56 protein-coding genes and 1 tRNA gene (2 of these 57 only partly in view) are annotated in these 57,671 nt (G+C 45.5%); 30 read left to right on the top strand and 27 right to left on the bottom strand.

Translation table 11 applies throughout. The features are described from left to right. The 15 genes from tssM to GO003_RS19095 all read left to right on the top strand — a co-directional run. Positions 1-755: the 3' end of a type VI secretion system membrane subunit TssM gene (gene tssM / locus GO003_RS19165; RefSeq protein ID WP_159653905.1), read on the top strand. Its footprint begins 2,812 nt before the window's first position; 755 of the gene's 3,567 nt are visible here — the last part of the coding sequence; its start codon lies beyond the left edge, outside the window; its stop codon occupies positions 753-755. A gap of 8 nt (positions 756-763) precedes the next feature. Continuing rightward, on the top strand, positions 764-2,341 hold the full coding sequence (tagF, locus tag GO003_RS19160; protein ID WP_159653903.1) for a type VI secretion system-associated protein TagF: 1,578 nt from the start codon (positions 764-766) through the stop codon (positions 2,339-2,341). Positions 2,342-2,407: 66 nt separating this feature from the next. Next, on the top strand, positions 2,408-3,463 hold the full coding sequence (gene tssA, locus GO003_RS19155) for a type VI secretion system protein TssA (RefSeq protein ID WP_159653901.1): 1,056 nt from the start codon (positions 2,408-2,410) through the stop codon (positions 3,461-3,463). Positions 3,464-3,864: 401 nt separating this feature from the next. Then, on the top strand, positions 3,865-4,383 hold the full coding sequence (gene tssB, locus GO003_RS19150) for a type VI secretion system contractile sheath small subunit (protein WP_159653899.1): 519 nt from the start codon (positions 3,865-3,867) through the stop codon (positions 4,381-4,383). 3 nt (positions 4,384-4,386) lie between these two features. Beyond that, on the top strand, positions 4,387-5,883 hold the full coding sequence (gene tssC / locus GO003_RS19145) for a type VI secretion system contractile sheath large subunit (protein WP_159653897.1): 1,497 nt from the start codon (positions 4,387-4,389) through the stop codon (positions 5,881-5,883). A gap of 99 nt (positions 5,884-5,982) precedes the next feature. Next, the gene (locus GO003_RS19140; protein WP_231089089.1) at positions 5,983-6,546 is read left to right on the top strand and encodes an Hcp family type VI secretion system effector; all 564 of its coding nucleotides are present in this window, start codon (positions 5,983-5,985) and stop codon (positions 6,544-6,546) included. Positions 6,547-6,664: 118 nt separating this feature from the next. After that, positions 6,665-7,465, top strand: a complete 801-nt coding sequence (locus GO003_RS19135) for a type VI secretion system accessory protein TagJ (protein WP_159653895.1) — start codon at positions 6,665-6,667, stop codon at positions 7,463-7,465. Between the two features lie 3 nt (positions 7,466-7,468). Further along, complete coding sequence (tssE, locus tag GO003_RS19130) at positions 7,469-7,969, top strand: type VI secretion system baseplate subunit TssE (protein ID WP_159653893.1); 501 nt, start codon at positions 7,469-7,471, stop codon at positions 7,967-7,969. Between the two features lie 3 nt (positions 7,970-7,972). Continuing rightward, on the top strand, positions 7,973-9,853 hold the full coding sequence (gene tssF / locus GO003_RS19125) for a type VI secretion system baseplate subunit TssF (RefSeq protein WP_159653891.1): 1,881 nt from the start codon (positions 7,973-7,975) through the stop codon (positions 9,851-9,853). Beyond that, complete coding sequence (gene tssG / locus GO003_RS19120; RefSeq protein ID WP_159653889.1) at positions 9,817-10,836, top strand: type VI secretion system baseplate subunit TssG; 1,020 nt, start codon at positions 9,817-9,819, stop codon at positions 10,834-10,836. The genes tssF and tssG overlap by 37 nt, the downstream gene beginning before the upstream one ends. Positions 10,837-10,864: 28 nt before the next feature. After that, positions 10,865-13,582, top strand: a complete 2,718-nt coding sequence (gene tssH / locus GO003_RS19115) for a type VI secretion system ATPase TssH (protein ID WP_159653887.1) — start codon at positions 10,865-10,867, stop codon at positions 13,580-13,582. Between the two features lie 116 nt (positions 13,583-13,698). After that, positions 13,699-14,226, top strand: a complete 528-nt coding sequence (locus GO003_RS19110; protein WP_159653885.1) for a hypothetical protein — start codon at positions 13,699-13,701, stop codon at positions 14,224-14,226. A gap of 107 nt (positions 14,227-14,333) precedes the next feature. Then, on the top strand, positions 14,334-14,885 hold the full coding sequence (locus GO003_RS19105) for a putative adhesin (RefSeq protein WP_159653883.1): 552 nt from the start codon (positions 14,334-14,336) through the stop codon (positions 14,883-14,885). A gap of 291 nt (positions 14,886-15,176) precedes the next feature. Then, the gene (locus GO003_RS19100; protein WP_159653881.1) at positions 15,177-15,806 is read left to right on the top strand and encodes a Uma2 family endonuclease; all 630 of its coding nucleotides are present in this window, start codon (positions 15,177-15,179) and stop codon (positions 15,804-15,806) included. A 274-nt stretch (positions 15,807-16,080) separates the two neighbouring features. Continuing rightward, on the top strand, positions 16,081-18,021 hold the full coding sequence (locus tag GO003_RS19095; RefSeq protein WP_159653879.1) for a type VI secretion system Vgr family protein: 1,941 nt from the start codon (positions 16,081-16,083) through the stop codon (positions 18,019-18,021). Here GO003_RS19095 and GO003_RS19090 read toward each other — a convergent pair. Both GO003_RS19090 and GO003_RS19085 read right to left on the bottom strand, forming a co-directional pair. After that, positions 18,014-18,163, bottom strand: a complete 150-nt coding sequence (locus GO003_RS19090; protein ID WP_159653877.1) for a hypothetical protein — start codon at positions 18,161-18,163, stop codon at positions 18,014-18,016. The two genes, GO003_RS19095 and GO003_RS19090, sit on opposite strands and share 8 nt — an antisense overlap. 48 nt (positions 18,164-18,211) lie before the next feature. Further along, on the bottom strand, positions 18,212-20,104 hold the full coding sequence (locus tag GO003_RS19085; RefSeq protein ID WP_159653875.1) for a serine/threonine protein kinase: 1,893 nt from the start codon (positions 20,102-20,104) through the stop codon (positions 18,212-18,214). 432 nt (positions 20,105-20,536) lie between these two features. Between GO003_RS19085 and GO003_RS19080 the strand changes: the two genes are divergently transcribed. From GO003_RS19080 to GO003_RS19060, 5 genes are all read left to right on the top strand, one after another. Then, a complete protein-coding gene (locus GO003_RS19080) occupies positions 20,537-21,868 on the top strand; it encodes an autotransporter outer membrane beta-barrel domain-containing protein (protein ID WP_159653873.1) in 1,332 nt (443 codons plus the stop codon). A 257-nt stretch (positions 21,869-22,125) separates the two neighbouring features. Continuing rightward, positions 22,126-22,710: a DUF6931 family protein gene (locus tag GO003_RS19075; protein ID WP_159653871.1), complete on the top strand. Its 585-nt coding sequence runs from the start codon at positions 22,126-22,128 to the stop codon at positions 22,708-22,710. 180 nt (positions 22,711-22,890) lie between these two features. Next, positions 22,891-23,187, top strand: a complete 297-nt coding sequence (locus GO003_RS19070) for a PAAR domain-containing protein (RefSeq protein ID WP_407942105.1) — start codon at positions 22,891-22,893, stop codon at positions 23,185-23,187. Between the two features lie 295 nt (positions 23,188-23,482). After that, positions 23,483-26,053: a chemotaxis protein CheB gene (locus GO003_RS26435; RefSeq protein WP_231089088.1), complete on the top strand. Its 2,571-nt coding sequence runs from the start codon at positions 23,483-23,485 to the stop codon at positions 26,051-26,053. Then, positions 26,050-27,330 carry a two-component system sensor histidine kinase NtrB gene (locus tag GO003_RS19060; protein ID WP_159653869.1) on the top strand — a complete coding sequence of 427 codons (1,281 nt, stop codon included), beginning with the start codon at positions 26,050-26,052 and terminating at the stop codon, positions 27,328-27,330. The genes GO003_RS26435 and GO003_RS19060 overlap by 4 nt, the downstream gene beginning before the upstream one ends. 224 nt (positions 27,331-27,554) lie before the next feature. Here the strand turns inward: GO003_RS19060 and GO003_RS19055 are convergent, their stop codons facing one another. Both GO003_RS19055 and GO003_RS19050 read right to left on the bottom strand, forming a co-directional pair. After that, positions 27,555-28,151: a response regulator transcription factor gene (locus tag GO003_RS19055; protein WP_231089087.1), complete on the bottom strand. Its 597-nt coding sequence runs from the start codon at positions 28,149-28,151 to the stop codon at positions 27,555-27,557. 11 nt (positions 28,152-28,162) lie between these two features. Beyond that, positions 28,163-30,001, bottom strand: a complete 1,839-nt coding sequence (locus tag GO003_RS19050) for a PAS domain S-box protein (protein ID WP_231089086.1) — start codon at positions 29,999-30,001, stop codon at positions 28,163-28,165. A 957-nt stretch (positions 30,002-30,958) separates the two neighbouring features. On the opposite strand from GO003_RS19050, the gene GO003_RS19045 reads away from it, so the two are divergent. From GO003_RS19045 to GO003_RS19030, 4 genes are all read left to right on the top strand, one after another. Further along, positions 30,959-31,558: a PAS domain-containing protein gene (locus tag GO003_RS19045; protein ID WP_159653863.1), complete on the top strand. Its 600-nt coding sequence runs from the start codon at positions 30,959-30,961 to the stop codon at positions 31,556-31,558. A 121-nt stretch (positions 31,559-31,679) separates the two neighbouring features. Further along, positions 31,680-32,516: a helix-turn-helix domain-containing protein gene (locus tag GO003_RS19040; protein ID WP_159653861.1), complete on the top strand. Its 837-nt coding sequence runs from the start codon at positions 31,680-31,682 to the stop codon at positions 32,514-32,516. Between the two features lie 214 nt (positions 32,517-32,730). Beyond that, the gene (locus GO003_RS19035; protein WP_159653966.1) at positions 32,731-34,002 is read left to right on the top strand and encodes an IS4 family transposase; all 1,272 of its coding nucleotides are present in this window, start codon (positions 32,731-32,733) and stop codon (positions 34,000-34,002) included. A 1,216-nt stretch (positions 34,003-35,218) separates the two neighbouring features. Next, on the top strand, positions 35,219-36,058 hold the full coding sequence (locus tag GO003_RS19030) for a winged helix-turn-helix domain-containing protein (protein ID WP_231089085.1): 840 nt from the start codon (positions 35,219-35,221) through the stop codon (positions 36,056-36,058). A 693-nt stretch (positions 36,059-36,751) separates the two neighbouring features. On the opposite strand, the gene GO003_RS19025 is transcribed toward GO003_RS19030, so the two are convergent. The 8 genes from GO003_RS19025 to GO003_RS18990 form a co-directional block, all read right to left on the bottom strand. Beyond that, a complete protein-coding gene (locus tag GO003_RS19025) occupies positions 36,752-37,045 on the bottom strand; it encodes a hypothetical protein (RefSeq protein WP_159658597.1) in 294 nt (97 codons plus the stop codon). Then, positions 37,038-37,328: a hypothetical protein gene (locus tag GO003_RS19020; RefSeq protein ID WP_159658598.1), complete on the bottom strand. Its 291-nt coding sequence runs from the start codon at positions 37,326-37,328 to the stop codon at positions 37,038-37,040. Before GO003_RS19020 ends, GO003_RS19025 begins: the two co-directional genes overlap by 8 nt. A gap of 94 nt (positions 37,329-37,422) precedes the next feature. Beyond that, positions 37,423-37,734, bottom strand: a complete 312-nt coding sequence (locus GO003_RS19015; protein WP_159658599.1) for a hypothetical protein — start codon at positions 37,732-37,734, stop codon at positions 37,423-37,425. Between the two features lie 8 nt (positions 37,735-37,742). Beyond that, positions 37,743-38,141 carry a hypothetical protein gene (locus GO003_RS19010; protein ID WP_206444770.1) on the bottom strand — a complete coding sequence of 133 codons (399 nt, stop codon included), beginning with the start codon at positions 38,139-38,141 and terminating at the stop codon, positions 37,743-37,745. A gap of 2 nt (positions 38,142-38,143) precedes the next feature. Then, positions 38,144-38,302, bottom strand: a complete 159-nt coding sequence (locus tag GO003_RS19005) for a hypothetical protein (protein WP_159658601.1) — start codon at positions 38,300-38,302, stop codon at positions 38,144-38,146. Between the two features lie 219 nt (positions 38,303-38,521). Further along, positions 38,522-39,022 carry a helix-turn-helix domain-containing protein gene (locus GO003_RS19000; protein ID WP_159658602.1) on the bottom strand — a complete coding sequence of 167 codons (501 nt, stop codon included), beginning with the start codon at positions 39,020-39,022 and terminating at the stop codon, positions 38,522-38,524. Then, the gene (locus GO003_RS18995; protein ID WP_206444771.1) at positions 39,019-39,426 is read right to left on the bottom strand and encodes a DUF7673 family protein; all 408 of its coding nucleotides are present in this window, start codon (positions 39,424-39,426) and stop codon (positions 39,019-39,021) included. Before GO003_RS18995 ends, GO003_RS19000 begins: the two co-directional genes overlap by 4 nt. 11 nt (positions 39,427-39,437) lie before the next feature. Further along, positions 39,438-40,583 (bottom strand): hypothetical protein, encoded by a 1,146-nt coding sequence (locus GO003_RS18990; protein ID WP_231089084.1) that lies wholly within the window; start codon positions 40,581-40,583, stop codon positions 39,438-39,440. A gap of 371 nt (positions 40,584-40,954) precedes the next feature. Between GO003_RS18990 and GO003_RS18985 the strand changes: the two genes are divergently transcribed. Then, complete coding sequence (locus GO003_RS18985; protein ID WP_159659275.1) at positions 40,955-41,098, top strand: hypothetical protein; 144 nt, start codon at positions 40,955-40,957, stop codon at positions 41,096-41,098. 362 nt (positions 41,099-41,460) lie between these two features. Here GO003_RS18985 and GO003_RS18980 read toward each other — a convergent pair whose 3' ends face one another. From GO003_RS18980 to GO003_RS18910, 15 genes are all read right to left on the bottom strand, one after another. Next, positions 41,461-41,931 carry a hypothetical protein gene (locus GO003_RS18980; protein WP_159659276.1) on the bottom strand — a complete coding sequence of 157 codons (471 nt, stop codon included), beginning with the start codon at positions 41,929-41,931 and terminating at the stop codon, positions 41,461-41,463. A gap of 10 nt (positions 41,932-41,941) precedes the next feature. Beyond that, on the bottom strand, positions 41,942-42,193 hold the full coding sequence (locus tag GO003_RS18975) for a hypothetical protein (protein ID WP_159659277.1): 252 nt from the start codon (positions 42,191-42,193) through the stop codon (positions 41,942-41,944). Between the two features lie 25 nt (positions 42,194-42,218). After that, the gene (locus GO003_RS18970; RefSeq protein WP_159659278.1) at positions 42,219-42,407 is read right to left on the bottom strand and encodes a hypothetical protein; all 189 of its coding nucleotides are present in this window, start codon (positions 42,405-42,407) and stop codon (positions 42,219-42,221) included. Next, positions 42,400-42,723 (bottom strand): hypothetical protein, encoded by a 324-nt coding sequence (locus GO003_RS18965; RefSeq protein ID WP_159659279.1) that lies wholly within the window; start codon positions 42,721-42,723, stop codon positions 42,400-42,402. Before GO003_RS18965 ends, GO003_RS18970 begins: the two co-directional genes overlap by 8 nt. Positions 42,724-42,748: 25 nt before the next feature. Then, on the bottom strand, positions 42,749-43,486 hold the full coding sequence (locus GO003_RS18960; protein WP_159659280.1) for a hypothetical protein: 738 nt from the start codon (positions 43,484-43,486) through the stop codon (positions 42,749-42,751). Next, positions 43,483-43,656: a hypothetical protein gene (locus GO003_RS18955; protein WP_159659281.1), complete on the bottom strand. Its 174-nt coding sequence runs from the start codon at positions 43,654-43,656 to the stop codon at positions 43,483-43,485. Before GO003_RS18955 ends, GO003_RS18960 begins: the two co-directional genes overlap by 4 nt. 8 nt (positions 43,657-43,664) lie before the next feature. Next, positions 43,665-44,006 carry a hypothetical protein gene (locus GO003_RS18950; protein WP_159659282.1) on the bottom strand — a complete coding sequence of 114 codons (342 nt, stop codon included), beginning with the start codon at positions 44,004-44,006 and terminating at the stop codon, positions 43,665-43,667. After that, positions 43,997-44,287 carry a hypothetical protein gene (locus GO003_RS18945; RefSeq protein WP_159659283.1) on the bottom strand — a complete coding sequence of 97 codons (291 nt, stop codon included), beginning with the start codon at positions 44,285-44,287 and terminating at the stop codon, positions 43,997-43,999. Before GO003_RS18945 ends, GO003_RS18950 begins: the two co-directional genes overlap by 10 nt. A gap of 126 nt (positions 44,288-44,413) precedes the next feature. Beyond that, positions 44,414-44,926, bottom strand: a complete 513-nt coding sequence (locus GO003_RS18940; protein ID WP_159659284.1) for a hypothetical protein — start codon at positions 44,924-44,926, stop codon at positions 44,414-44,416. Next, positions 44,914-45,159 (bottom strand): hypothetical protein, encoded by a 246-nt coding sequence (locus tag GO003_RS18935; protein ID WP_159659285.1) that lies wholly within the window; start codon positions 45,157-45,159, stop codon positions 44,914-44,916. Before GO003_RS18935 ends, GO003_RS18940 begins: the two co-directional genes overlap by 13 nt. Before the next feature lie 383 nt (positions 45,160-45,542). Next, entirely contained in the window at positions 45,543-47,546 is a 2,004-nt protein-coding gene (locus tag GO003_RS18930) for a hypothetical protein (protein ID WP_159659286.1), read from the bottom strand. Next, a complete protein-coding gene (locus tag GO003_RS18925; RefSeq protein ID WP_231089218.1) occupies positions 47,536-48,483 on the bottom strand; it encodes a toprim domain-containing protein in 948 nt (315 codons plus the stop codon). Before GO003_RS18925 ends, GO003_RS18930 begins: the two co-directional genes overlap by 11 nt. A 411-nt stretch (positions 48,484-48,894) precedes the next feature. Continuing rightward, positions 48,895-49,428, bottom strand: coding sequence for a hypothetical protein (locus GO003_RS18920; RefSeq protein WP_159659288.1), 534 nt, complete (start codon positions 49,426-49,428; stop codon positions 48,895-48,897). Positions 49,429-49,639: 211 nt separating this feature from the next. Continuing rightward, the gene (locus GO003_RS18915) at positions 49,640-50,611 is read right to left on the bottom strand and encodes a tyrosine-type recombinase/integrase (RefSeq protein WP_206444815.1); all 972 of its coding nucleotides are present in this window, start codon (positions 50,609-50,611) and stop codon (positions 49,640-49,642) included. Positions 50,612-50,790: 179 nt separating this feature from the next. Beyond that, a tRNA-Leu gene (locus GO003_RS18910) sits at positions 50,791-50,877 on the bottom strand. Positions 50,878-51,198: 321 nt separating this feature from the next. On the opposite strand from GO003_RS18910, the gene rnr reads away from it, so the two are divergent. The 5 genes from rnr to GO003_RS18885 all read left to right on the top strand — a co-directional run. After that, positions 51,199-53,442 carry a ribonuclease R gene (gene rnr / locus GO003_RS18905; RefSeq protein WP_159659289.1) on the top strand — a complete coding sequence of 748 codons (2,244 nt, stop codon included), beginning with the start codon at positions 51,199-51,201 and terminating at the stop codon, positions 53,440-53,442. Continuing rightward, positions 53,439-54,179 (top strand): 23S rRNA (guanosine(2251)-2'-O)-methyltransferase RlmB, encoded by a 741-nt coding sequence (rlmB, locus tag GO003_RS18900; RefSeq protein ID WP_159659290.1) that lies wholly within the window; start codon positions 53,439-53,441, stop codon positions 54,177-54,179. The genes rnr and rlmB overlap by 4 nt, the downstream gene beginning before the upstream one ends. Before the next feature lie 642 nt (positions 54,180-54,821). After that, the gene (can, locus tag GO003_RS18895) at positions 54,822-55,466 is read left to right on the top strand and encodes a carbonate dehydratase (protein WP_159659291.1); all 645 of its coding nucleotides are present in this window, start codon (positions 54,822-54,824) and stop codon (positions 55,464-55,466) included. 160 nt (positions 55,467-55,626) lie between these two features. Next, positions 55,627-56,523, top strand: coding sequence for a universal stress protein (locus tag GO003_RS18890; RefSeq protein WP_159659292.1), 897 nt, complete (start codon positions 55,627-55,629; stop codon positions 56,521-56,523). 220 nt (positions 56,524-56,743) lie between these two features. Further along, positions 56,744-57,671: the 5' portion of a SulP family inorganic anion transporter gene (locus GO003_RS18885; protein ID WP_159659293.1), read on the top strand. The gene runs 647 nt beyond the window's last position; 928 of the gene's 1,575 nt are visible here — the first part of the coding sequence; it begins with the start codon at positions 56,744-56,746; its stop codon lies beyond the right edge, outside the window.

The following is a 57,671-nucleotide window of genomic DNA, read 5'->3' as shown; positions in this document are numbered from 1 at the left end:
GCATGACTCAAACCTTATCCAGCGGCAATCTGAACATTATCATGGGTTCCAGTAAGGCTCAGCTCAATAAGCTTTGGCAGAGCGAAGTGTTGCCGCTTTATAAATCGGGATTGGAAGGTCGTTATCCCTTCTCCAAACGCAGCAGCCGGGATACTGCATTGCAAGACTTTAGCCGTTTTTTTGCACCGAATGGGATTTTGGACCAGTTTTTCAATACTCATCTCAAGGCTTTTGTTGACACTAGTGGCAGAACCTGGAAGTTGATTGCTCAAAATAATCAATCTATCGGTATAGCGCCCGGTGTCCTGATTCAGTTTCAATATGCCAATAAGATTCGCGAGGTTTTCTTTCAAGGCGGAAGCCAGATGCCTTTGGTCAAGTTTAATCTGAAACCGGTTTCGTTAGATGCCAACGCATCCAGATTCTGGTTGAACCTGGAAGGTCAGCAATCGGAATACCGGCATGGGCCTACCCGAAGCACTCAGTTACAGTGGCCCGGAACCGACGGAAGCGGGTCCGTGCGATTCGGTTTCGATACCTTGGACGGCAAACAAGTCAGCCGGGCAGAGGAGGGGCCTTGGGCCTGGTTTAGAGTGCTCGATAAAGCCGGAATACAAATTACCGCCCAGGATAAATTTTTACTGACATTTGATATCGATGGACTGCAAGCCGGTTATGAATTAAGCGCAACCAGTGTCGATAATCCTTTTGCACTGAGAGAATTGCAAAACTTTCAATTTCCGTTAAGTCTGTGACGGCCTTTATGCATTCGGAACCCGGGTTTTACGGAAAATTACCCATGTTGGGTGATTTTATTTCGCGCCGTTTACCGCGTGATTTTTTGAACCCTTGGGACAATTGGCTACAAAGCTCAATTTCTGCCAGCCGGGAAGAGTTGGGTAATAACTGGTTAAACAACTATATCAGCTCCCCCATTTGGCGATTCGTATTAAGCCCGGGTGTTTGCGGTCAATCTGCCTGGGCCGGAATTTTGATGCCCAGCGTCGATAAAGTCGGACGTTATTTTCCGCTCACGGTCGCAGCCCGGATAGTGAAGGAGGGTTATCTGCCTAACTTGTTCTGTTCATCATCCAATTGGTTTGAACATCTGGAAGCTGCAGCACTTAGCGGTCTGGAGGACAGCCTGGATACAGAGGAGTTCGATCGTCTGGTTCAAAACCTTCCTACCGTTCCGGAATTCAAAGCCATTCAAGCTGGCGCAACTCAAGAGACTCAGGATCATTCCGGAAAAAATGCGTTTTATGTGACGCTGGACCGCCCTGACCAGATGCCTGAAGCCTTTGCCGGTCTGAGTGAAGTGCTATTGGATCAGTCCATGCGGGGCTTTAGTTTATGGAGTACTTCAGGTTCTGACGAGCAGCCTGCTGCCTTACTGGTTTGCGAGGGTATGCCTCCTCTTTCTGCGTTTTCAGGTTTGTTGACCGGGGACGTTGGGGAACGCGGATGGAATATCCAAAAAATGCGTGTGCATTCGAATCAGGATCAATGCCTGCAATTGCCAGGCAATGAACGTTTACAAACGGGGTCATCCCTCAACGTCTCCGAATCAGAACAGGATACGGTGCCGGGGTTTATCCACAACAACGAGTCGCCGGTCATCCTCTGTTCGGGCTGGGCGTCCTGGTCGATAACCGATATCGGTAAGCGTCGAAAGTTTAATGAAGATGCCATTCTTGACCGGCCGGACGCACGATTATGGGTGGTTGCTGACGGTATGGGCGGTCATACAGCTGGCGATGTGGCCAGTCAAATGATCGTAGATACGTTACAAAAAATCCCACCCGAAGCCTCTTTGGACGCTTATGTTGAAAGTGTTCGCAGCAGCCTGTTAAATGTAAATGTCGCGTTACGAGACTATGCGGTTAGTCATTATAAAGATCGGATTGTCGGCAGTACCGTTCTGGTTTTAATTGGCGATCTAAATCGCTGTGCCTTTTTATGGGCGGGTGATAGCCGACTGTACCGGTTAAGAAATAACAAACTGGTGCAACTGACACGAGATCATTGTTACAACGACGATAACTTATCGCCGGGTTCGGTTTCATTATCAGGATGGGGCGTCAAACAGTCTAATGTTATTACTCGAGCCGTAGGTGCAGACGATGAGTTGGATCTTGACTGTGAAACAACGGATGTCTTTCCCGGCGATACGTTTTTATTAAGCAGTGACGGATTGGATAAAGAACTTAGCAGGGAAGAGATTGAGTCTATACTCGTCACTTACAGCAGAAAGGACAGTGTGAAAGCATTAATGGACCTTACCTTGGAACGGGGTGCACGCGATAACGTCAGCTTGATTTTAGTTAATTTTAATCACTGAATCTTGAAATAACAGGCAGCCGTAGTTTTTTACATTACAGCAATAATTTTAAAAGGAGTCACTTCATTGAGTATCGATATTGAAAAATATTTGCAGGATGTGGATCCGGATGATGTTTGTGGTGACGATCTTGAATATGATCCGGACTTTATAGCGCTGGAAAAGGATATTAAAGGTAAACCCGAACAGCAAATCGGCGATACCTTGGTAGAAGCTGAGCCACCTAATTGGCGAGAGATTAAAAAAAGTTCAGAAGCCTTGCTTGAGCGTACAAGAGATTTGCGGGTTCTGATTTACTATCTTCGTTCGCTGATCGCTGTCGAGGGTGTTTCGGGATTTCATGCCGGACTTAAGCTGATCGAAGCCTTAGTCCAGCAGCGATGGGATAGTCTCTATCCGCGACTGGATCCCGACGATGACAACGATCCGACCGAGCGCGTCAATATCCTGATGTCATTATGCGATCAGGAAACTATTTTGAGGCCATTACAGAGTGTGCCTTTAGTTGAGTCCAAAGCCATTGGGCGGTTCACACTTAGAGATGTACTGATTGCAACTGAAAAACTGACTGTTTCAAAAATTGAAAACGCCGTTAGTTTGTCAACCATTGAGGCGGCTGTTCAAGACGCCGATAGCGAAGTGCTTCAACAAAAAAAAGCTTCGATTACACAGAGTCTTGACAGCCTGAACAGCCTGGAAAAATTTGTCACTCAATCAGTGGGGATCAGTAATGCTCCAAATTTTGACGAGTTGAGACATCTGTTAAAAGATATCAACGGTGTTATGTCAAATTGGCTGGACACACTGGGTGTTAATGATTCGGTTGATTCTGATACTCCGGAAGAAAGTGAGAGTGATTCCGGCGATAAACCGAAACAACAGGCCGCGCAAAAATCCATTTCAGGCGCCATCAATAATAATCAGGATGTCATCAACACCCTCAAATTGATTTGCGACTATTACAAAAAAAACGAACCGTCCAGTCCGGTGCCGATCTTTTTGGAACGAGCGTTGCGGCTGGTGGGGAAAAGTTTTATGGATGCGCTCAAGGATATTGCGCCTGACGGGATGAGTCAGGCTAATTTAATCAGAGGCGTAAGCGACGAAGAAGAGGATGAATAAAAGATTTGAGGTGAGAGCCAGCCCGCTTTGAGTTGAGGGCGTAGGTGCTTGATTTCAAAGGACGCGTGAATACGACCCTGTAACTCTCTGCAACATCCCTGTTGCAGAAGCCTTTTCAATCAAGCACCTAATTCTACTTTGTCAGATTAGAAGAAAGACCGTCATACCCGCTGGGAAGCGGGTATCCAGTGCCATGTATGGCGAGCTTCGAACCATCCATGGAGCCTGGATTCGCTGCGCGGTCTGACGGCTCCGGCAATCCATGCCGGAATGACGACCTTCGGTCATGTGAAACCTGAAATCTTACAAAGTAGAACTAAACCCAACATAATTGGAGGGGTGAGCAGAGATGATTTGAGTTAGCAACCACTGTGTATATTTTTTAATTGGGGAGATAGTCAATGGCTGAAAGTAGTCAAAAATTTATTGCACGTAACCGTGCGCCCAGAGTTCAGATTGAATACGATGTTGAACTTTATGGTGCAGAGAAAAAAGTTCAGTTGCCTTTTGTGATGGGAGTTCTGGCTGATCTTTCCGGAAAACCGGCTGATCCGCTGGCTCCGGTCGCAGATCGAAAAATGCTTGAAATCGACGTCGACAACTTTGATGACAGACTGAAAGCAATGAAACCAAGAGTGGCTTTTACTGTGCCGAATACCTTGACCGGGGAAGGCAATCTGAATGTAGATATTACATTCGACAGCATGGACGATTTTTCACCTGCAGCCGTTGCAAGAAAAGTGGATGGGCTCAACAAATTGCTGGAAGCGAGAACACAACTGGCGAATCTGGTGACTTACATGGACGGAAAGGGTGGGGCAGAAGAATTAATTGCCAAAGTCATTAACGATCCGGCACTTTTGCAATCGCTCACCGCAGCACCCAAACCGACTGATAAAACTGTCGAAGGGGGAGAATAAGCCATGGCAGAAACAGAAAAAGTTACAGAAGCGCAGGTCACTGAACAAGTCGGCGAAGTCAGCGATTTTTCATCGTTATTGAATAAGGAATTTAAACCCAAGTCGGACAGAGCCAAGCAAGAAGTTGAAAATGCGGTTCAAACGCTGGCTGAATTCGTTTTAAAAGATACGTCGCTGGTGTCGGATGATGCCATTCAATCGATCCAATCCATTATTGCTCAAATTGACAAGAAGCTCACCGATCAAGTCAATTTGATACTTCATCACGCCGATTATCAGAAGTTGGAAGGCACTTGGCGTGGGCTTCATTACATGGTGAACAACACCGAAACGGATGAAATGCTAAAAATCCGGGTTATGAATATTTCCAAGAATGAGTTGGGCAAGACGCTTAAAAAATTCAAGGGAACGTCTTGGGATCAAAGTCCTTTGTTTAAAAAGCTTTATGAAGAGGAGTTTGGTCAATTTGGCGGCGAACCGTTCGGTTGTTTGATGGGCGATTATTATTTTGACCATTCGCCGCAAGACGTGGACATGTTAGGGCAAATCGCGCAAATCTCGGCGGCATCCCATGCACCTTTCATAACCGGCGTGGCACCTTCAACGTTACAAATGGATTCTTGGGGCGAGCTTGCCAATCCAAGGGATTTAACCAAAATCTTTTCTACTCCGGATTATGCCGCCTGGCGTTCATTGCGTGACTCTGATGATTCGAAATATCTGGGTTTGGCAATGCCGCGTTTTCTGTCCCGTTTACCCTATGGCGCCAAAACCGATCCTGTTGAAGACTTTGATTTCGAAGAAGATACCGAAGCTGCCAACAGCAATAACTACACCTGGTCAAATGCCGCTTATGCCATGGCGACCAACATCAATCGCTCATTTAAACTCTACGGCTGGTGTTCAAGAATTCGCGGTATAGAATCCGGCGGTGCTGTAGAAGGGTTACCCGTGCATACGTTTCCGACGGATGACGGTGGCGTCGATATGAAGTGCCCAACCGAAATTGCAATCAGTGACCGCCGCGAAGCCGAGTTGGCTAAATCCGGATTTATGCCGTTGATACACAAAAAGAATTCCGATTTTGCCGCCTTTATCGGGGCGCAATCGCTGCATAAACCGGCTGAATACGATGATCCCGATGCAACGGCCAATGCCAACCTGGCGGCGAGACTGCCTTATTTGTTCGCCACATGCCGTTTTGCTCATTACCTTAAATGTATCGTGCGAGACAAAATCGGTTCATTCAAAGAACGTGACGATATGGAAAGATGGCTGAATAGCTGGATCAGTAACTATGTGTTAACAAATCCAGGATTAGCGACGGAAGAAGATAAAGCCGTTCGTCCTCTGTCCGCCGCCGAAGTAGTGGTTGAAGAAGTTGAGGGTAATCCCGGCTACTATGCTTCAAAGTTTTATTTAAGGCCGCATTATCAGCTGGAAGGCTTAACCGTTTCTTTGCGATTAACCTCCAAACTACCTTCACAAAAAGGAGGCTAAATTTTTGATTAACTGTTTTTTTATAAAAGGCATAATCAGGGAATGTCTTTTGGTTAGGGCAGCCTGAATGTAAAAGGATAAAGACAACATTTAGGTGAAATGGGTAAATACCTACCAGGGTTTATCCGAAACAATGATTTTCAGACGTATTATTTTGAGGAGATAAAAAAGATGATTCTATTAAAATTTGAACCGGAACTAAAAGGTGATTCAAAAACGGCCAAGCATGAAGGCTGGATAACCCTGGATTCATTACAATGGGGCGTAGGGAGGGCAATTAGTACTAGCGGCGCCGGTATTGATAGAGATACCAGCAATCCTTCTTTTTCTGAGATTACTGTCACCAAAAGCATGGACATAGCTTCCGCCCAATTAATGCAGGAAGCGGCATGCGGTAAATCGCTCACCAAAGCGACGTTTCATTTTATTCAGACGGGTGGCAAAGATGCTGAAGGCCAGGAGTACCTCGAAATTATTCTGGAAAATCCCATCATAAGCAGCTACAGCTTGAGCAGTGGAGGCGACAGACCGAGTGAATCGTTCAGCATTAACTATATTGGTATAACAATGCAGTATAACCAATTCGAAAAAGGCGGTACCCCTAAAAAAGGTGAAGCAAAAGGTTGGGATTTAAGTGTTAACAAGGTAAAAAATAAAATCTGATGGTGTCCGGTTTTTCCTGAGTTAGCAGGTTAAAGGATACTTTAATTCTTATTAATGGGCGGTTTAGGCCGCCCACTTTTTATAGTGATATGGATTTAAACAAGCCGGGGATAGCGTCATGTTGAACAGTGAACAAGCCTTAAAAGACGGCAATCTTGACCAAGCGTTGGCTGATATTCAACAATCTGTGAGAAAAGATCCAGCTAACGTCAAGTATAGAATTTACCTCTTTCAGCTTTTGTCGATTCTGGGTCAATGGGAACGTGCCTTAACCCAGCTCAATGTGCTGGCTGACATGGATGCGGCAACGTTGGCGATGGTGCAAACGTATCGTGAAGCATTACGGTGCGAAGTGTTGCGTAAAGACGTTTTCGCAGGCTTGAAAACGCCACTGATTTTTGGTGAACCTCAACAGTGGATGGCCCTGTTACTTCAAGCACTAAAATTGACGGCACAACAAAAATTCCAGGAAGCAAAAAATTTGCGCGAGCACGCTTTTGACAGTGCGCCTGCAACAGCCGGTTCTATTAACGGCGAAAGCTTTGACTGGTTGGCCGATGCCGATGTTCGTATAGGTCCCATGCTGGAAACCATTATTAATGGACAGTATTATTGGGTGCCTTTTCAGCATATCAAAGCCCTTCAAATAGAAGCACCCGAAGATCTGCGAGACCTGGTCTGGTCGCCCGTACAACTAATTTGGCAAAATGGTGGTGAAACGGTTGGATTAATACCGACACGTTATGTCAATTCAGAAATGCACCCGGACGCCGCTATAAAACTGGCCAGAAAGACTGAATGGCAAGAGCCTGATGAAGGTTTTTTTACCGGACAGGGACAGCGGTTACTGAGCACCAACAACAACGACTATGCCTTGATGGATGTCCGTGAAATCAGCTTTTCCGACACTGATAATTGAGTCATGGCCGAGTTAACCCAAAAAGAACGTCTGCAACCGTCGTTACTTGACAGGTTGACTGATGATGAGCCGAATTCTCAGGTTGAATCCAGAGATAAGCGGGTTTTGTCGATGAATAAATTGAGACAGTCGGTACTGAGGGACGTTTCCTGGTTATTAAATGCGGATTCATTCGAGTCGGTTACTGATTTAACCGATTATCCCGAAGTGGCTCAGTCGGTTATCAATTTCGGCATAAAACATTTGGCCGGCACTTCCGTGGTAGGCGCCAATCTGTCTGATATAGAAAGAAAACTCAAACAAGCGATCACCGTCTTTGAGCCGCGTATTTTGCCTCATAGTTTAACGGTCAGGGTTTTCGCGTCGGACATGATGAATCAGCAAGCCATCAGTTTTGATATTGAGGCCAATTTATGGGCGCAACCACTGCCGATTCATCTTTATTTACGGACAGAAATTAATATGCTGACCGGTGATGTGAATTTACGCGATATGGGTAGCTGAGCCATGGACCCAAGATTGTTGAAATATTACAACACAGAATTACACCATTTACGTGAAATGGGCGGGGAGTTTGCAACTGAATTTCCCAAAATTGCAGCACGATTAGGCATGGACAGCTTTGAATGTGCAGATCCTTATGTTGAAAGATTACTGGAAGGTTTTGCATTTTTGGCCGCCCGGGTTCAACTGAAGCTTGACGCCGAGTTTCCCCGATTTACCCAGCATTTGCTGGAAATGATTTACCCCAATTATCTTGAACCTACGCCATCAATGACCGTCGTTCAATTCCAGCCGGATTTGGCGGAAGGCTCATTGAATGAAGGTTTCACTATTGAAAGAGGCACCGCTTTACGCAGTCAGACGGGAAAAGGAGAACAGACCCCTTGTGAATACCGGACCGCGCATGAAGTCAGACTATGGCCCTTGCAAATTACGCAGGCTGAATATTTACCTAATCTTGGCGCCGTTTCAAATCTGGGTGTTCCAAGCTTAAAAGGCGTTAAAGCTGCGATTCGGATTCGTCTGAAAACGTCGGCAGGCTTAAAGTTCAATGAGCTTGCCTTAGATTCCCTGCCGGTTTTTTTAAGAGGTCATGGTGAGTTGCCCATGCAACTGTATGAGCAATTAATCGGCGACTCATTAGCCGTTTGCATGCAATCGACTGAAAAACCTTATACATGGCAGCATCTGGTAAAGGAAAATGCCATCAGCAGGCTTGGATTTTCCGATGATGAGGCCTTACTAAACTATTCTCCCCGATCTTTTCAGGGGTACCGTTTACTACAGGAATACTTTGCCTTTCCGGAACGGTTTATGTTTACCGGGTTTAACGGATTAGCTGAAGCCGTAAAACAATGTGATGCTCAGGAAATGGACTTGATTGTCCTGCTTAAACGCAGTCATGCAAAACTGATCAGTGCCGTTGATAGTTCGCAATTTGCCTTGTTTTGCACCCCCGCAATTAACTTGTTTCCCAAACACGCCGACCCTATCCATATCGATCAGAAGTTATCCGAGTTTCATGTCATTCCTGATCGATCCAGACCTATGGATTTTGAGGTGTGCCAGATTAAGGAAGTTATCGGAACCGGGGAGGGTGATGCTACAGAAAAACTGGAATTTCAGCCTTTTTATCAATACAGCGATGAGCGTAATCATGACAGCATGCCTGCCTATTATTCTTTGTATCGCCAGCAACGTGTGGCTTCGTCAAAACAAAAACGCCAGGGCCCGAGATCCAGCTATATAGGCAATGAAATTTTTATTGCTTTGGTCGATGGGCAAGCGACACCTTACAGTAAAGACCTGAAGCAATTATCGATAAAGACCCTGTGTAGCAACCGTGATTTGCCCTTGCAAATGCCTTTGGGTGGTGGAAAAACAGATTTCACCATGCAAAAAGGTGCGCCGGTAAACAGTATCCGTTGCCTTTCAGGACCCACTAAACCTCGGGCATCCAATGCTTATAGCAATGCCAACTGGAGTTTGATCAATCATTTGTCATTGAATTATTTAAGCCTGATCGATAGGAACGCCAAAGAAGGCGCGACCGCATTGAGGAGTTTATTAAGGCTATACAGTGAATATAACGTTGCGGCCATTACCAATCAGATTGAGGGATTGTCATCGATTCAGGCGACTACCATCGTTAGGCGTATTAACACAGCCGGGCCCATTGTTTTTGGCCGTGGTCTGGAAATAACCCTTAATTTTGATGAATCTGCTTTTGAAGGCAGTGGCGTATTCTTGATGGGGGCTGTGCTGGAAAACTTTCTGGCACGGTATGTTTCCATCAACTCTTTTACTGAAACCGTGGTTCAAACTGCGGATCGTGGAGAAATAATCAGATGGCCGGCGAGAATGGGTCGAAGAAAAATGATTTAGCAGAAGGTTTGCTCAAGGAGCCCTACAAGTATGGTTTTTTTCATGCTCTTCGGCTGATTGAATGTAGTCATGACGATAAGCCTTTAATTGGACAAGCCAATCGGCCGATAGACGAAGCTGTAAGATTAGGTCAAGAAGTATCCATGGCATTTGAGTCGTCGACACTGAGTCAATTTATTCCGGCGCACGATGGCAAACCGGCCCGATTGAGCCAGCGTTTTTTGGGTTTGTTTGGTCCCAATGGGGCCATGCCTTTGCACCTGACTGAATACGTACGAAGCAGGGAGCATAACTTTCACGATCATACGCTGGCCCGGTTTTCTGACATTTTTCATCACCGGATGATCAGTTTGTTTTATCGGGCAAAAGCCAATACCGAACCGGCTTTCAGTTTCGATCGGCCAAAACAGGATCGCTTTGCCGGCTATTTGGGGGCATTATCCGGTATCGGTGATGAGGCCCTTCAAAACCGCGACGCCATGCCGGATTTGGCCAAGTTTCATTACATTGGCTTGTTATCCAACCAGGCTAAAAATGCGGATGGGCTCATATCCATCCTGGCCGATTATTTTAAACTGCCGGTAAAACTGGATGAGTTTATCGGCGAATGGTTGACGATTGAAGAAGAAGATTTAACACGACTGGGGGAGTCACCCAAAACCGGTAGTTTGGGGCTGTCGGTGGTGCTGGGTTCACTCGTCTGGAGTTGTCAGCATAAATTCAGGATCTTATTCGGACCCTTGATGCTGAATGAATACCTCAGTTTGTTGCCTGCAGGTAAACGGCTGGAAATTTTGATTGCGATTGTCCGCAATTACACCGGTTTTGACTTTAATTGGGATGTCAATCTGATATTAAGAAAAGATCAAGTACCTATGACGCGTCTTGATGGAAATTCGAGCCTCGGCTGGACAAGCTGGTTGGGACCGCGTCAATCTGAAGCCGATGCAGATGATTTGCGGTTGAACCCGTTGCAAATTTAAGCAAATTATAATGAAGCTGGAGTGAATTATGAGTGAAATAAGCCGTGTCGCATTATTCGGTAAACTGAACGCCGTGTGTTACAAATCCATAGAAGGAGCGACCGTATTCTGTAAAATGCGCGGCAATCCCTATGTCGAACTCGCTCACTGGTTACACCAGATACTCCAGTTGCAAGACTCGGACCTTCATAAAATCATTCGTCAATTTAATATTGACCCATCAAAACTTGCCAGAGACTTTACCGAGTCGCTGGACCGGCTCCCAAGAGGGGCGACGTCTATTTCCGATTTGTCGACGCATGTTGAAGAGGCCGTGGAACGGGGATGGGTCTATGGCACTTTGATGTTCGGCGAATCGCAGGTCCGTTCCGGTCATCTGATCGTCGGAATTCTGAAAACCAAAGGTTTGACGCATGCCCTGCAAGCTATTTCCAAAGAGTTCGATAAAATTAAGCCCGATCTTTTAACCGAGCGATTTGCCGAAATCGTCAGCGGTTCACCGGAAGAAGGTTTACGCAGCAGTGACGGTTTTCAGGTTGGCGGCGGCGCGGTTCCCGGAGAAGCCAGCGGTGCGATGTCGCCTGCTCAAATGGGGAAACAGGAAGCGCTTAAACAATTCACCGTCGATTTAACGGAACAGGCGCGACAGGGCAAAATGGACCCTATCGTGGGTCGAGATGAAGAAATAAGGCAGGTGATCGATATTTTAATGCGCCGCCGTCAAAACAATCCCATTCTGACCGGTGAGGCCGGTGTAGGTAAAACGGCCGTTGTCGAAGGTTTTGCACAGAAAATTGTTGCAGGAGATGTTCCGCCCTCTTTGCAGGACGTCACCCTGCGGACGCTGGATGTCGGATTGCTGCAGGCCGGAGCCAGTATGAAAGGTGAGTTTGAAAACCGCCTGCGTCAGGTGATTGAAGAAGTTCAATCGTCCGAAAAGCCCATCATTTTGTTTATTGATGAGGCCCATACGCTGGTCGGAGCGGGCGGTGCGGCCGGAACCGGCGATGCAGCCAATCTGTTGAAACCGGCTTTAGCCCGCGGTACGCTGAGAACGGTTGCGGCAACAACGTGGGCCGAATACAAAAAACACATCGAAAAAGACCCGGCCTTGACCCGGCGTTTCCAGGTTGTGCAAGTGCATGAGCCCAGCGAGGAAAAAGCCATTCTGATGATGCGCGGAGTTGCTTCGGTAATGGAAAAACACCATAAAGTGCAAGTGTTGGATGAAGCTTTGGAAGCCTCGGTCAGATTATCGCATCGGTATATTCCTGCCCGGCAATTGCCTGATAAATCCGTCAGTTTGCTCGATACGGCTTCCGCTCGAGTCGCTATCAGTCAACATGCCGTTCCTGCAGAAGTGGATGACTGCCGCAAACGAATCAATGCACTGAATACCGAGCTGGAAATTATTGCTCGTGAAAAAGCCGTAGGCATTGATATTAAAGACCGTGAAACCTTGGCCTCAGAACACCTGGCTAGCGAAACTGAGCGATTGACGGTTTTGGAGCAACGCTGGAGCACCGAGCGTGATTTAGTCAAAAATATTCTTGATATCCGCTCACAACTGCGGGCATTAACAGGCAAAGTAGAAGGCACAGAAAGCGAACTAGAAAAAGCCGCCGATGACGCAGCAGGTACAACCGCCGACCCTGTTTCCCGTGAACAATTGCTGGCAGAACTCAAAGCCTTGCAAGCCAAATTACACGAGCTTCAAGGTGAATCGCCGCTTATTTTGCCCAGTGTCGATGCGCAGGCTGTGGCTTCTGTCGTCGGCGATTGGACGGGCATACCCGTTGGGCGTATGGTCAAGAATGAAATTGAAACCATCATTCATTTAGCCGACAACATCGAGCAACGCATTATCGGCCAACGTCACGCGCTGGAGATGATCGCCAAACGGATACAAACCTCACGTGCCGGTTTGGATAATCCGAATAAACCGATCGGTGTTTTCATGTTGGCTGGCACATCGGGCGTAGGTAAAACCGAAACGGCCCTGGCTCTTGCGGAAACGCTGTACGGCGGCGAGCAAAATGTCATCACCATCAATATGAGCGAATACCAGGAAGCGCATACCGTATCCACCTTAAAAGGCGCGCCTCCCGGATACGTAGGTTACGGCGAAGGCGGGGTCCTCACCGAAGCGGTCAGACGCAGACCCTATTCCGTAGTATTATTGGACGAAGTTGAAAAAGCGCACCCTGATGTGCATGAAATCTTCTTCCAGGTTTTTGATAAAGGCTGGATGGAAGACGGAGAAGGGCGGGTCATTGATTTCAAGAACACGCTGATTCTGTTGACCACCAATGCAGGCACCGAATTGATCAGTAATCTTTGCAAAGACCCTGATTTAATGCCCGAACCCGAAGGCATTGCTAAAGCTTTGCGCGAACCCTTGTTAAAAGTATTCCCGCCCGCTTTGTTAGGCCGATTAGTGGTTATTCCTTATTATCCGCTCAGCGACGAAATGATTGCCGCCATAACCCGTTTGCAATTGGCTCGCATCAAAAAACGTATTGCAGAAAGTCATAAAGTTCCGTTTACCTATGAAGAAGAAGTTATCAAGCTAATTGCCAGTCGCTGCACGGAACTGGAAAGCGGTGGACGGATGATTGACTCTATTTTAACCAATACCCTGTTACCCAGCATCAGCGCCGAGTTTTTAACCCGGATGATGGAAGGTAAGTCGATTGACCGGGTACATGTCGGAGTGGCGGATGGCGAGTTTGTCTATGAGTTTTGAATGAGCACAATAATTTGAATTTATACAGGTAGTCCATAAGGCACCCGTTAAGAAATTAAAATAACCAGATTTCGTTGATTTTCAAATCGTACAAAAACAGAAAAGGGGCATTAAAAATGCTAGAAGTGAAATTTTATCCAGGCGAAGGGCTAGAAGTGAACGACTTATTTCAAGCCTACATGACAGCAAAGAAATATATTTATCAGTCACCTCGTGGCAAAGAGATTTTTGACGCATTAGAAGACAATTTGAATCAAAAAACGGTATTACATGTAGATCCAACCACGGATTCCACTTTCCAGCATCAGGTTGCCTCAATCAAATTTGATGCTTATTGGAATCCAATCAAACTTTTCAAACTAAAGCCAAAGGGGATTCAGTCTCCCGCTCTAGGTTTGATTCATGAACTTGGCCATGCTTTGCAATGCCAAACAAAGTTAGCTTGGTATGAGGAGCGATCCACGGGTGAACGTTATCTCGAAATTGAAGAGGACAATGTCGCTACCAATGAAACCCCTATAGCAATTCATAAAAATGAACCAGTGCGCATCCAGTATAGGGACTTTATTGGCGCAAACTGGTTTACCGGAAGAGCCTTTACAGGTATGTCGTTACAGCAGAAGGTAATTTATTCTCAGAAATAAACTAATAGTGCCAGGAGTTTTTAGTTTGCAGACGGGCAGTTGTGTAACCCTCTTTTTGTTGCCAAACATAAATGGCTAATTAGGATTGTTTTTATAGGATTAAGAATATGAAAAATATTTTCGTTGTAGGTCATGGCTTCATATGGGAACCAGAACAAAACTTTATGGTATTCCCTAAGTGTGCCGTCACTTTTTATTGTAAAGATGAAAAAATGTTTGATTCACAATGGGAAGATGTTGTCATAGATAAAGTTAAAAAAGGAGAAATACTAAGCTCTAGTGATATCTCTCGTGCTAAGGATGATTGGGAAGTATCGACATTTACTTCATCAGATATTTGCAAAAATTATATGCTTACCCGTCCAGGATCCATTGCGTTGACTGTCCCCTTTAAAGATACAAAAGCAATAGTAACGGATTTATCCGGCAAAGTTACTAGTATCGCGGCTGTCGAGAATGGAGATACCTTGTGTATTAAAAATGGGGGTGGTAATGATACATCGAGTCTTCCCTATACCAGCTTACTTTCCTTAATGCACCGTATCTCTCGCGATAATCTTGATATACATATACATTGGCTTGCCTGTCGATCACCTATGAGTGAATTGGGTGCAGTAATTAGTCAAGCAAAAAGTTATCCAGCTCTGCGTAAAAGATAGTATTTTCCGAATTAAATGAAATTGAATCTGGCGTATCAATAATTTTCAGTTTTCTATTTTTCTCATGCAGGCTAATTGTTCTGTTGATAGCTTATTAAGATACCTTTCTGCCAAGAGGCAAACTAGGCTAGGCAGGCTAGGAACTTGTCCGAGAATGGAAAGCCTGAAAAATCTGGCACAATATGCAGTATATTTTCTCAATTATGGGAACTATAAATTGTGTTAGAAACTTTGAAATTCGTATTCTCGGATACTCAATCTATGCGATTCTTTGAATAAAGAGGTAATTTTATGGTTGCCAATTTAAATAATGCAATCAACCAAAATTCATACATAAGACCTGTGGTTCTGCACTGGCCGCCTTCGATGCGCTTGGTTAATGATCAGTTTTTTGAATTTTGTCAGGCAAACAAAGAATTACGTATAGAACGCAATGCTCACGGAGATTGTGAAATTATGGCTCCGACAGGCGGTGTAACGGGTTGGCGAAATTCCGGGTTGACTGCTCAACTCTATAATTGGGCAGAATCAGAGGGCAGCGGCGTTGTGTTTGACTCATCCTGTGGGTTTGTTTTGCCTAATGGAGCGATTCGCTCGCCCGATGTGTCTTGGGTTAAAAAGTCACGCCTGGCAACTTTAACGCCCGAGCAAAAACAAGGTTTTTTGCCGCTGTGTCCCGATTTTGTGATTGAGTTGCGCTCACCTAGCGATAACTTAAAAACCTTGCAGGATAAAATGCAGGAATTTATGGAAAACGGTGCAAGTTTGGGCTGGTTAATCGACACGGAAGCAAGACAGGTTTTAGTTTTTAAGCCTCAAAAAAGAATATTCAGGTTGGAAAAGCCGGAGTTTCTGTCTGCGGATGAAGTGTTGAAGGGTTTAGAGCTGGCTATGAAAAAAATATGGGATTTTGAGTTTTAGGAACGACTTCTTGATGGCTGACAATGAGAGAATCGTATTGAAGAGATTGATCTTGAAAAAGTTTTGGAGAAATTGAAGGTATATGGCTGTTAGAAAAACGGGTGTTTTACTTCTGGTAGGAAGAGTTATTGATGCACCTGTTTAAACTTTCGTTTATGTTTATAAAGTTGAAAGTAATCTCATGTCCATTCCTAAACTTGGTTAAGTCGAAGAAAAAAAGTCCATTTGTGCCTAGTCACTATTAGACGTTATTTTATCTGGAATTATTTCAATTATGAGCCAAAACAACCGAACCGTTACCGCAACCACTCCGTTGGGAAAAGACCAGCTCATCTTTTATGGAATGACCGGTACTGAAAAAATAGGACGGATATTTGAGTTTGAAGTTGACTTGATTCGCGAGATAAAACTGGGCAGTGTCAAAGCTGATCAGCTGCTCGGTAAGGGGTTGACCGTTAAACTTGAGCTGAAAAATGGTGATCGTTATTTTAACGGCGAGATCGTCCAGTTCAAACACACCGGTTTTCGCGGTGACTATATCTGCTACCGCGCAACTTTAAAGCCGTGGTTATGGTATCTGAGCTTAAATGCCAACAGCCGTATTTTTCAGGATAAATCCGTAGTTGATGTTATCAAGGCTGTTTTGGCTGAATATTCCTTTGCCGATGTTGAATATAAAATTGAAGGCTCTTACGAACCTTTGGATTATTGTGTGCAGTACCGCGAAAGTGATTTTGATTTTATCAGCCGCCTGATGGAGCATGACGGGATTTTTTATTATTTCAAACATCAAAATAACAAGCATACATTGGTCATTACCGACTCAAACAGTGACTGGCAATCGATTTCAGGCTATCAGACTATTCCTTTTTTTCCGCCCGGCAACATCGGCAACAGAGAGCAGGATCATATCCATGAATGGCTCAGTGAAAGTCAGGTGACTGCCGGTAAATATGAGCTCAATGATTTTGACTTCGAGACGCCCAGCACGGATTTAACCAGTAAAAAACATAATCTCAAGGGTTTTTCCAATAACAGTCAGGAAGTCTATGACTTTCCAGGTAAATACACCAAGGCATCCGTGGGTACCAAGCTTACGGAAAAGCGTCTGGAAGAAACGCAAATGGCTTATTCGTTAAAACAAGGCCAGGGGAATGCGGCAGGTGTGATACCCGGAATGAAATTTAAGCTGACCGATTATTACTTTGCTGAAGAAAATAAAGAACATGTCATTGCTTCGGCGTCCTATACCATCATGGGTGATGCTTTGGCTTCCGGTATGGGTGGAGGCGGCGAAATATTTCAGTGTCAATTCACCGCAATAGATGCAAGTCAGGTCTATCGGTCTCAAAGAATAACACCTAAACCGGTTATTGCCGGTTCTCAGACGGCGATTGTTGCAGGCAAGTCCGGTGAAGAAATCTGGACCGATAAGTACGGTCGGGTCAAAGTTCAGTTTCACTGGGACAGGGACGGGCAGTCAGATGAAACCAGTTCCTGCTGGGTGCGGGTTTCTCAGCCTATGGCCGGTAAAAAATGGGGCTGGATTTCACTGCCCAGGATGGGGCAGGAAGTCGTTGTCAGTTTTCTTGAAGGCGATCCGGATCAGCCTCTGATAACCGGCCGCGTCTATAACGGCGACCAACTGCCCCCTTACGAGTTACCGGCTAACCAAACGCAAAGCGGTATTAAGACGCGCAGTTCCAAAAATGGGTCTGCTGAAAATTTTAATGAGTTGCGTTTTGAGGACAAAAAAGACTCGGAAGAAATTTATATCCACGCCGAAAAAGACTTCAATTGCGTGATAGAAAACAACGAGACCCGTAAAATCGGTCTCGATAAAAAAGACAAAGGTGATCAAACGATTGAAATTCAAAATCACCGAACGGTAACCTTGAATGAAGGCACTGATACGCTGACGGTCAAAATGGGCGATCGCAAAGCCCAAATTGATCAAGGTGATGATTCTACTCAGGTAAAAGCCGGAGATCATTCCGTCAAGGTAGACGTGGGCAAAAGTACAATAGAAGCCATGACCTCGATTGAGTTAAAAGTCGGTGGTAACAGCATTAAGATCGAGCAATCCGGTATTACGATAAAAGGCATGATGGTAACTGTTCAAGGCGATACCAAACTGGATGCCAAAAGCCCGATGACCACCGTTAACGGCGACGGCATGCTGACGCTGAAAGGCGGCATCATTATGATCAACTGAGCTCTCGCTGTGTTTTCATTTCGAAGTTTTCATCCAGAAGGATGATCGCAACGCTGGTCGGCAAACCAAACGGGTCCAGTGTGAACGCAATCATGCTGAGGCCGATAACGCTAGGCGCACTGGACGATGCGATTCCTGCCACACCAGAAGGCCTCATCTTCAGGTGAATTGAAACACCTGTCTAAAGAATTTAGAACAAGCTGATGGTTTCCGATGCGTCTTTGCGCAAATAGGAGTAATTGACGATGATTTTCCAGCTGTATTCGCCATCGAACTTGACGGAATTCCAGGCCGCTATCTTGTAAAACTCAGTATCACCGTCTACAAAACTGTAGTAGCCGATACTGTCATCCTCTACTAACGTCAGTCGGGCGAATGCCAGCAACGAAGGCGAGCTCCAAATGCCTTGATCGATAAAAAGATTAGTGCCGACTAATTTAGAATTCGCATCATACAAAATCAGGCCATCGCTGCGCATGATCCAGATATCTCTGGGGCGATCAACCGATTTTAGAACGGTCGGGAAAAAATCAGGAAATACCTTTTCCGGATACATGACGGCTTCAATATAGTTGACGATATTGCCGTTTTCAAAGATGGGGGTGCGAAAAACCAGTGACAGGCGATCATTTTCGACATTGACGATGGGGGCCAGGCTGTTTTCACCGGAGGCAGAAAAGAGGGTGAAGACTTCTGACGCTTTTCGCAGAGCGAACGAGTCGAACCGGGGGTAACGATTATGCAGCTCCTTCATGACCACCTGCTCTGAAGTACTGTCAGCGCTAATTTTAGCGGCGGCCTGTTTCATATCTGAAATCAAGCCGGCTGTTTTTGAGGCGATGGCGACAGCAATCGTTTTCGCTTGCTGTTGTGATAGTTCGCCGTAAGCGGTGACCAGGCTTAACGCTTGTTCGGCCTCTGTTTTGGCATTGTGCATTTGTTTCGCATAATGGACAGAAAAGCCTGCGCCGGCGGAGATGGTTAAAAAGAGCAGGACAGTCATGACGACCGTAAATTTATTCTGCGCCAGAAAACGGCTTAATAATTCCTGTTTTGAGTAAGCATAAATATTGACCATCCGGCCCTCGCGAAACGCTTTTAACTGTCCTGCCAACTCGCCAGCATTGGCAAAGCGTAACGCAGGCTCTTTATGCGTCGCCTTTTCACAAATTGCGATTAATTCGGGTGGAGCGGATGAATTAAACAGTTTTGGGGACGGTGTTCGGCTGTCACTTTTAATTGCCTGTTCAATGTCATCCAATGACCCCCGGTAGGGTAAAGTGCCGGTAATGATTCTGAATAAAATGATGCCCAGACTGTAAACATCGCTGGCTTTTCCGGACACGCCGTTGAATTGCTCGGGAGCTATATAGGCGGGGGTTCCCAAAACTTCTGTTGATGCAGTATCGCTTAGCGTATGCCGTTGATGGGTTAACGCTTCCCGGTAAAAGTAAGTATTGTCGTCATCATCAAGCACTTGGGCTAAGCCCCAATCCACTACGATTGTTTCACCAAAACTACCGCTGATGATATTGCCTGGCTTTAAGTCACGGTGAATAACGCCTTTAGCATGCGCATAGGCCAGCGTGTTGCAAACGTCGATCAGCACGCCCAACAATTTCAACCGTTGACTGAAGGTGTCCTCCGTGTCGGACTGGGGCGTTTTTCTGAGCTGTTGTTCCAGCGTCTGGCCTTTGACATAGCGCATTGCATAATAAGGCCTGCCATCTTCTTTACGGCCCAGTTCGTAGACAGGAACAATGCCTGGATGCTCCAGTTTGCCGGTTATCTTGGCTTCATGGACAAATGAGTTTTCAATTTCGGCATCGGCGGGATTCTCGGTTGTGTGGAATTCTTCTAAAAGCTCTTTGACGGCGACGCGTCTGCCGATAGTTTCATCGTAAGCCAGATAAACCCGGCCGACGCCACCTTCACCGATGACGTCGAGAATCGCTAAATGGTCAGAGAAGGCATGATTTGCTTTATTCGACTTTGATTTCTTGACGGTTGATGGCTTTTTACTGAATCGAGTTACGTCATTATCGAAAATTTCTGCTGCTGAATTGGGACGGTCGACACTCATTATGGCCTCAACAAATCGGATGTGGAGCCTACATTATAGTATTGACTCCTTATTTAGATTGACGGCCGCAAAGGTAATATTTAACAATCACTGACGATAGTGAAGCTGATTTCATCACGCCGGAAAATGAAAGGACCCGGTTTAAGGTGTAATTGCTGGACAGACAGGATGCCGTAAATACCCGGCTATTCAGCGGAACTACAAAACCCAGCGTGATGCACTGATTAGCCGGGAGAGCCTAACCCAACTTACATTGAATAATTACAAAAGGTTACAAATCAAGTAAACCTTGCTCTCAGGAAATACAATCCGATCAGATTTTTGAGCTAGAATTTCACTCTTATAAACCTTGCGGGTGCTTTTGCTTTAATAGGCAATTCAGTCCGGAAAACCAAGGATAACGAATAATAAAATAATAATTCCGGGGGGAATATGAAGAAAAAATTGAGCAAAAGGGCGGGTAATCCCTGTTTAAGTTATATGGGGTTGATCGTAATGAGCGGAGGCTTGTCGTTTTCTTCGACGTCATCTGCGCAGTCTATAGAATTGGATCCAACACTATTCAATGAAACACAGATAAATTTGTACAATGCCGTTTCATCCGCCTGCCTTAATGAAATTAGTTCCAGCTCCAGCTTGTGCAGCAGATATTTTGAGATATTTGAACGCGAAATTGATATCAATTCAGCAGAGGGACTCGCTGTCTTTCAAGCCATTTCTCCCGAACAAATCATCCAGCAAGGCACTCAGGCTACGCGTGTGACCGCCGGTCAGGTCGGCCTGGTGGATACTACTATCAAAACCCGTATTTCAAATTTACATGCCGGACTGAATGGCGGCAACACGCAATTGGCGGGTTTGCAGTTTTATCAAAATGGCAAGCCAGCGGGCGGCGCAGCAGGCGATGATTTCGGCTTGGGCGGTAAGTTGGGTGTTTGGTTGAACATGAATATCCAGGTTGGCGATGTTGATACGACTTTTGATCAAGTGGGATTTAATTTCGACAATTACGGGTTTACCGGCGGTGCCGATTACAAGCTGACGGATGATCTGGTGGTGGGTGCTGCGTTCAGTTATTTGAGTTCCAATTCCGAGTTCGGCAGAAATCAGGGGGATACGACGACCGATACCTACACTGGATCGATCTATGGAACCTACTATTTTTGGGATAATTTTCACCTGGATGCCATCGCTTCTTACGGCGGTAGCGACTACGAAACAACCCGAAGAATTTCATATGCGACGGTCAATACCCAAGCCAATGCCACTCCCGGCGGTAATCAGCAGTCTTACAGCTTAGGCATCGGTTATGATTTTGCTTTTGGCGCATTGACTGCAACACCCTATTTCAGAGGTAATTATCTCGGCGTTGCGGTGGATTCTTACCGTGAAACCGGCGGTCAAGGCTGGGGTATGGCATTCAGTGATCAGACCATAGATTCATGGACATCGACTTTAGGCGCTGAATCCTCCTACGCTTTTAGTTTGCCATTTGGTGTCGTATTGGCTCAAGTCAGAGCCGAATGGCATCATCAATATAAGGACGGAAGCCGTAATATCGGTGCCAGTTTTATAGATGACCCAAGCGGACAGAGCTTTAATGTAGTGACCCAAAGCGGAGACCGAAATTACGCTACGCTAGGCACCGGGCTTTCAGGTCAGTTTGCCGACGGACTCTCTGGATTTGTTTCTTATGACGTGATGCTCGGTTATCAGGATATCAGTAGCCACAGCATCAATTTAGGCGCGAGGATGGAATTTTAAGGGTCATTTTTCGGGTAGGATCTGCCCGTAGGAGCGGGCCATGCCCGCGATAGGATGTGGTTCAATCGCGGACATGGCCCGCTCCTACAAAATACGCTTAACTTAACGGCATTGGGTTTGGCTTTGTTGGTCAAGCAGGGTAGATTGGATGAGGCAATAGCTTTAAACTAATTATCACGAATCACAACGAAAAGTGAAAGTGTCCGGTTTAGGGAACACTTTCCTGGTAACAGATGGTCTTCAGTCGAGAATTATAAATGTCCGAAAAGAACCTGGTTAAAATCAAGCATCCAACGGCAGTTTCAGTCTGTTCAGGTCTTGAATTGGAAGGCGAGGCATTGCAATTATTAACAGACGCCACCACTCCGGCTGACTATTTGTCACAGCTGATTGAAAAAGAGCTTTATCCTGATGCGGTCCGATTTTTGGCCGGCGCGCTACCGAAACGCGAAGCGACCTGGTGGGCCTGCTTGTCGGCCCGCAAAGGCCTGAATGAAAACTCACCGGCTACCGATACCCAGGCTGTTCAATTGGCAGAGGCCTGGGTTTATAAGCCGACTGATGAAAACCGGACAAAAGCTTTAGCGGCTGCCGAAGCAACGCGGCTTAAAACTGCTGCAGGTTGGGCGGCTATGGCGGCTTTCTGGAGCGGCGGAAATATATCGCCGGTTGAAGGAACGGTTGTGCCACCTGCCGATGAGTTAAGCGGTAAGGCGGTTGTCGGTGCAGTGATGCTGGCGGCGGTTCAAAATGGGCCAGAGCATGTTAAAGGCAATTATCAGTGCTTTTTGAAGCAAGGCCTCGATATAGCGGCAGGCGGTGACGGACGTTCCGTCCAATAATAATGCTGCAATTGTTTAATAGACATACCTGCTCACCCCCTCCAATTTTATTGGGTGTAGTGGTTGATTGAAAATCTTCTGCAATAGGGATGTTTTCACGCGTCCTTTGAAATTAAGCACCTACACCCTCAATTCAAAGACGGCGTGTAATTTGCGTTAGACATTAACTCAACCGGAGGAATGATGGGACAACCCGCTGCCAGACTGACCGATATGCATGTATGCCCTATGACTACCGGGCCCGTTCCTCATGTCGGCGGACCTATTATTGCTCCGGGTGCGCCGAATGTCCTCATCGGAGGGCTCCCTGCGGCCCGGGTCAGCGATATGGCGGTTTGTGTAGGGCCGCCTGATTCAATTATCAAAGGATCGGCAACCGTTATGATAGGAGGTATGCCGGCCGCCAGAATGGGTGACTCGACTGCTCACGGCGGCACTATCGTGATAGGCTGTCCGACCGTGCTGATCGGCGGATGAATCCGGACCCTATACTTTTCATTTCGTTTTTAACCAGGATTCGGTTTAGAATAGCACTGTTAAATGGCCGGTTTTCCTGGAAAATCAGATAGCCACAAGCGCATTTTCTGTGCGGCTTTATATTAATCACTGCGATCAACATCCTGGCTACATTGTCTCGATCGAGTCATTAAACGTGCGCGCATGTCCAGCAGGTACCTAATAACCTGAAAACGGCAGAAATGCGGTCAGAATTACCGGTCGACTTCAACCCATCAATGCAATTCAAAGTTCAGAACTAAAATGGCTAAAGTTTGTGACTAATCCAACGCGTAAAAACCCGGCTAAAGATAACAGTACGCCACCGATTGTCGGCATAGGCGCTTCTGCTGGCGGACTTGAGGCGCTGGAAGCATTTTTTAGTCATGTTCCGTTAGAAAGCGGTATTGGTTTTGTGGTCATTCAGCATCAGGATCCCAATTACAAAGGCATGTTACCCGAGTTACTGCAGCGATCCACGTCTATGAAAGTCGTCCCTGCAAGCAACCGTATCAAGGTCAAGCCAAATTGTATTTATGTCACTCCGCCCAATAAGGATTTGTCAATACTGCACGGTATGCTTTATTTAATGGATCCTGTTAATCCACGCGGATTGCGGCTGCCTATCGATTTTTTTCTGCGGGCATTGGCGGAAGATCAGCACGAACGAGCTGCCGGTGTCATTCTTTCCGGAATGGGCAGCGACGGTACACTGGGGCTACGTGCTATCAAAGAAAACGCCGGGCTGGTTCTGGTGCAGGAACCGTCGTCAGCCAAGTTTGAAGGAATGCCGCGTAGCGCCATCAATGCCGGTTTGGCCGATATTATTGCCCCGGCGGAGGATCTGCCGCAGCGGCTTACGGCTTATTTTAAACATTCTCCAAAGGGTTTACAGCAAGAACCGGAACCGATTCTGGCGCTTAAATCGCAAAGTGCGCTTGAGCAGATTATCATTTTACTGCGCGAACACACCGGCAACGATTTTCTGCTTTATAAGAAAAATACTATCTACCGGCGAATCGAACGGCGTATGGGTTTGCATCAGATCAACACCATTGCCGGGTATGTGGGTTTTCTGCGCGAAAATCCGCAAGAGCTGGATTTGCTCTTCAAGGAACTTCTTATCGGCGTTACCAGTTTTTTTCGCGACCCGCAGGTGTGGGAACAATTAAAAAACGAGGCGATTCCAGCGATTTTTGCTGCTTACCCGAACGGAAAAGAACTGCGCGCCTGGGTGCCGGCCTGTTCAACCGGTGAGGAAGCCTATTCTTTGGCCATAGTCTTTAAAGAGGCATTAAAAAAAGTTAAACCTCACGCAGAATTTTCGCTGCAAATTTTTGCTACTGACCTTGATGAAGATGGGATTGAAAAGGCTCGGCAAGGCTTTTACCCCGGCAATGTCAGCGCCGATGTTTCCCAGGAACGGCTGGATCGTTTTTTTACGGTTGAAGACAATGGCTACCGAATTAATAAAGAAATCCGGGAAAAAGTGATCTTTGCGCATCAGAACCTTATCATGGATCCGCCTTTTACCAAGCTGGATATCCTCAGTTGCCGTAACCTGCTAATTTACCTGGGGCCGGATTTACAGAAAAGGCTAATTCCGCTATTTCACTATTCGCTGAATGAGAAAGGCGTTCTGATGCTCGGTAGTGCCGAAACCATAGGCGGCTTTACCCAATTATTCAAGCCGGTGGAAAATAATTCGCGGCTGTACTGGCGGATTGATAATCAGCTAAAAATGCTGCAAGTCGATTTTCCTATCAAGTATTTCCCTGTCGCCGCGTTGGCAAGAGATGAGCCGGGCAATGCTCGCCTGATGATCAAGAATCCCATTTTTAATTTGCAAGTTTTAGCGGATCAGTTGATTCTCCAGAATTTTGCGCCGGCAGCCGTAATGATCAATGCCGAAGGGGATATTCTTTACATCAACGGCCGTACCGGTCTGTATCTGGAACCCGCAGCCGGAAAGGCCAATTGGAACATTCATGCGATGGCGCGCGAGGAGATTCGTTATGATTTGGCTGTCGCATTGAAAAAAGCCATGCAGCAGGTCGAGCCTGTGCTTGTTTCCAATTTAACATTAACCACCAATGGCAGCCCTCATACTATCAACCTGATCGTACAGGCCATTCAAAAACCCGAAGCGCTGCGCACTATGTTCATCGTTGTGTTTCAGGCGGTCCCATCAACCGTAGCGAGCAAGCAGAAAGTCAAATCCTCCAGCGCTATGCAAAAAATGCTGCAAGAGGAATTACAACAGGTCAGGGATGAATTGCAAGTGACACGGGAGGAAATGCAAACCTCTCAGGAAGAGCTTAAATCCGCCAATGAGGAACTGCAATCGTCCAACGAAGAGCTGCAATCCACTAATGAGGAATTGACCACCTCCAAGGAAGAAATGCAGTCCTTGAATGAAGAGCTGCAAACCTGCAATATCGAACTGCAATCCAAAGTCGATGATCTGACCTGGGTTAACAATGACATGAAAAACTTGTTGGACAGCATGGAAATTGCCACCGTATTTTTGGATAATTTTTTGAATATTCGACGCTACACTACCCATGCTACCCACCTTTTTAAACTGATTCCGGGTGATGTGGGGCGTCCGCTCTCCGATATTGTCACTGAACTGGATTATCCGCAATTATTAACGGATGCTCGCGAGGTTCTGAGAACCTTGGTCTATTCCGACAAGCAAATCGTTACCCACGATGGCCGATGGTATAAAGTGCGGATCATGCCTTACCGGACGCAGGATTACGTGATCGACGGCGTGGTCATTACCTTGATTGATATTTGTGAAACCAAAGGGTTGGAAGCTAAGTTTCTAGCAGCGAACCCATGAAAAAGACGCCAGGCCGCTTTAAAAAAAATAAATTACGCAAACAAGCAGAAAAGCTGCTTGCGGAAAAGCCTGTAAGAGTAACCGCCAAGCCAAAAGACATCAATAAATTGTTCCACGAGTTGCAGGTTTATCAGATCGAACTGGAAATGCAGAATGAGGAACTGCTGGCGGCGCAAACGCAAGCCTCAGAAACTCTGGAACGCTTTACACAGCTCTATGATTATGCCCCTTCCGGTTATCTTACGCTGGATAAAAACGGTGTCGTCAAGGAAATCAATCTGACCGGCGCATCCATGCTGGGTAAGCCACGCCAGTTCCTCATCGGTTATTCCCTGGTTACGTTGTTGCCTTGCCGCAAGCTGTTCAGAGACTATTTGAAAGAGGTCTGCAGGACCCGTTTTAACGTCTCAATCGAGCTGCAAATCATGCATGCGGATGGCAAATTGCTGGATGTCCAACTGGAGAGCCGAAGAATCAGTAACGGTGATGAAGACGATTGCTTTATTCACACCATCATGACGGATATTTCCAGACGTAAAGCCCTGGAAAGAACGTTACAGCAACAGCGATCCAATATGGAACATCTGTTACAGCAACAGGTGGCTGCTCAAACCGCTTCGGCTATAGCGCACGATCTCAATCAGCCGCTCAATGCCATTTCGGTCTACAGTGAGGTTGCGGTCCGCTATTTGAATAGCGGATTTGAAAATACCGATCAATTAAAACGCGCTCTGATGGGTTGTATCGATCAGGCGCACCGAGCCGGGCAAAGCCTGCATGAATTACTCGATTTTTTACATAAGGGCGAGCTCATATTCGAGCCGGTGGATTTGAACCTTTTGGTAGAAGAGGCGGTAATGGTGGAAAGTAATGACGGTTTTAGCGGATTTCAGCCGGAATTAGAGTTGGATGATTCGTTACCCCTGGTATTGTGCAGCCAGATTCAAGTTAAAAAAGTGCTGGTCAATTTATTACGCAACAGCGTCGAGGCGGTGCGTGAATCAGGTCAATCAAATGCTTCTATCATTATCAAGGTGAGAACATGGGCCGACTCGAACAGGGCTCAAGTTACGATTCAGGACAATGGGACAGGGATGGATGCTGAAACGATCAAACATATTTTCGATCCTTTTTTTACCACCAAGCCAACCGGTATCGGCTTAGGGCTTGTTATCAGCCGTTCACTGATTGAAGCAAACGGCGGACAGCTTTGGGTTGAATCCGATGCCGGTCCGGGCGCCAAATTCCATTTATCACTGCCATTTGCTCACATGTAGGCTTAGAGTCCATAGGCTGTATCGTAGGAGCGGGCCATGCCCGCGATCGAATGTGGTTCAATCGCGGGTGTGGCCCGACAAAGGTGATGTTCCGTTTAGCTTGCGGTTGGCGATAGCCAATCCAACATTTCAAGGTCATGGCGTTAAGTGTTGGGTTGTGAAAAGCACGCAGCCCAACCTACGCGGGACTTCAATTATAAGACTTGATGATCATTACTTATTTTTTATGCCGCCGTATCCGCAACGATGCGCGCCAGCTCAAGCAAATTATCCACGCCTGTTTTTTGCAAGACTCTGGCTTTGTGAATCTCTACGGTCCGGTGACTGATACCTAACTCTACCGCGATTTGTTTATTCGCTTGACCAATCAGCGCCAGCCTCATAACCTCCTTTTCCCGTTCGGTCAGCGTTGCCAGTAATTTCTGGGCGTGTTGCTGGCTTGCCTGCCTGAAGTGCCAGTTTTTACATTCTTCAAAAGCGAATTCAATACAAGCCATCAGCTTATCCCGTTTGATAGGCTTGATGAGGAAATCAGATGCGCCTTTTTTCATTGCTTTGACGCTCATTGGAATATTGCCGTGTCCGGTGAGAAAAATGATCGGTAACGGCACTTTCAGATCAATCAGCATTTGTTGCAGCTGCATGCCGTCTATTTCCGGCATTTTAATATCGAGAATGACGCAACCCTTCATACCGGATCGGTAGCATTCCAAAAAGGCGTGCGCGCTTTGGAATGCCTGAACTTTCAATTCAGCCTGTTCAATCATTAGCGTCAATGAGTCCAGTACTGCGGTGTCATCATCTATGATAAAGACAGTCATATCCTGTTCGTTCATACGGCAAATGGTAAGGTAAAGTGAAAAATTGCGCCCGGATCGTTCTTTAAATCAAACCAGAGATGACCTCCATTAGACTCAATCAGAGCCCGGCTAATAGTTAATCCCATTCCGATACCTCCTGTTTTAGTTGTAAAAAAGGGTTCAAAGATGCTCTTTACCATGTCTTCTTTCAAGCCCGGACCGTTGTCTTGCAGCGTAATTTGCACGCAATTCTTTTCGGCGATGGATCGCACGGTGAGCGAAATGGCGCCTGGCGCGCTATTTGCGTCGCGGATGGCTTCTATGCTGTTGCGTATCAGATTGATCAATACCATTGCAATTTGAATCCGGTAACCGATAACAGGAGGCAGGCCGGCTTCCAGTTGAAGTTCGGCGTGTACCCCGTCAAAATCATCCGCTTGAATATGGGTGAGGGTATCGATAATCAGTGTATTGATATCAATGAGTTCCAGATTAATTGTGTTGGTATTCAAAACGTTGAGCAATTCGTGCAGAGTGTGGCCGACACGGTGAGCTTGCTCGATACAGCCTTGCAGCGCTTTGTTTAATTGATCAGCATTGATTGTTTTGCTTTGTAATGTTTTCAGGGCGACTTCACTGTAAGCTGAAATGGCTGTCAATGGCTGGTTCAGTTCATGTGCTATGGCCGATGCAGTCTGGTTGGCGACTTGCTGCTTAAGTAAAGTCCCCAGCGCTGTCCGGTTTCTCTGGCTTTTCTGTTCGCTGAGTTTGCGTTTACTAATATCCTGAACCACCCCGACTATCCGGCTTGCCTGTTGACCCTCATAGAAAATATGACTGTTGACTGAAATCCAGGTTTCATGATGCTTTTGTTGATTGATGACCCGGTATTCGATTTCATATTCATGAGTGCCGTTTTTTAGCGTTTCCGCAAAGACCCAATCTCTGCTCGTTTTGTCTTCCGGATGTATGGACGCTGTTAATTTTTCGTAACTGAGCGGTTCATCCGAAGTAAACCCCCAAATATCGTAAATGAAACGATCACACTGAATTTTATTTTGGATCAAATCAATATCAAAAATACCGAGCTTTGCGGCACGTTTGGCCAGTTCCAATCGCTCCTCGCTGCATTTTAAGGCATGGGACGTGAGAGTGCGCGCGGAAATATCCATCACAACCGCTACTGTGCCGGATGGCCGTCTCAATGCATCGCATATTCGCGAAACTGAAAGAGTGACCCAGGCCGGTTCCTCTTTATTTTGCTGATAGCGCGTTTCGAAAGTAAACGAGTGATCAAACTTTACCAGGCGTTGAAAAAGTTCAAAATGCCGTGGACGGTCATCGGGGTGAGTCAGTGTCAGCATGTTCATGCCTAATAACGCGTGTTGATCAAGATGTGTGATAGTGCTAAAACAATTATTGGCCAGGGTTATGTTGCCTATCAGATCAGTTCGGACAAAGCCGACGATGGCTTGGTCGATCATTGCGCGTTGGCTTTCTGCATTTTCGCTGATTCGCTGCGTTTGTGGCCAATGAGTGGATATATCGTAAAGTGTAATCAGAATGAAAACTTTGTTTGGCGTTTGCAGATCGCTAGACCGGATATCTATCTGAAACTGTGAGCCATCGCTGCGTTGTGCGAAAAGCAGCCTTCCCTGATCGGCCAGACGCTTGTCCTGCGGATTTTGATGTTGCTGCCAGATACGATGCGTCAGGTAATAATCGGGAATCAAAGACTCAATCCTAAGTCCGGTCATCGCATCGGCACTGTAGCCAAACATGTTTTGAGCGGCAGGATTTGCCTCAACGATAACGCCCAATTTATCGGTGAGTAGCAGCGCATTAGGAATAACCGCAAAAAGCGCTTGCATATCAGAACCTTCATGCGAATTAACCAAATCGGCTCCTGGTCCAAGCCTTTTAGGCTGAGTAAATTGTCTTGACCGCATGATAAGGGTTTTTACTTATTTGGCAAGTAAGTAAAAACCCTTACGGGTTAAACCGTATAGTTTTGCATGATAAAAAAGAAGTAAACTTTGCAACTATTGTCCTGACACACGGGATAAGTTCAGCGTATTTTGTAGGAGCCGACCATTTTGGGTCTCGGGCAGGGCCGCCTCTCCAATTATTGCTTGTCGGTACAGTGCGATGAGCTTAACTTCAAGGTGCTGTCTCCCAGAAGGAATGATTAGTAGCACTGAATAGTTCAATTTTTACTTTATTAAAAAATTGGTAATTATTCAGCGAAGGTTTTTCGCAACCTAACAATTAACGCCATGGCCTTGAAATGTTGGGTTGGCTTTCGCCAACCGCAACCTACACGGTTCATCACAGTTGTTTTGTTGATCTGCTGAGTAGTTACAAAATTTTAAAGTCATTGATGGGCCAGTAATTCGATCAGCTGTTTGACATGAGTATTTTGAATCGTTCTATTGGTTAGAACGCGGAGGAAATAGCATCATGATGAAATTAATGTTCCCGGTAGTTCTTAGCCGTTAAGGATTTGCAGTCGTAAACAAGCCAAAAACTGGAAATTAACCCCCACGTTTTTTAAGTAAATGCCCTTACGTGTTTGCGCGAATATTTTTTTCTGATTATTCAAGTTAAATTATTCCCCGTCAACTTTGGGGTTGATGCGGTTAAGGATGCTGACTTGCGGTTTCAAATCATTTTAAGAATTTGAAAATTGAAATTAAGGCAGGCAAGGCGAGTGAAAAAATTCGACCTTGAAAACTCGATGTAATCATACATAACGTCTGGGTCAAGCGGTGATATTAGAACTGAGATTTAGAGTCGGTAAAACATAAACGGCATGAAGAGGATATTCAATGAAAAAGATGGTTCAATTCGATCATCCAACAGGCAAAAAGCCGGTGGTTTTAAAGTGTGGTCAGGTTGCTGCGAGGGGCGGGCAATCAGCGAAAAAAATGCTTGCAGGTGTCAAAGGGCAGGTAATTGAAGGTCAGTCCATTCATAAATCAGAATCAAATAGTGTCCCAGAGTGGAAAAACGTGAGGAACAATAAGGATGCATCAGGCAAATGGGCTGCTACTTCAGTTGGAATTGGTGATATCAGGCAAGATGTCATTCATGCAGAAAATGGGGTCTTCATTTTGGATGATAGCTGTGTAATACAGCACTGTAATGGAAAAGGCAGTGAACTGTTCGGTTTTAAACCTAAAAGTCTGATCAGTCATCATGTTGCTAAGGTGCTTCCGCATTTGGCTGATTTGCCTTTGATTTGTAATGAACAAATTAATCCGAGGTTACGGTTTCTGTCTAGAGCCGGTCATTATTTTGAAGCAGTCGGTAATGATGGGGTTCACTTTAAATGCGGGTTGATATTTAATCTCAAAAAATATCAAGACAAGGATTATGTGCAACTTATTATTTGTCCAATATCAGCGGATACCAAGCGAATGCAGTAAGCTTTTTTCGGAATTTTAATAATGGTAATTGTTAAATATATTCATCAATCATTATCTGATTGAGAGTCTGTTTTTCAGTAATCATTTAATTTTATTGTCAATAAATTACATAGTTAATATTATGAAAAAGAATAACACTATAATTGTATTTGATAATGATAAATATTTTTTGTCCATGTTAAAGGGTTACTGTTATGCTAATAACTTATCGGTAACAGAGCTTGAATTAAATGAAAATAGAATCAATTTATTAAAAGAAATAAAACCCTTATTAGTTATTATTCCTCTAGATTTTATGAATGATGACAATAGGGAATTAGAGCGGGATTTGTTGAGACAAATCTGTCTGGATTACGAAATTAAAGTCTGCGGCATCAATAAAAGTGATTCAGGTGTAACAGGCGGTATATCAAAGTGGGCCGATAAAATCATTGATGATCCATTTGATATTATTGATATTGATGGATGCTTTAAGGATCTAAAACTAACAGAAACTGAAGAACAAGAAAGAAGACATAGAGAAAGACGTTCTTACATGGAGAGGAGGAATATGAATTTTAATCATGACAATGAAATTCAAAAATTTAATAATTTTAGTTCGGTTAATTCTCATCATGATATTAAACACAAATATAATGAATTTGAAATTGACTATCGCAATAAATGTGTTTTTTTGAAAGGGCAAAAAATTGAATTGACGCGTAAAGAATTCGAATTGTTTGAGTTATTGGCAACAGATGTAGATAGAACATTTATGGCTGATGAAATCATTGATCATCTGTGGCCTGAAAATAACCGGGCAACCAAATCAGATCTCTATCAATATATGTACTTGTTAAGAAAGAAAATAGAAATAGATACTAATAATCCGCAATGGATAATAACGATTAAAGGTTTTGGATATAAGCTGAATATAGGCCATCTAGAAGAAGCACAAGAGCAAGAATTGTGCGCCTGATGATTTACTCCTTATTACATAAAAAACTTTTTAACGGTGCAGGATGAGCCTGTCGAGGACCGCCGTTAACCCGTCTATAGGGGCTTGAAGGCAGCATTCATGCAGCCGACATCCTCGACTACACCCAATGCCGTTAAGTTAAGCATTTTGTGTTATAATGATGTTCGTAACCTATTGAATAACAAGGATAAACCAATGAAACCGACTTAGCAGTATCCATGCCAGCATTCTCGCCCACCTTTCAAAAACTCTCCACACGCCAGACTTCATCGCCGCACATCGCACTCACGACAAAGCTTTTACCCGGCAACGCGTTCTCACCTTTCCGGTACTGGTTTCATTCCTACTCTGCGCCTTCAAAGGGAGCTTACAGACCTTGTTGGACGATCTGTTTTCCACATTGGACGGTAGTTCGCTACGGACTGTGAGCAAAAGCGCTGTCTCACAAGCCAGGCAAAAACTCAAAGCGTCGGTGTTCGAGGCCCTGAACGATAGTCTGGTCGGCTTGCTCAATGAGCTGCTACCTGAACCGCGCTGGCAAGGTTTGCAACGGGTTGCTACCGACTCGACGACCTTGCGTTTGCCGCCCTGGCTGGAAAACCAAACCGAATTTGGCGTCCAAATCGACACCGGTGGCCAGCCTTATGTACTGGCGCGCGCCTTGGGTCTGTTTGCCACAACCTCAAAGCTGATGATCAAAACCGTGGTGGGCCGATTCGACGATGCCGAGCGGGCGCTACTGGCACAGTTGCTGCCGCATCTCACTAGCGACGACCTATTGATCATGGATCGTGGCTTTCCGGCGTTGTGGCTGTTCACCTTACTGCACCAACGGGGCTTGCCGTTTCTGGCTCGCATGGACGGTAACCAATGGCCAGCGGTTGAAAACTTTCTACGCTCAGGGCTGACAGAAACCGTCATCAGCTTGCCTGTATCCGCTCATGCTCGTCGCCAAGCTCGAGCCGCCGGGCAGCTATTGACGCACAAACTCCTGAGGCTACGCTTGATCAAGGTGATCTTGTCCACGGGTCACATTGAAGTCCTGGCTACATCACTCACCGATACGCAAGTCTATCCTGCTCACGCGTTCGGCGAGCTCTACCATGCCCGCTGGAACATCGAAGAAGCCTTCAAAGTCCTCAAGCACAGGCTCTATCTCGAACAATTCACCGGCGAGTTACCCGAATCCATCCGCCAGGACATTCATGCCAAAATTTTCACCGCCAATCTTGCCGAAGCCTTGGCCCGCGAAGCCTACGAGTCGTTGTCTGACGAGAAAGCCGCGTATTACTATCCCAACGTCACCTATATCCTCAACTCCCTGAAGACGCGACTATTCGGCTGGCTTATCCAGCGGGTACCACACGATAAAGTGTTGGAACTGATCGCGCTCTACGCCAAAACGCTGGAACGCAAACGACCCGGCCGAAAAGCGCCCAGACCCAAAAACCGACTCAGCCCCAAACCCAGGCGCCAGTACCGGTGAGGCTTAACTTAACGGCATTGCGACTACACCCCCCCCGCACCTTTAGGAAACCAGCCGTTTTTTCGATCAGATAGAAGTAAATGGAAAAAGCCGTAACTGACTGTCTCCGTCAAGTCGAACATGCTTTGATTCCTATCATACTATTTGCATACCAGCTAGCGCTCTGCTGAATTTGCCCAGTAGAGGGCTTTATTTGCCCTGTGAAACCAAAAAATTTCCTGATTCATAATACGCCCATGCCTAGTTTTTTATCTTGGTAATTTCAATAAAACCAAGGTTCAACTGAAGAGTTTTACCAGTATGCATGAGCAACTGCTTAAACATTCTTGCCAAGCTGATAGGCATTTGTGCATCGACAATCAAACGTATGATCAAGTATTACGTAAAAAAGGTAGATCTGAATAGACTGCATATGCCAAAGCAAAGCTGATTTTTGTGACTCCAACGAATAGAGGAATTTGCTAAACAACGTTGAAGTGCATCGCTCCCGTTTGATATGCCCCGCTTCAATCGTAGGAAGATCCTATGGATTTAATGATACCTATCGTAGATCGAAATTCGGCACCGGGGTGCCCGTCAAAGGACGCCATAAAACCATCCATGTAGTCTCTATACCACCATCCGTGCTGGCAAAGCCTTTGCCGAACAATCCGTTGCCTCCTTAGGCACTGCCGAAATTTAAAGTGCGAAAGGTATAAATAACTAAATGGCATTGATTTTCCCTACTGGCAAAGTTTGTATAGTGCCTTAATTAAGGGTAAAAACCACAAAAGTGTCAATAAATTTGACAACTGTAAATTATTATTAAATGTCTCAATTAAACAGCTTAAGTTGTTGTTTATTATTAAGAAAGAATCTAAAACCAATTAAATGTCATATCTGCAAGATTAAAAATTTAATTTTGTCCAGGTTTAATAATAAATTGAGTGAATGAAGTGAAATATTTAACAAACAAGTGGCCTGGTTTGCTATGCCAATAAGATCAACACTATTTGGTTCGCACTGTCATTTTTTTACATAAATATGACGTGAATTAAACGATTAATTTGTGTCAGTTATTTTTACAAAAAATTTAGGTTGGACCAATCTCATTTATAAAAAATAAATTAAATATATGAGTTATAACAATATTTTAATTTATGGCGCATTTAGTGCTAATGATATATAGATATCATTTTGTATAATGGAGACGGCTTTAAATTACTTAATTAATATTATGAATAAAAATAACAATATAATTGTATTTGATAATGACAGATACATTTTTTTCATGTTAAAAGGTTACTGTTATGCTAATAATTTATCGCTGACAGAACTTGAATTAAATGTAGATAGAATCAATTTATTAAAAGAATCAAAACCACTATTGATTATTATCCCTCTCGATTTTATAAATGCTGACAATAGGGAATTAGAGCGAAATTTGTTGAGACAAATCTGTCTGGAATATGGGATTAAAGTCTGTGGCATCAATAATCGTGCCTCAGGTGTCACAGGCAGGTCATCGCCGTGGGTCGATAAAATAGTTGATGATTCCTCCGATATTATTGATATTGACAAATGTTTTAAGGAATTAATTCTCACTAAAGATGCTGAAGAACAAGAAAGAAGACATAGAGAAAGACGTTCTTACATTGAGAGGAGAAATAGGAGTTTTAATCACGATAATGGAATTTTAAAATATAATTATTTTAGTTCGGTTAAATCTCATCATGTCATAAAACACAAAGATAATGAGTTTGAAATAGATCATCTCAATAAATGTGTTTTTTTAAAAGGGCAAAAAATTGAATTGACGCGTAAAGAATATGAGTTGTTTGAACTATTGGCAACAGATACAGATAGAACATTTATGGCTGACGAAATAATAGATCATCTGTGGCCTGAAAATAACCGGGCAACCAAATCAGATCTTTATCAATATATGTACTTGTTGAGAAAGAAAATAGAAATAGATACTAATCATCCGCAATGGATTATAACGGTTAAAGGTTTTGGATATAAGCTTAATATAGGCCATCATGGAGAAGTGCAAAAGCAAGAAATGTGCGCCTGATGATTTGAATGGAAAAAGCTGCAATTTACTGTCCCCGTCAAGTCGATCATGCTTTGATTTCCAACCCCCTACCAACTGCCAGTTCCCTACGCAGTCTACCGCTTACTTCCTTGTAAGCGTCGAACAAAATTGCCTTGCCATAAAAGCCGCAAACATGACCGCGCGAAGTATAAGTGGGGATATTTCGACTGAAATTTGTTTTCCTTGCTGAGGCCGTTAACAGTTTCCAATTTAATCAGTACGTTTGGTCAATCTATTCATCGCAGTGTATTTGATGAAGCCAGATTTCGGCATTGGGATTGATTGTTAAAAACAGTAAAAAGATATTTTAAACAATGGCATAAGATTATTTTTATGATTTATCCAACAAGTTTATGCGGAAAATTTCTGGATAAAAACGGTGGATTTCGTGATAAACTTCTAAAAAGTTTTAGATGTTAAGGCTTGGAAAAGGGATGTGAGGGTAATCATCAAAGGAAAGATGAAATTTTGCAAAATAATGACGCGGCAATATGAAAAGGTATGAAAACTAAACTTTATGGTGCCGAGGAGAGGACACCAAAATACTTATATAATCATAGTGTTACAAGTATTTTGGTGTAAGTTTGGTGTAAAGTTAATAAAAAACTAGGTTTTTATCATCGTTTAAATCTTTCGGGCATGTTCCATCTTGGGAAAAAGCTTTTTAAGTTGTCAATGCCCATCATTCCCTTGGTCCACTTCCAGCATACGCATCATTTCGTCAAAGTCTTTCTTGCTCATTCCGGCATGTAAAGCTCTAAGTCCTGCAAGCGTTTCAGCCTCTCGGCAATTACCGCGCATATCGGCAGTAACCTTGCCCCGGTTTACCCACGCGTCACGCGCGGCCTTTGTCGTAAAAAGTTCAGTTTTAACCGCTTTCGATAATCTGCCGGTTTTTGGGTTGGGTGTTCCGGTCGTGGTTTTTCTGCCGCTCACGTACTCGACACCGATAAACAACTTACTCATTGCTTGCTGCTCCTGTTTGGTCCGTTAAAGACTCTTCAAGTAAATCCCATATCAAGCTGCTTATTTGTGACGCGTCAAGCTCTTCAATGTTTGAAAAATCTTGTTTGCTCGTGAAATTTTGACAAGCCACTTTTTCACCGTCAAAAAAAACGACTTTTTCAACCTCGTGATTTTCGGCAATGAAGAACTTCAGGCTTGAACCTGTATCGTCATCAAACTTGCCAATCATCCAAAATTTATTGCCGTAAACTTTCCCATCGCAGCCGTATGATTCTGTTCTCATTTGCCAAACTCCCATCGTTAAAAATTAAAAGTACCGCCCAAGCGTCGAAAAAAACCGGCTACTGATGTGTAAGCCGGTTCTAAAAGTTATCGGTTCATTCAAGCGCGTTCGTGGGTCGTGTTAAGTCATCATTCAAGCTGATGCCTAGCTTTAATCTTACGCTTTCAATAATGTATTTGTTTGGGTTGTTCCACCTCCGGCTTAATATTGCCAAGTAGTTATCTTTTTTAACGTAACCCGCGCAAGACCAGCCGCAACGGTCACAAACGTAACTCATCACGGCAAACATGGGCGGCCAATCAAGAGAATAACTTACGTCTCTCAGGTGGCCGGCGCCAACCAAACACACAGGGCATTTTTCTAAAGCTTCCGGAATATCAGCAAATAAGTCGTTTTGTTCGTTCATGGCGGTCTTTAGTCAATCATCAAAAGAAACGCTGCAACTTGATCTGTTTCGTCTGCGTATTCGCTGGTAATCTGCTTAAGCGCCATAAACTTATCCCGATAAAACAATTTCCCTCTCTCGATTTCGGCTTTCAGTGCATAAGCTGTGCTAACCATTCCGGCCATAACATTGTTGGCGGCAATCTGTTCAAGCGTGAAGGGATGCACAAGCGTTAACTCTGCCGGAGCTGTCGGATAAAAAAACGATGAACTAATCGGTTCGGCAATTTCGCAATACTGCCAGTGATAATTTCTAAAGTCTTTTACGATACGTGCGGCTTGGGTAATCACTTTAGAATGAAAAGCTGGATCCGCGTAATTCTGAACTTCAAATTTCCGCCGCTGGCTTGGTGATACTGGATAAATCATAATCATCTTCCGCCCCTCAGATCGACAAACAAAGACAGGAAAAAACCGAACAGCAAGCCCACCAGAACACAATAGACCGCAACTGATACATTCCCATCGGTTAAACATTGCGCGTTCCTCTCATAGGCCAGATAGCCCGCCTTAACGAGTTCTTCATTCATGGTTCGATCCTCCCTAAATTTATGACATGAAAGAAAGACAACGGACTAAAAGACAATGTGTAGCCCCGTCTTTGCAGCTCGAAAAGAATCTGTGCCGTTAGGTGTCTGGTGTTTATGTAAGCCAAAACCTTGCCGTTTTTCAATAACTGGAAATTCATGATTGCACCTCCAGGTTATCACTAAGCAGCCGCTTTAGTTCGTCTTGTGTAATCAGCTTTCTCATTTTTTCCCCCTCAACAACCCACGCATTTTTCTAAATTCCATCGCTCGTTTTGGGTTTTTTTCATCGTCCATTAATGGTTTATTGGTGGTTAAATGACGGTTATATGATGGTTTATTAGAAGCCATGTCTAAACTCTCCCCCCGCTCACGTCTAGCCCTTAAAGACACTATGTCTAAGGGGTTAGAAGTCGTATCTATCTGTTGATAAGTGGGATTGTCTAGGGTTGTGGGCAGTATTTCGGACAATTTACCGGCAAATAAAATGTATTTGTTCGTTGCTCCGGATGTTCGGATTATTGCTAAATAGCCTTTTTTTTCTAGCGCTTCAACTGCGCGTGTTACTGTCCTAGTCGATATTCCAGCACGTAAGGCAATATCTTTTAACGCGGGGTAACAATAACCGGCATCGTTGCACCTGTCGGCCAGCGCAATCAATACCGCCTTGTTTGCCCCTGTTAAGGGTGCTTTAAACGCTGCGTTAAGATAATTAAGGCTCATGATTTCCCCCTTGCATCCAATGCCCAAGACTCAAACAGCGCATCACCATCATGAACATAGCAATGAACCTCCTGGGCTGTAACGCGAGCGTCAAGCCGCAAAACAGACATGCAATCTTCAAAGAGCAACTTATCCAAGCCGCGCAACTGTGTCAGATCAAACGGGTTGTCATATCCATTATAAAGCCCCAATAAGAACCGGCGAATTTTCAGTGATTGGCCTGTATCGTTCTTGGCAACCTCCACCAAGCGAATTAAAGCCGGTTCACCTTGGCTGATAACAGCCTGGCACTCTTCCCTGTACTCTCGCATTTGTCGGATAAAATCAACATTGGCGGCATCGTGTCGTGCATGATCTTCAGCGGATCTTGGGCCGAATGAAACTGTAGTGGGGATAGATTTCATGATAAACCCCCTTATTCATTGCCAGCGGTTAAAGCATATTCACGGCTAAGGCTTATCTCGCCCACCGTAACAGTGACGCGCACAACCGGGAGACAATACTCTGGGTCACTGTCGCCTGAATAATCCGCCAAATAGCCAACCAAAAGGTATTGCATCACAGTAGCGTTTTGAAAATGGCATTTCACAGCTTCTTTAATCGCCCGTAACTGCAAAAACTGTTCGTCAGTCAGTTGTTCCAAAGTTCGTTCAATGGATCGTACCTGTGAAGGCTCAGCATAGACGGGCAACTGATCGAGACAATAATCGGATATTGAAAGCTTGAGTAATTCCTGATTGATGGGCTTGAAATGGTCCAGCGGTTCAAAGGTTTTGGCGGTCATGGCCTGGATAATATCCGACTCAGGCAATAATTCATTTGCCCACTTTTGCTGGGATAGAATCGGCATGTGTGTCATAACGAACACGCCTAATTGCTCAGCGCGGCGGATTTTGGCTTCCGCATCAAGTCTTTCCTGAATTTCTCTTTTTTCAGTAGCTAAGCGTCCACGGGTGAAGCGGGCAGCTTCTAAGCGTTGCTCAAGTTCGGCGGCATGTTCTTCAGCCGTAACAAGTCGCTGTACAACATCGGGGTAGCTTAAAACGGTCGCCCTGATTGCCTTGGCGCGGTCACTTCCACCTGTAGCAGGACTGACCCAAAGAACACTAAAAAAATCTAACCAAGATCGTTTGACGCTGGTATGGCTATCGATTCTTAGTAAGGGTATTGGCTTAGCCGGTTGAATAACCACCTGTCCCGTTTCTTCATTCAGTGCCAGATCGTCAGCCAGGGGAGCATCTAATAGTTTGGCAATCATTAAATCAACACATTGACGATCTTCTGCGGCTTGTGCCAGCGCGTCAGCGGCCAGTTTTTGAGCGGCTATATCAAGCAGTTCAGCAAGTGATTCAGTGCCATTGATAGGCTTACCTACAATCGAATCATTCAATGAAAAATTGAACTTAGCCAGGGTAAGGCGTTGCTGTTCGGACAGTTCAGAAGGTTTGAAGGGGATTTTAAGAGAGCCGTATTGATCGTTACCGGCAAGTAAAGCGGCTTTTTGATCGACAAAAATAACGGCGTGGAATTGGTTTTGTGCTTGGGTGTTTTGCGAGTTCATGGTATAGCTCCGAGAGAGTAAATAAACCCGGCAACCATGAGACCAATCATTGGGAGCCGGACTGATAGAGTTGGTCTACTAGCTCTCGGAACTAGCCAGCCTTGCGGCTGCTCTACCAGCCCGACATAATCGAAACTGATATTATACGCATAAAAAAACCGCGTTAGCGGCTATTGCGCCGAGAGATTCAGGAGACCAACCCTGTGTCATAATTTTTATGACGATTTAATTTTACCTTAAGATTCAAACTTTTCAAAGCATTTTTAATCATATTTGTTGAAATAAATTGACCGTTACAAGCCGAGTATGTCCGGCATGGTTTAGGCTCGAAGCTGAAGCTCTGGAACGGAAGCGGCAAGCCGGAGGAAATCATGGCAACCAGTACAAAAAGCCTGAAAATTTGCCGCTTGATACAGAAACGTCCCAAGCTGCAAAAAAACGCACGACAATCAAAATCCATTCAAACCGCCGCTGAAATATTGGGCATTGGGACAACCACAATAAACCGTGAATGATAAGTGTAATTATGATAACTACGTAATTACCGTAATTACGCTTGATATTACACTTCCAAGTGGATTGTTCCAGGTATGCCGCTAAACCGCCAAAAATCGCCACCACAAGACGATTCAAAAATGCCAATGCAATGCTAAGGCTTAAACCGTGTTCATGCTGGCCTGATTGCCAGCATGAGAAAAACCCCGGCTGCTATCGATGAGAGTAAATCAGTTTGCAGCCTTTCAGCGATTGCATCGTTTTAATGGCAAGCCTTCGCTTCCACGGGCTTGAAGATGACAGATCAGCGATCAAAAGCCTCATGTTCACCTCGACCACGCGACCCCGGCGAGCATTAAATTCAGGATGACTAATAAACATATCAACCCCGCGATGTGCGCTTTTTAAGTTTGTGAATAGCTACAGGAACTCCTTTCCCGTTGATGGTTACGCGATCGATTTGGTTAGAGTCGGGGAAGTTAGCCCAGGCTTCGTTTACAGATTTCAAACCAGCGGGGGCAATCTCTGTTGAACCATCCGGATGATGAACCCTCAGCCGCTCATTGGCTGCAAGCTCAGTCTCTGGGATTTTCCGTCTGGGGTTGTGGTCTCGGTAACGACCTCGAACGTTTATGCCAGGCTCAGCAATCGTTCTATTCGCTTCGGGTTGATCTACAGGCGCGGCCATTTTGACGGGTGGCGGCGGCTTTGGTCTGTCCATCTCTTTTTTCCGCTCTTCGGCCATAGCTTCCATACGCACAGCCGGGTGAGTTTTCGCGGTGATGGCGTTCAGCCCAATTTCACGCTGGACGTTAATCTGCCTTAGATACGCTATCTCTTCCTCTCTGGTCATGGCGGCTACCTCACTTCAAACCGTGTTGATAAAGAAGGGCCAGTTCCGCCGAAAGTTCAGCATGTTCGGCGACTAATGGCGCTGCTTTAGCCTGTCCAATCATTGCGGGCAAATTTTCTAAGCTATGATGACGGGTTATAGCGCCCAAACGTTCACGGATAGCGTGCGGCCGGGCTTGCGTCCAGTTTTTAGTTTCAGGATTGCGAAGGGCGGCTTGAACGTCAGCCAGGGTTTTAATGGGGTGAGTAGGTGCAGTTGACATGATATTTTCTCCAAACAGTTAAAATTTAGTTATAGCCGCAAGCATTGAGCATGGCGATTTCATTTTTTAGGCTTTCAATCTCTCTTCGGGTTTGATCGGTCTGCGGCACTATTTCCTGTAATTTAGCAATCTCAAGTCGTATCTTGGCGGGGCGTTCCGCTTGAGCGGCCATTGCTCCGCTGCGGGCCGCATCAATTCGTGCAGCGTTACTCATAGTGCCCCGCTTCTGGATCGCCACCCAATACAGGTGTTTCCAGTACAAACGCATCGACCATTTTATCGATCAGGTCAATATGCCGCTTCATGAGATCCGAATGACCGAATGTATTCTCACCGCCTGTTGGGGTAATCAGTTCATCATCAAGGACAACGCCGTTTTCATCAAGGGCTTGGATTTTTTGATAGTTCGGGTGCATGGCTGCGACCTCATCAAGCGTTTGGGGTGTGTTTGAATTGTGGATGTAACCACCACACGCCACGCCATCAATCACAAAAAAACGGCTGTGTCTTGGTTTTTGTACAGTATTCATAGTTTACTCTCGGGTTGGTTAATTTTTACGCCATTAGGGAAGCTTCAATTCCGGCTGTCAGGAATACTTTTTCTACAATAGTGCTGGCCGGTAACTCTTGGCCGTGACGGATTTGTAGGTAGTTCGGGTTGCCAGGGTTGGGCAAGGCTGGCAAGGCAGGGATGACGAGACGATATTCATTGTAGAAGCTGGGGACTTCCACTTCTGCTTGTATGTGATACCTGTGCGGATCTTTGCTCAGGGTTAGTTGCCTGATCTTTTCAGACAGGTGGTGAGCGTTTGACAGGCTGCTGATAAAGGCCAGGCATTGACTTCTATACAGTTCTCTTTGGCTGTTAAGCTCAGATTCAAGCTCGGCCACAATCAGTCCCGTTAGCTGCTTTTTAAGTGCCTCAATCTCTGCCGTTAATGCTGTGCTCCGGTTTAGCATGGCTTGCGATACTTGCTGACGCTGCTGGTTAAGCTGGACCGCATCGGCGTTATGCGTCTTGGCCGCTTTCAGATCGTCCTGAAGCTGGGTTAATCGCTTTTCATCTATGCTTTGGCCTATTTCCTGATTCGTTTTCAGGTCGATGATCTCAGTAAGCAGCGGCCTTTCATTGATTAGCGCAATATCTTCACAGTGCTTAATTTTTCCTTCCAGGCTTTCAAGCTGTTGTTGTTTGCTAAGGATCTGGGCTTGCAAGGTAGCAATCGAGGTTGCTGTTTTGTTGCTGCCTTTCAAGTCTCTGTCGATGGGCAATGTATTTTCAGGTTTTTTCATTGGGGTTTTACTCCATGTTTAGATTGGGTTTTGGGCTTGTCGCCCTGGGTTTTGGTTTGGTCGTGTTCGTACTGTGGGCATTGGGTCATGCCTTGCGGTGCATGTTGTTTCAAGGCTTGGCAGTAGTAGCCATCCTCAAATCGGCTGCAGGTGTGGCAAATAACAATCATTTCGCGCCTCATCTATCCAGGTGTAACAATATGCGTCTGGCTTCGCTGAACCGCTTAGGGGGCACGATGACAAAGCCGCCATATCGCAGGACGGCATACGGCATCTTTACGATTGCGCCTTTGCCCAGGTAGTGTTCAAAGATCAGCTTGCGCTTGCTGTGCCGTGGCCGGTTCTGAAAATCCTTTTCAGCGAGTTCTTGCAATTTTCGGTAATGCTTGATGAATGGATGAGCAACTGCCAAAGAGCCGTAATCGCCTATTAGCCTGAATTCCTCATCAAGCTCTTTTTTGAATCGTTTGATTCTGGCTTTCTGCTCTAGGCGTTTGGCTTCTGCCTTTGTTAATTCCATTCGTCGCTTTCCTGTGTCTCTTCTTCGGGCTCTTCATTCGTTAGCAGGTGGTTAACGGTAAGTGCTAAGTTGCTTAAGAGTTGCCATATATCCGCAAACTGTTCAAGGATTAACAGCTCTCGATAACCTGATGGGTTTACTCCGACTAACTTAGAGCCAATAACGCCAGCGCGTTGGGTGAGGTCGTTGATATCCGGTATCAGATCAATCAGATCCGTTTCAACGTCCTTGACCTTTTTTAGATGCTCATTTCTGACTTTGGCAACAATGCGTTCACTCATTTCTAATTAACTCTATACAACAGGTTGAAGATATGATACCGCAGCTAGCCTGGAACTCCTTTTGAATAAAATCCCGTTAATTCATTGGTATAAGCGCATACATTAGCGGGACAAAACGCCATTGATTTAACAGGGTTTTTTGCCTTGATTGCGCTTTATCGTTAAGTGATTTTGGAATGTTCGCAGAGATAAGTGCGCAAGCAATGCCGGACGACCGCCCAGCGCTTTATCAATCAAGCGTATTGCTTTTTTATCCGATAGCTTTTCTAAAGACCGGCATTGCAGCGCGTGAATCTGGCTAATGTAGTCATCGATAGCGGCGTTTAATTCAATGCTGGGCTTGCGGCCTCTTTTTGATTTTTTCGACGCGTCACGGCAAAGCAGGGTGCTAAAGCCGTTACCACTTGGCAGGTGTCGAGATCCAGGTTGATAACGGCGGTGTTCTAAGTGAGTGGCGTAATCACGCCAGTCTGAGAGCGTCCACTGATCCCGGTTAGCAAAGTCGAGCTTAACCAGGCTGTCAGGCCGCTCAAGAAGCGTGGGCGATCTATTGCTGCTGGGTTGGTATCCGCTAACGGAAAACAGCTTTAACCAGGCGGCGAACAGTCTAACCACCGCATCATTGGCTACATGACGCACGTTTGCGCCTCATAGACACACATTTGCGCAGGGTTGTTTTTGGAAATCATCGGAGCGGTTGAAAAGCCCATTTTTATAAACCTGACCGCACCTAAAGAAATCAAGCCGGATAAGTGGCTGTCGCAAAAAAGCCCATCAATGTAAATCTGTTTTTTGGTTTTTTTCTCAAAATAGACACCTATATAGACGCTTTTGGCTACAAATTTTTCAGAAATAATGGGTTTAGGTGTCATTTTGGCTGCAATTTTAGATGTCATTAGGCGTTAAAAAATGTGTTTTCCACTTCCAACTGTCCAAACTGTCCAAAAAACGAGGCCTACTGTCCAAGTTTTTTTAGGTCGTTTTGGACAGTAAGAATCCAGCTATATCAAGGGCTGTATTCGATATATATATATTCTGTCCAAGATGTCCAAAAAAAATATATATAAGGGTGTTGTGGAAAAATATTTACACGTTTGCGTCTATAGACACACGCCTTTTATATTTTTTATATAAAAGGGGGGTGTGTTTTTTTCTTGGACATCTTGGACAGTTTGGACAGAGTCAGCAATGACGCGGCCTTCAGCGGTTTTCTGATCATAAAAATCTTGGACACTGTCCAAGATTTTTTGGACAGTTAGCCGTTTTCGTCGGATTTTGCTGTTGCAGTGGGGTAAAAAGTACCCGGATCGAACACCAAAACATAAGGCCGGGCGTTGCCATGAACAGGCGTTGCAACCTTCTTCTCTGCGCGATTGTCGGTCTTGTTCCAATCTGCCAACTTTCCTTGGCTCAGTAACCGCCGCTTAAGGCTTAACATGCTCATACCGATAGGGGCATGTGCGCAATGCCGAGCAAGCGCCTTTTCTACAAGGCCGGGCTCCAGGTACACTAGATTACGGTCAATATCGAAATAACCGATACAGTCCCCTGCTGGACCGTACGATTTATCGCCGCCAATCTGGGTACTGACCAGTTTCCACCCCCATTTGATTGCGGTGGTATTCGTCCCACCGGCTGGCTTGTCTGGGTCTTTGTGATCGATAAGATGCACGGACTTACTCACCAGTAGCGTAACAATGTTGTTAAGAAACACTTGAACGCCATCCTCGACGGCTTTGTAGGTCGACTGGTCGACCATCAATTCTTTGAAAGCAGCCTCCGCACGTTTCAAAAGGTCAATACTCTTTGTGCCGCCCGGTAATAATTGCAAGTCATCGAGGAACCGCCCGAGCACGTCAAGCCCCGCGACAAAATTGGCGAAATTGGCCGGGGCTCGGGCGTGGGTTTTTTTAATTTCAAGGTGACGATACTCGCGAGCATACTCATCACAAAACTTTTTAAAACTCGCCTCCCCTTTGGGCTGGTATTGCGGTATACGAGGCGCAAGCCATTGCAGGTAACTCGACATAAAGCCTGATAAAACTTTATCCTCCCTGGCGCGCTGTAGCTCTGTTAGTGTGTCCTCGCTAAAGTCGTGCTCAGATAGGCTAATGATAATTGCTCGACCAAGTATTGACTCACCGCGCGGCAAATCTTCAGCGGTGACGATTGGCAAAGCCCGGCAGAGCCGGTCCTTTCTGCCAGATCCGTCTTTCTCACATCGTCCTGCGGCTACGCCGTTGCCGGTATTACGAATAAGGCGAGCCGCGTCACTGTGCATCTTGTCGGCCTCCATTTTGTTTTTCGGCGGTATGAAGTCATCGATAACTGAGACAACGTCTTTGGCCTGGAAGAGTTTTAATTCGCGGTTAGCCGCGCTGTCTGAAAAGTTTCCCGGGGCGCTTTGTGCGTCAAATTCGCCAAAAAATCCAAGAACCAGTGCGGCGAACTCCGACTTGTGCGATCCCGTCTCACCGTACAGCCAGATGGTAACACTGCACTTCAGTACAGAGATCAAAGGCGCTCGCGCAACCGCAGCAAGCAGCATGATGCCCACTTCAGGTTTATTGGGGCAAACGTCGAGCAACTTCAAAACAATCGCGGTTGCTTCTCTTAATTCGTCACCGACAAGAGGAGGGGGGAGCCGGTATCGCTCGTTATTGGCATCGCCCATCCTTACCTCTACATCCGTGGACAGGCCGTTCTCAGTAATAGCGCCTGAGCCCGTTAAAAAACACCACTTGTTATCAATTTCCTTCCAGCCTGTATAGTCATAAACCGTCTTGACCGGAAGGTCACCGCCGTGAATTTGTTTCGAATGGAGTTCGGTCAGGCATTTTAGGTGTTGAATGATTGAGATGCCTGCCGGAATGTAAACGCGTGTGTCAAAATACAAATTCGGCCAGTTTGACCGGCTACTGTTGAAGTCATCGTTAGGGATTTCAACGGCGGGAAGATTTACTCCGTCATAGCGCCGAGCAGATACCAGTAGACTTTTTTCGGCTTTTTTACTCAGACAGGTTTCGAGAATAATCTGTCTTTCCAGCTTGAACACTGAATCCGCAAGCTGGATGTATTTTAAATCGCCGTTCGCCTTGCAGTAACGCTGAACAGGCCGCCCGTCTTTAATCATGTACTCAGGGGAAATGATGATCTCATCGCTGGCACCGCCGCCGCTTTTGCCTTTCTTCGTTTTGGGCTTTGCGCCGTCAAGGATGGATTTCACATTGCTGGGTTTATTGCTAACGTCATTGTTCATTATTTTGCTCCCTCAGATACGCGGCGTAGTCGTTAAAGTCGGCGTTTGGAATGGGCGGGATAGCAACGGCGGCGCCGATTTCTTCAGCGGCCTCATTGGCTGCATTTACGCCGACATTGCCTTTCGGGTGGTCCGTGTCGTTATCCGCACAAATTGTAATGGGCGTATCCGGCAAGCGTTCGCGGAGTAATCGAGCGACCTTGATAAGGCTATCTTTTGAAAAGGCCATGTAAGTGCGATATCCGGTTTGCTCGTGTAGCGTGGCCGCTGTGGCGAACCCTTCACACAGCAAAACCGGCTCATCTGGATCGGTACTGCGTTTGCCGATCCACCAAAAGTGACCGCCAGCCGGAGCGCCGCTTAAGAAGTTCCGGTCTCTTCCTAGCACCGGGTTTTTGTGAGGGTAGACGAACTGCAAACTGACGATAAAGCCTTGGCCGTTGTACAGGGGGATCATCAACGAGCCGGGTATCGTGATCGTGCCGTTGCCGCTGGGATGCTTTGCTTTATAGTCATGAAGCCGTGTACCGTGGGGAAGCACAGACTTCCGTTTTAGATACGGATGATCAGCCGTGGCCGGATTGCCGTTCGCCCAAAAGTTTATGGCTAATTTTTGAGCCTTTGCGTATCTGGCGGCTCTATCTGCTTCGGCCTGGCGTTTAGCTTTTTCGATTTGCCTTTTTTCTGCTTTTGAAAGTGACCGGGTTTTAATTTCGTCACTATTCAGAAAAAAAGTACGCTGCTCTCCGCCGCCCTTCCAGTTGTGACATATGCCGCCCTTTCCATCGGCGAAAATCATCACTCGGCCGTCTGAGTTCCCAGGCTTATCCACTGAACATTCAATCCAACCGCCGCGACGAGCAAGCGACTTGGGAGGAATCATTCCCATCTCAAGAAGGGTGGCGAGCGCCTTATCTTCTATCGTTTCTCCGTCCATCAAACGCTCACCGCCTCACCGTTGATTAGTTTTTTAACGTCCTCAATTCGGTAAAGTGTTTTTCGGCCGATGTACGTCGCTTTAATCGGTCCATTTTTTTTACAATTCCATCGATTCAAGGTTGCGGGTTTAACACACAGGTAAAACGCTGCTTCATTGGTTGTCAGCAGCTCCCGGGTGATTGAATCGATTGGCGGGTATTGGTTTACCGAGAATGGAATTCTACTTTTCCGGTCTGTTGCTTTATTTTGTGTTGCCATCTGTTTGAGCCCATTTGAATGAATGAGCCCTGATAATATTGATGCCAAACCACAGAAAAAACCCCGCTAATTCGAGATAATGGGTCTAAATATCTTTATGGGATTGCGCAATATAGACGTGGCGAGGCGTGCCGAGGGTGACGGACCGGGGCTAATTACGTTTTTTAGTATAAATCCGTTCTATTTCTCGGACAGATAGCTTTATTCCGCGCATGTCTAAAATTTCCGATACGCGCTCATAAGCCGTTTGATTTTTTGATTCACGGGATTTTGGCAGACTTTCTTTCTCAACAACCAGACTGACAAGCTCTATAGCAAGCTTCTTTAACCAGGAAGGTTGAGAGCGGGCGCTTGATTTGGTCCGTGGTTTTGGGGTGATGTTAACTAACGCTTGAACAAATGCAGCAAGCATCTTTTTTGCTTGATAGTCGCGAGGGACGCGTTCGGCCTTGCTTGCCTCGGTTGCTGTTTTTATTGCGTTCTCAAATGTCAGCTCGCCATCAGCATAAGCACTTAAAATTTCCTCCAGGATTACCCGGCAAGCTTCAATCGCTTCTTTGGCAACGTCACGCCGGACAATCTCTTCCTTCGTTAACGATGTGCAGACTCCGCCTAATAATGTTTGACGCGTAGGTGTGGGCGCATCATTGACGCGTTCTTTTCGATGGTTGCCAGATCCAGCCATGACGCAACGCTCAAGGCATGAGCAGTTCTCGGCAGAATGATAATCTGATTATGTGGGGCGGCTTGAACATGGGATGCACTCCGTTAAGTGTGCGCGTTATGAGGTAATGCCGGAAAAGGGTTAACGACTCCCTCTTATCGGCCCGCGTGGCCTATCCGGTAAAACAGATTCTATCAAATGCCTTATTAAAGCGAAAAGCCTAATTTTTCAATCAACCCAGTCTACCGGCAATCTCAAACGCTGTCGCATTGTAGTAAATCATCAACGACCGAACATCACGATGCCCAACCATTCGCGCTAGGTCCAGAACGTCTAGCTTTCTAGCCAGTCGTGTTAAGGCTTCATGCCGGGAATCATGGAAATGCAGCCCGGTAATATCCGCGCGTTTAATCGCCTTCCTGAAGAGCTGTCCAGCCGTGGCCGAATCGACTGATAAGCCACTAGCTAAGATCTGTTTCATCACCGCAACGGCCACTGTCGATAAAGAAACGTGTCGCTGATCTCCGTTCTTTGAATCGCGAATGATCAAATACCGCTGATCCAGCACCGCATCATTAACCGTTAACGCGCAAATCTCGCCCAACCTTAAGGCCGTTTCAATCGCCAGGACAAAATAAGCACCTACCAGTTGTGTTTTTTTTGCCGGAACTTTATCGGGCGAATAACCTAACGCATCCAACACCCGCAGCAGCTCATCGGGATCTATACGCCTGTCCCTTGGCCGGGGGTTCTTTGGCCGCTTAATTTCATGGACCGGATTATCGGACAGCCACCGCCATTCCCGTTTGGCATGGGTAAACACCGACGACAGCACATTTAGTTCGCGATTAACCGATGCCGCCGACACTTCCTTTAGGCGCTGATCCCGCCACAAGGCCAGATCCTCAGGCGCTAAATCAGCCAGACGCACCCTTGCCAGTGCATAACGGCCCAGCAAGGCCAACCGGATCACCTCCCACCGCTCACCCTTCTTACCCACCGACACTTCCCGCCCGTAACGCTCCAGCGCATCACCCACCGTATAGACCAGCGTTTCAGCCGGTTTTCCGGTTTTCAATTCGACTTCCATAGTCAGCGCCCATTCACGCGCTTGCTGTTTGGTATCTTTTGTTGCTGATCGACGCACACCGTCAACGCACACCTGAACCCGGTAAGTAGAACCGCGCTTTATAATTGTCGCCACACTAACCCCTGTTAACCCGACCTCGCACAAGCTCGGAATGGTGTAAAAATGGTGTAGACAATAGTGAAAAATGCGTAAAAATGCAAAATAACGGGCAGGAATAAACCGAAAAATTAAGCTGATTTCTTAAGAAAATAAATAACTTGAAGTGTTTTGAAAGGCTATGTTAAATTAAGCTGTGGTGCCGAGGAGAGGACTTGAACCTCCACGCCCTTTCGAGCACTAGCACCTGAAGCTAGCGTGTCTACCAATTTCACCACCTCGGCAAGAGGTTTGCTGTAACAGCGAAGTGAGCGCGCACTATACGGACAACATTATTATTTGTCAAGCGCATCGAACGTCTTTTCATTTTTATAATTGCCGTGAGATTGTTAAAATGGCGTTCTATACCTTTCGCACTTCAAATTTCGGCAGTGCCTAAGGAGGCACCGGGTTGTTCGGCAAAGGCTTTGCCAGCATGGATGCTGACATAGAGCTTATAGGGATGTATTTACGGCGTTCTTTGACGGGCACCCCGGTGTCGAATTTCGATCTACGATGGGTATATCAAGTTGCTTTCTTTTTTAATCATGAATCTTTAGGAACACATGACATTGAAGTCCAAAAATAAAAAAACTACGTTTAAAGCGTCCAAAGACCCGTACGCGGCTAGAGAAGCAGCCAAGTATGAAAATCCAATACCCAGTCGTGAGCTGATACTTGAGTTAATCGGAACGATTGGCAAACCCTTATCGCGTGAAGAAATTTCTGCAGAGTTCGATCTCGCCGATGAAGAGCAAGTTGAGGCGCTTCGACGACGGCTCAGAGCGATGGAGCGCGATGGTCAGCTGATGTTCAACCGCCGGCAAAAATATTTTCTGGTCGACGGAAAAGATTTAATTGCCGGACGCATCCTGGGCCACTCCGATGGTTTCGGTTTTTTAAGACCGGATGATGGCTCGCCGGATTTATTTTTATCACCCAGAGAGATGCGGTCATTAATGCATAATGACAGGGCCTTGGTGAGAGTTTCCGGTGTTGATAGAAAAGGCCGAAAAGAAGGGACTCTGGTTGAAGTGCTTGAGAGAAACACCAAGCAGGTCGTTGGCCGCTTTTTTCATGAACGTGGTGTAAGTTATGTGGTTCCTGAAAATAAAAATATCGCACAGGATGTCTTGATCCCGCATACCGAAATCGGGGCTGCCGAGAAAGGTCAGATCGTTGTTGTTGACATTATCGAACAACCGTCGAGAAGCCGTCAGCCTATAGGAAAAGTGGTTGAAATACTGGGGCGCCATTTAGCGCCGGGTATGGAAATCGAGATGGCGGTGCGTTCTCATGAATTACCTTATCTCTGGCCGGATGCTTTATTAACGGAAATCGAGTCGCTCAGCGACCAGGTGCCTGAGTCGGCCAAAGCCAATCGAGTCGATCTGAGAGCATTGCCGCTGGTCACTATTGATGGCGAAGACGCCAGAGATTTTGATGATGCTGTGTTTGTCCGCAAAACCAAAAACGGCTGGAAACTGTGGGTAGCAATTGCCGATGTTTCCTACTACGTACAAATCAACAGCGAACTGGATCAGGAAGCAAAAAACCGCAGTACGTCGGTTTATTTTCCTGAAAAAGTCATTCCCATGTTACCGGAGATATTGTCTAACGGCTTATGTTCTCTGAATCCGGACGTTGACCGTCTTTGCATGGTCTGTGAGCTGGTTATCAACACTGAAGGGACTGTGTTGAGATCCAGTTTTTATGAGGCGGTAATGCGCTCTCATGCCAGATTAACCTACACCGAAGTGGCCCAAATTCTCGTAGAGGATAATCAGGCACTGAAGAAGAAATATAAACCGCTGGTGCCTCATCTAAACGAAACCTACTCGCTCTTTAAAGCAATGCGTCAAAGAAGAGAGGAGAGGGGGGCAATGGATTTTGACACCCAGGAAACCAGAATCCTGTTTGGCGCCGAGAGAAAAATTGAAAAAATCGTTCCCGTCGTCCGAAATGATGCGCATAAGCTGATTGAGGAGTTCATGATAACCGCCAACATGGCTGCTGCGCGGTTTTTAAACAGAAAAAAAATCCCAAAATTACTGAGAATTCATGAAGGGCCCGGTCCCGAAAAGTTACTGGCGTTAAAAACTTTTCTAGGTGAATTAGGGCTTCACCTGTCAGGAGAAGCGCAACCGACACCTTTGGATTACATGAAATTACTGGAGTCTGTCAAAGACAGGCCGGATGCGCATTTGATCCAGACAGTTTTGCTTCGCTCCATGTCACAAGCCGTTTACAGTCCAGAAATTAAAGGCCATTTCGGTTTGGCTCTGGATGCGTATGCGCATTTTACTTCGCCGATACGCCGTTATCCCGATCTGTTGGTTCACCGAGCGATCAAACATGCGTTGCAGAATAAACCGCCTGAAAGTTTTTTCTATGGCATTTCGGACATGGTTGCGTTGGGTGAGCACTGCTCCTCGTGCGAACGCAGGGCTGATGAAGCGACGCGTGACGTGGTCAATTGGCTGAAATGCGAATACATGATGGATAAGGTTGGTGAGGTGTTTCCGGGTATTATATCGGCCGTAACTTCATTCGGTTTTTTCGTTGAATTGGTTGATATCTATGTTGAAGGCTTGGTGCATGTATCCAATCTGGCGCAGGATTTTTTCAAATTCGACCCCTCCAGTCATCAATTGATAGGTGAACGCACTGGCATGCGCTATCGGTTGGGTGATTCTGTGCAGGTCAAGGTTGTCAGAGTCGATCTGGACGAAAAGAAAATTGATTTCGAGCTTTTTAAAAAAACCGGATCAGCAGCGATTAAAAACAAAAGGAAACGGCGCTCCAAGTGAAATTAACAAAAATATACGGACTCCATTCGGCTCAGGCGGCTCTTGATTACTCAGCGGAAAATATTTTACAAGTGTGGGTGGACAGTCACCGGCAAGATAAACGTTTATCCGAAATCATCAAGCAACTGGGCGACTTGGGCTTAAATACTGAAAAAGCCGATCGTAAAAAACTGGATCGATTAGCCGGAGGCACTAATCATCAGGGCATTGTGATAGAAATTGAGATGCCCGCTGCTAAATCTGAAGATGAATTGAAAACCGACCTGCTGAACATCACGACACCGCCTCTTTTTCTGGTGTTGGATAATGTTCAGGACCCGCATAATCTGGGCGCTTGCTTACGCACGGCCGATGCTACAGGTGTGAATGGCGTCATTATCACCAAAGATAACGCAACAGGAATTACCCCTACTGTTTGTAAAGTGGCAAGTGGTGCGGCTGAAACGGTGCCTGTTTATCAAATTACCAATCTGGCCAGAACACTTCGCTGGCTTAAAGATCAAGGGCTTTGGATTTTGGGTGCAGCAGGGGATGGTAATCAAACGATTTATCAGGCTGATTTAAAAGTCCCTATGGCTTTGGTTGTTGGTGCTGAAGGGAAAGGTCTTAGACGTTTGACCAGGGAAGAATGCGATATGCTGGTTAAGCTGCCGATGTTGGGCAAGATTGAAAGTTTGAATCTTTCGGTGGCGACCGGCGTGTTTCTCTATGAAGTGGTCAGGCAAAGAATGATGTAACCAAAGCGTTTATTACTTCAGTATTTGTTCAATCAAGTCATCTTACTTATTGTAAATTTTCAGGTTAATTGTCCTGGTTTGTTGGCTATGCCAGTTAATTTCGTAGGCTTCTGCTTGCATAAGCTGGCACCATGGACAAACCGGATTAGCCGAAATGGCAATTTCCTCTTGTGTGTCAAGGTCGTCTCCGCATCTAGAGCAATAGTTGTAATGAGCGATCTTTTTCATAACACATCCTTACTGAATATAGAACGGAACACAGGTTAACCCGGATATTGAATAAAAAATGTGAGCAATTCACTTTTTTGTCTTTTAAAAACGGGCTGCTAAGTATTTTTTCTCATTTTTTATGATTCAAGTATGAAAAGTCTTGCCATAAATGACCTATCAGCTTTTTGAATCGGTTATTTTCGGCACTAACCCTATGGATATTTAGAGCCCTGTTTTCAATAAGCACCCGTTGGAAAGGTTCGTGTAAGGTTTCGTTAATACAATGGCCCTCAAATAAAGTATCGATTAAAAACTACTTTTCAGCTAGTCTAATTATCGACCGCTTTGTTCATATCTTGTTTCATGACACATTCTTGAAAAGAATTTGTCTGAACCATTTGTATTTTCAAGGCTTAGCAAGAAGGAGCCATTATGAAATCGTTTGAAAAACTCCTGGCGGAAAATAAAGCTTGGGCTACTGAAGTCAAGACAGAAGATCCTGATTTTTTTAAAAACTTAGCCAAAGAACAAAAACCGGAATTTTTATGGATTGGATGTTCTGACAGTCGCGTTCCCGCTGAAATCATTGTAAAAGCAGCTCCCGGCGAGATGTTTATTCATAGAAATATCGCTAACCAGATGATTTCTACAGATTTTAATTGTCTCAGTGTCTTGCAGTATGCGGTTAATGTTCTGGAAGTTAAGCATATTATCGTTTGCGGTCATTATAATTGCGGTGGTGTTAAAGCGGCTTTAAATAGGCAGCATACGGAATTAATGATTACCAATAAATGGCTGCTGCATATTAAGGATATTTACCGCCTGCATAAAAATGAAGTCGATGCTTTGCCGACTGAAGAACAGCGTGTTAACAGGCTGGTGGAGTTAAATATCATCGAACAAATCAATACGCTGGCTTACACCTCGATAGTGCAAAAATCCTGGCACGAGCATAAACGTCCGGTTTTGCATGGATGGGTTTACGGATTATCGGATGGCTTGCTCAATCCACTGATAACGCTGTATCCTGATTTCGAGGTCGATAATATATTTAAATACGATTTTAAAACCGCTTGAGTTTCAAGACCAACCGAATGGTGAAGGAAAGGTTATTTTTAAGTGAAATACTGCATTCATCACTTTAAGTTATCTGATTACCATCTTCCGGTTTTGTCTCAAGTGGTTGGTATGACACGCTATCCATCCATTGATATCTAGGACTATTGAGAAAAATTTCATGAATAACAGTTTGAACGCATGCAAAATTATTGTTCCCGTTGATTTCTCCGAATTTAGCGTCAAGGCCTTTGTGGTGGCAAATGATTTGGCTCAATTATTCAAGGGCAGGGTTACCCCCTTTCATTCCTATGATTTATCGTCGAACCTGGACGGATTCCACTACCAGGCAAAAGATTTTCGAGTTGACGGAGACTTGTTAACGACACATGATGAATTACAAAAGCGCTTAATGGATTATGCTGCCAATTCTATCGATTCACCTATTCTCGATCAGGCAATGGCGGAGCGAAATCCCCATGTGAGTGAGGCTATTGTTGAAGCCGCTGGTAATTTCGATTTGATTGTTATGAGCAGCCATGGAAGAACGGGCTTTAAACGAATGCTAATGGGGTCTGTCGCCGAAAAGGTTCTTCACTCAGCACGGCATCCCGTCATTATTGCAGGCCGAGAGGTTGGTCTTGCTCCGCTTGGGAAAATAGTCTACACCACCGATTTTTCAGAAAATTCGTATGCTGCATTACCTTATGTAGCCGAATTTGCCGGCGTTACAGAGGCCTCCGTCGATGTGTTTCATGCCGTTTGCGGGGATTTCAGCAGTGTTGAATACTTGGAAAGAATCAAGCGTGAACGCGAGGAACAATTGCAGATCCTGGTTCGTGAACGCCTGCCTGGACTTACTCGCGTCAACTGTGTAGTTGTACCGGGAGAAGATTCTGCTCATCATGCCATACGCAAATATTACCGGGACAAGCACTATAACTTGTTGATAATGGCTTCATGCGGCCGAAGTGGTCATGATTTCCATGCTGTGGGCAGCACGACAACGGCTATGGTCAGATCAACCAATGCCACGATCATGGTTGTCAAGCCGGACATGGGATTACCAGAAGGCTAAGGGTTAGGCTGACCAATAGGGGGGCTCTCCCTGTATTATTAAAACACTGTCATTCCGTCAGTGATTGAGTGAATTCATCAGGCTATCAATGAAACTTGCGCCTGAAGCCATTTGCAATGGTTTCAGGCGCAAATTTAGCCGGGGTGACAACAACAGTAGATAGCGATGCCGCTTGCCGGTTATTGTAAAAAACTAACGCCGAAGTTAAGGAATTTCCTTTATGATTCATAAACATCTCGATTACTATGTAAAACATCTTAATCACGATATACCTGCCGGACTTGTCGTTTTTTTAGTGGCTTTGCCCCTTTGTCTGGGAGTCGCGCTTGCTTCCGGTGCACCGCTTTTTGCTGGGCTTATTGCCGGCATGGTCGGAGGCATCATCATTGCCTGGGCCAGTGGTTCTCAGCTAGCCGTCTCGGGGCCCGCAGCCGGATTGACCGTCATTGTCTTTAATGCCATTGAAACCCTGGGCAGCTTTACCGGGTTTCTTGTTGCTGTGGTATTGGCGGGCTTTATTCAGCTCTTACTGGGCTATCTGCGAGCAGGCATCATTGGCGCTTACTTTCCGTCCTCGGTGATTAAAGGAATGCTGGCGGCTATTGGTTTGATATTGATCATGAAACAAATTCCTCATGCCTTAGGATATGACATCAGTTTTGAAGGTGATGAAAGCTATATGCAGGAATCAGTATCTACTACGCTTATTGAGTTAGCGGATACATTCAACGCAATATCTCCAGGCGCAACGGTTGTCAGTGTTGTCGCTTTACTGATTTTAATTGGATGGGAATCCAGTTTCATCAAACGAATTCCTTTGATCCGTCTCTTGCCGGGGGCTTTGGTTGCCGTGATGTGGGGTGTTGTTTATAACATTTTGGCGTTACGGTTTTATCCATCCTGGGCGATTTCGGAAAAACATTTAGTGACATTGCCAGTCACCGAAAAGGCTACTGATTTTTTACAGCTATTTACTTTTCCTGACATCAGCTTCCTGAGTAATCCACAGGTCTATTCTATTGCGTTTACGTTAGCGATAATTGCCAGCCTTGAAACCCTACTCAGTCTTGAAGCGACTGATAAAATGGATCCCATGAAGCGGGCGGCCCCCACAAATCGTGAGTTAAAAGCGCAGGGCCTGGGTAACA

The organism is Methylicorpusculum oleiharenae, assembly GCF_009828925.2.
Taxonomy (GTDB): Bacteria; Pseudomonadota; Gammaproteobacteria; order Methylococcales; family Methylomonadaceae; genus Methylicorpusculum; species Methylicorpusculum oleiharenae.
The sequence above is the reverse complement of the archived record's forward strand: the minus strand, read 5'-3'. Positions and strand labels throughout refer to the sequence as shown.

Excerpts from the sequence above, each read along its gene's own strand:
- tagF (WP_159653903.1), top strand. The coding sequence starts at position 764 with ATGCATTCGGAACCCGGGTTTTACGGAAAATTACCCATGTTGGGTGAT.
- tssB (WP_159653899.1), top strand. The coding sequence starts at position 3,865 with ATGGCTGAAAGTAGTCAAAAATTTATTGCACGTAACCGTGCGCCCAGA.
- tssC (WP_159653897.1), top strand. The coding sequence starts at position 4,387 with ATGGCAGAAACAGAAAAAGTTACAGAAGCGCAGGTCACTGAACAAGTC.
- GO003_RS19140 (WP_231089089.1), top strand. The coding sequence starts at position 5,983 with ATGGGTAAATACCTACCAGGGTTTATCCGAAACAATGATTTTCAGACG.
- GO003_RS19135 (WP_159653895.1), top strand. The coding sequence starts at position 6,665 with ATGTTGAACAGTGAACAAGCCTTAAAAGACGGCAATCTTGACCAAGCG.
- tssE (WP_159653893.1), top strand. The coding sequence starts at position 7,469 with ATGGCCGAGTTAACCCAAAAAGAACGTCTGCAACCGTCGTTACTTGAC.
- tssF (WP_159653891.1), top strand. The coding sequence starts at position 7,973 with ATGGACCCAAGATTGTTGAAATATTACAACACAGAATTACACCATTTA.
- tssG (WP_159653889.1), top strand. The coding sequence starts at position 9,817 with ATGGCCGGCGAGAATGGGTCGAAGAAAAATGATTTAGCAGAAGGTTTG.
- tssH (WP_159653887.1), top strand. The coding sequence starts at position 10,865 with ATGAGTGAAATAAGCCGTGTCGCATTATTCGGTAAACTGAACGCCGTG.
- GO003_RS19110 (WP_159653885.1), top strand. The coding sequence starts at position 13,699 with ATGCTAGAAGTGAAATTTTATCCAGGCGAAGGGCTAGAAGTGAACGAC.
- GO003_RS19105 (WP_159653883.1), top strand. The coding sequence starts at position 14,334 with ATGAAAAATATTTTCGTTGTAGGTCATGGCTTCATATGGGAACCAGAA.
- GO003_RS19100 (WP_159653881.1), top strand. The coding sequence starts at position 15,177 with ATGGTTGCCAATTTAAATAATGCAATCAACCAAAATTCATACATAAGA.
- GO003_RS19095 (WP_159653879.1), top strand. The coding sequence starts at position 16,081 with ATGAGCCAAAACAACCGAACCGTTACCGCAACCACTCCGTTGGGAAAA.
- GO003_RS19085 (WP_159653875.1), bottom strand. The coding sequence starts at position 20,104 with ATGAGTGTCGACCGTCCCAATTCAGCAGCAGAAATTTTCGATAATGAC.
- GO003_RS19080 (WP_159653873.1), top strand. The coding sequence starts at position 20,537 with ATGAAGAAAAAATTGAGCAAAAGGGCGGGTAATCCCTGTTTAAGTTAT.
- GO003_RS19075 (WP_159653871.1), top strand. The coding sequence starts at position 22,126 with ATGTCCGAAAAGAACCTGGTTAAAATCAAGCATCCAACGGCAGTTTCA.
- GO003_RS19070 (WP_407942105.1), top strand. The coding sequence starts at position 22,891 with ATGATGGGACAACCCGCTGCCAGACTGACCGATATGCATGTATGCCCT.
- GO003_RS19060 (WP_159653869.1), top strand. The coding sequence starts at position 26,050 with ATGAAAAAGACGCCAGGCCGCTTTAAAAAAAATAAATTACGCAAACAA.
- GO003_RS19055 (WP_231089087.1), bottom strand. The coding sequence starts at position 28,151 with ATGACTGTCTTTATCATAGATGATGACACCGCAGTACTGGACTCATTG.
- GO003_RS19050 (WP_231089086.1), bottom strand. The coding sequence starts at position 30,001 with ATGCAAGCGCTTTTTGCGGTTATTCCTAATGCGCTGCTACTCACCGAT.
- GO003_RS19045 (WP_159653863.1), top strand. The coding sequence starts at position 30,959 with ATGAAAAAGATGGTTCAATTCGATCATCCAACAGGCAAAAAGCCGGTG.
- GO003_RS19040 (WP_159653861.1), top strand. The coding sequence starts at position 31,680 with ATGAAAAAGAATAACACTATAATTGTATTTGATAATGATAAATATTTT.
- GO003_RS19030 (WP_231089085.1), top strand. The coding sequence starts at position 35,219 with ATGAATAAAAATAACAATATAATTGTATTTGATAATGACAGATACATT.
- GO003_RS19025 (WP_159658597.1), bottom strand. The coding sequence starts at position 37,045 with ATGAGTAAGTTGTTTATCGGTGTCGAGTACGTGAGCGGCAGAAAAACC.
- GO003_RS19020 (WP_159658598.1), bottom strand. The coding sequence starts at position 37,328 with ATGAGAACAGAATCATACGGCTGCGATGGGAAAGTTTACGGCAATAAA.
- GO003_RS19015 (WP_159658599.1), bottom strand. The coding sequence starts at position 37,734 with ATGAACGAACAAAACGACTTATTTGCTGATATTCCGGAAGCTTTAGAA.
- GO003_RS19010 (WP_206444770.1), bottom strand. The coding sequence starts at position 38,141 with ATGATTTATCCAGTATCACCAAGCCAGCGGCGGAAATTTGAAGTTCAG.
- GO003_RS19005 (WP_159658601.1), bottom strand. The coding sequence starts at position 38,302 with ATGAATGAAGAACTCGTTAAGGCGGGCTATCTGGCCTATGAGAGGAAC.
- GO003_RS19000 (WP_159658602.1), bottom strand. The coding sequence starts at position 39,022 with ATGAGCCTTAATTATCTTAACGCAGCGTTTAAAGCACCCTTAACAGGG.
- GO003_RS18995 (WP_206444771.1), bottom strand. The coding sequence starts at position 39,426 with ATGAAATCTATCCCCACTACAGTTTCATTCGGCCCAAGATCCGCTGAA.
- GO003_RS18990 (WP_231089084.1), bottom strand. The coding sequence starts at position 40,583 with ATGAACTCGCAAAACACCCAAGCACAAAACCAATTCCACGCCGTTATT.
- GO003_RS18985 (WP_159659275.1), top strand. The coding sequence starts at position 40,955 with ATGGCAACCAGTACAAAAAGCCTGAAAATTTGCCGCTTGATACAGAAA.
- GO003_RS18980 (WP_159659276.1), bottom strand. The coding sequence starts at position 41,931 with ATGACCAGAGAGGAAGAGATAGCGTATCTAAGGCAGATTAACGTCCAG.
- GO003_RS18975 (WP_159659277.1), bottom strand. The coding sequence starts at position 42,193 with ATGTCAACTGCACCTACTCACCCCATTAAAACCCTGGCTGACGTTCAA.
- GO003_RS18970 (WP_159659278.1), bottom strand. The coding sequence starts at position 42,407 with ATGAGTAACGCTGCACGAATTGATGCGGCCCGCAGCGGAGCAATGGCC.
- GO003_RS18965 (WP_159659279.1), bottom strand. The coding sequence starts at position 42,723 with ATGAATACTGTACAAAAACCAAGACACAGCCGTTTTTTTGTGATTGAT.
- GO003_RS18960 (WP_159659280.1), bottom strand. The coding sequence starts at position 43,486 with ATGAAAAAACCTGAAAATACATTGCCCATCGACAGAGACTTGAAAGGC.
- GO003_RS18955 (WP_159659281.1), bottom strand. The coding sequence starts at position 43,656 with ATGATTGTTATTTGCCACACCTGCAGCCGATTTGAGGATGGCTACTAC.
- GO003_RS18950 (WP_159659282.1), bottom strand. The coding sequence starts at position 44,006 with ATGGAATTAACAAAGGCAGAAGCCAAACGCCTAGAGCAGAAAGCCAGA.
- GO003_RS18945 (WP_159659283.1), bottom strand. The coding sequence starts at position 44,287 with ATGAGTGAACGCATTGTTGCCAAAGTCAGAAATGAGCATCTAAAAAAG.
- GO003_RS18935 (WP_159659285.1), bottom strand. The coding sequence starts at position 45,159 with ATGACACCTAAACCCATTATTTCTGAAAAATTTGTAGCCAAAAGCGTC.
- GO003_RS18930 (WP_159659286.1), bottom strand. The coding sequence starts at position 47,546 with ATGAACAATGACGTTAGCAATAAACCCAGCAATGTGAAATCCATCCTT.
- GO003_RS18925 (WP_231089218.1), bottom strand. The coding sequence starts at position 48,483 with ATGGACGGAGAAACGATAGAAGATAAGGCGCTCGCCACCCTTCTTGAG.
- GO003_RS18920 (WP_159659288.1), bottom strand. The coding sequence starts at position 49,428 with ATGGCTGGATCTGGCAACCATCGAAAAGAACGCGTCAATGATGCGCCC.
- rnr (WP_159659289.1), top strand. The coding sequence starts at position 51,199 with ATGACATTGAAGTCCAAAAATAAAAAAACTACGTTTAAAGCGTCCAAA.
- can (WP_159659291.1), top strand. The coding sequence starts at position 54,822 with ATGAAATCGTTTGAAAAACTCCTGGCGGAAAATAAAGCTTGGGCTACT.
- GO003_RS18890 (WP_159659292.1), top strand. The coding sequence starts at position 55,627 with ATGAATAACAGTTTGAACGCATGCAAAATTATTGTTCCCGTTGATTTC.